This window comes from Sphingosinicella sp., from assembly GCF_052387495.1.
GTDB lineage: Bacteria > Pseudomonadota > Alphaproteobacteria > Sphingomonadales > Sphingomonadaceae > Allosphingosinicella.
Genome location: NZ_JBQTJC010000024.1, coordinates 1 through 40389 on the forward strand (window position 1 = coordinate 1; position 40389 = coordinate 40389).

General features: G+C 68.3%; 43 protein-coding genes. 29 read left to right on the forward strand and 14 right to left on the reverse strand.

The window, feature by feature from the left end; all coding sequences use genetic code 11:
• On the forward strand, positions 1–543 hold a 543-nt coding region (locus ACT4N8_RS01660; RefSeq protein WP_444856399.1), incomplete at its 5' end, for a sensor histidine kinase.
• 161 nt (positions 544–704) lie between these two features.
• Positions 705–1637: a hypothetical protein gene (locus tag ACT4N8_RS01665; protein WP_444856400.1), complete on the forward strand. Its 933-nt coding sequence runs from the start codon at positions 705–707 to the stop codon at positions 1635–1637.
• Positions 1638–1809: 172 nt separating this feature from the next.
• Here the strand turns inward: ACT4N8_RS01665 and ACT4N8_RS01670 are convergent, their stop codons facing one another.
• A complete protein-coding gene (locus ACT4N8_RS01670; RefSeq protein WP_444856401.1) occupies positions 1810–2454 on the reverse strand; it encodes a hypothetical protein in 645 nt (214 codons plus the stop codon).
• Between the two features lie 97 nt (positions 2455–2551).
• Here ACT4N8_RS01670 and ispH point away from each other — a divergent pair, with 97 nt between their 5' ends.
• Both ispH and rnhA read left to right on the forward strand, forming a co-directional pair.
• A complete protein-coding gene (ispH, locus tag ACT4N8_RS01675; RefSeq protein ID WP_444856402.1) occupies positions 2552–3496 on the forward strand; it encodes a 4-hydroxy-3-methylbut-2-enyl diphosphate reductase in 945 nt (314 codons plus the stop codon).
• Positions 3493–3951: a ribonuclease HI gene (gene rnhA / locus ACT4N8_RS01680; RefSeq protein WP_444856403.1), complete on the forward strand. Its 459-nt coding sequence runs from the start codon at positions 3493–3495 to the stop codon at positions 3949–3951. The genes ispH and rnhA overlap by 4 nt, the downstream gene beginning before the upstream one ends.
• Here rnhA and ACT4N8_RS01685 read toward each other — a convergent pair.
• Both ACT4N8_RS01685 and ACT4N8_RS01690 read right to left on the reverse strand, forming a co-directional pair.
• Positions 3927–5042 carry an NAD(P)/FAD-dependent oxidoreductase gene (locus ACT4N8_RS01685; RefSeq protein ID WP_444856404.1) on the reverse strand — a complete coding sequence of 372 codons (1116 nt, stop codon included), beginning with the start codon at positions 5040–5042 and terminating at the stop codon, positions 3927–3929. The two genes, rnhA and ACT4N8_RS01685, sit on opposite strands and share 25 nt — an antisense overlap.
• Positions 5039–5974: an alpha/beta fold hydrolase gene (locus ACT4N8_RS01690; RefSeq protein ID WP_444856405.1), complete on the reverse strand. Its 936-nt coding sequence runs from the start codon at positions 5972–5974 to the stop codon at positions 5039–5041. Before ACT4N8_RS01690 ends, ACT4N8_RS01685 begins: the two co-directional genes overlap by 4 nt.
• A 50-nt stretch (positions 5975–6024) precedes the next feature.
• Here ACT4N8_RS01690 and ACT4N8_RS01695 point away from each other — a divergent pair, with 50 nt between their 5' ends.
• Genes ACT4N8_RS01695 through ACT4N8_RS01730 form a run of 8 tightly spaced genes read left to right on the forward strand, consistent with a single transcriptional unit; the run spans position 6025 to position 13443 of the window.
• The gene (locus ACT4N8_RS01695; RefSeq protein WP_444856406.1) at positions 6025–6495 is read left to right on the forward strand and encodes an A24 family peptidase; all 471 of its coding nucleotides are present in this window, start codon (positions 6025–6027) and stop codon (positions 6493–6495) included.
• 54 nt (positions 6496–6549) lie between these two features.
• Positions 6550–7578, forward strand: coding sequence for a Flp pilus assembly protein CpaB (gene cpaB, locus ACT4N8_RS01700; RefSeq protein ID WP_444856407.1), 1029 nt, complete (start codon positions 6550–6552; stop codon positions 7576–7578).
• 1 nt (position 7579) lies between these two features.
• A complete protein-coding gene (locus tag ACT4N8_RS01705) occupies positions 7580–9127 on the forward strand; it encodes a type II and III secretion system protein family protein (protein WP_444856408.1) in 1548 nt (515 codons plus the stop codon).
• Positions 9128–9159: 32 nt separating this feature from the next.
• Complete coding sequence (locus tag ACT4N8_RS01710; protein WP_444856409.1) at positions 9160–9825, forward strand: CpaD family pilus assembly protein; 666 nt, start codon at positions 9160–9162, stop codon at positions 9823–9825.
• The gene (locus tag ACT4N8_RS01715; RefSeq protein ID WP_444856410.1) at positions 9825–11117 is read left to right on the forward strand and encodes a pilus assembly protein CpaE; all 1293 of its coding nucleotides are present in this window, start codon (positions 9825–9827) and stop codon (positions 11115–11117) included. The genes ACT4N8_RS01710 and ACT4N8_RS01715 overlap by 1 nt, the downstream gene beginning before the upstream one ends.
• Before the next feature lie 33 nt (positions 11118–11150).
• Entirely contained in the window at positions 11151–12125 is a 975-nt protein-coding gene (locus tag ACT4N8_RS01720) for a type II secretion system F family protein (RefSeq protein WP_444856411.1), read from the forward strand.
• Between the two features lie 19 nt (positions 12126–12144).
• Positions 12145–13137, forward strand: coding sequence for a type II secretion system F family protein (locus tag ACT4N8_RS01725; protein WP_444856412.1), 993 nt, complete (start codon positions 12145–12147; stop codon positions 13135–13137).
• A gap of 54 nt (positions 13138–13191) precedes the next feature.
• Positions 13192–13443, forward strand: a complete 252-nt coding sequence (locus ACT4N8_RS01730; RefSeq protein ID WP_444856413.1) for a lipopolysaccharide assembly protein LapA domain-containing protein — start codon at positions 13192–13194, stop codon at positions 13441–13443.
• Here ACT4N8_RS01730 and ppdK read toward each other — a convergent pair.
• The 4 genes from ppdK to ACT4N8_RS01750 all read right to left on the reverse strand — a co-directional run bounded on the left by ppdK (position 13440) and on the right by ACT4N8_RS01750 (position 19938).
• Positions 13440–16100, reverse strand: coding sequence for a pyruvate, phosphate dikinase (ppdK, locus tag ACT4N8_RS01735; protein WP_444856414.1), 2661 nt, complete (start codon positions 16098–16100; stop codon positions 13440–13442). The genes ACT4N8_RS01730 and ppdK overlap by 4 nt on opposite strands.
• Before the next feature lie 81 nt (positions 16101–16181).
• A complete protein-coding gene (gene glyS, locus ACT4N8_RS01740; protein ID WP_444856415.1) occupies positions 16182–18599 on the reverse strand; it encodes a glycine--tRNA ligase subunit beta in 2418 nt (805 codons plus the stop codon).
• Entirely contained in the window at positions 18599–18991 is a 393-nt protein-coding gene (locus ACT4N8_RS01745) for an endonuclease domain-containing protein (protein ID WP_444856416.1), read from the reverse strand. Before ACT4N8_RS01745 ends, glyS begins: the two co-directional genes overlap by 1 nt.
• A 77-nt stretch (positions 18992–19068) precedes the next feature.
• Entirely contained in the window at positions 19069–19938 is an 870-nt protein-coding gene (locus tag ACT4N8_RS01750; protein ID WP_444856417.1) for a glycine--tRNA ligase subunit alpha, read from the reverse strand.
• 192 nt (positions 19939–20130) lie between these two features.
• On the opposite strand from ACT4N8_RS01750, the gene ACT4N8_RS01755 reads away from it, so the two are divergent.
• The 7 genes from ACT4N8_RS01755 to ACT4N8_RS01785 all read left to right on the forward strand — a co-directional run bounded on the left by ACT4N8_RS01755 (position 20131) and on the right by ACT4N8_RS01785 (position 24384).
• Positions 20131–20925, forward strand: coding sequence for a hypothetical protein (locus ACT4N8_RS01755; RefSeq protein WP_444856418.1), 795 nt, complete (start codon positions 20131–20133; stop codon positions 20923–20925).
• Positions 20922–21137, forward strand: a complete 216-nt coding sequence (locus tag ACT4N8_RS01760) for a helix-turn-helix transcriptional regulator (RefSeq protein WP_444856419.1) — start codon at positions 20922–20924, stop codon at positions 21135–21137. The genes ACT4N8_RS01755 and ACT4N8_RS01760 overlap by 4 nt, the downstream gene beginning before the upstream one ends.
• Before the next feature lie 63 nt (positions 21138–21200).
• Positions 21201–22160 carry a TraB/GumN family protein gene (locus ACT4N8_RS01765; RefSeq protein ID WP_444856420.1) on the forward strand — a complete coding sequence of 320 codons (960 nt, stop codon included), beginning with the start codon at positions 21201–21203 and terminating at the stop codon, positions 22158–22160.
• A 117-nt stretch (positions 22161–22277) separates the two neighbouring features.
• Positions 22278–22967: a 50S ribosomal protein L25/general stress protein Ctc gene (locus ACT4N8_RS01770; RefSeq protein ID WP_444856421.1), complete on the forward strand. Its 690-nt coding sequence runs from the start codon at positions 22278–22280 to the stop codon at positions 22965–22967.
• A gap of 109 nt (positions 22968–23076) precedes the next feature.
• On the forward strand, positions 23077–23652 hold the full coding sequence (pth, locus tag ACT4N8_RS01775) for an aminoacyl-tRNA hydrolase (RefSeq protein WP_444856441.1): 576 nt from the start codon (positions 23077–23079) through the stop codon (positions 23650–23652).
• Positions 23649–23987: a TraR/DksA family transcriptional regulator gene (locus ACT4N8_RS01780; RefSeq protein ID WP_444856422.1), complete on the forward strand. Its 339-nt coding sequence runs from the start codon at positions 23649–23651 to the stop codon at positions 23985–23987. The genes pth and ACT4N8_RS01780 overlap by 4 nt, the downstream gene beginning before the upstream one ends.
• A 52-nt stretch (positions 23988–24039) precedes the next feature.
• The gene (locus tag ACT4N8_RS01785; RefSeq protein ID WP_444856423.1) at positions 24040–24384 is read left to right on the forward strand and encodes a DUF4087 domain-containing protein; all 345 of its coding nucleotides are present in this window, start codon (positions 24040–24042) and stop codon (positions 24382–24384) included.
• A 93-nt stretch (positions 24385–24477) separates the two neighbouring features.
• Here the strand turns inward: ACT4N8_RS01785 and ACT4N8_RS01790 are convergent, their stop codons facing one another.
• Positions 24478–26901 carry a zinc-dependent metalloprotease gene (locus ACT4N8_RS01790; protein WP_444856424.1) on the reverse strand — a complete coding sequence of 808 codons (2424 nt, stop codon included), beginning with the start codon at positions 26899–26901 and terminating at the stop codon, positions 24478–24480.
• Positions 26902–27100: 199 nt separating this feature from the next.
• Between ACT4N8_RS01790 and ychF the strand changes: the two genes are divergently transcribed.
• The 3 genes from ychF to ACT4N8_RS01805 all read left to right on the forward strand — a co-directional run bounded on the left by ychF (position 27101) and on the right by ACT4N8_RS01805 (position 30387).
• On the forward strand, positions 27101–28201 hold the full coding sequence (gene ychF, locus ACT4N8_RS01795; protein WP_444856425.1) for a redox-regulated ATPase YchF: 1101 nt from the start codon (positions 27101–27103) through the stop codon (positions 28199–28201).
• Between the two features lie 101 nt (positions 28202–28302).
• Positions 28303–29838, forward strand: a complete 1536-nt coding sequence (locus ACT4N8_RS01800) for an alkaline phosphatase D family protein (RefSeq protein WP_444856426.1) — start codon at positions 28303–28305, stop codon at positions 29836–29838.
• A 99-nt stretch (positions 29839–29937) separates the two neighbouring features.
• The gene (locus tag ACT4N8_RS01805; RefSeq protein WP_444856427.1) at positions 29938–30387 is read left to right on the forward strand and encodes a MaoC family dehydratase; all 450 of its coding nucleotides are present in this window, start codon (positions 29938–29940) and stop codon (positions 30385–30387) included.
• 125 nt (positions 30388–30512) lie between these two features.
• Here ACT4N8_RS01805 and ACT4N8_RS01810 read toward each other — a convergent pair whose 3' ends face one another.
• Genes ACT4N8_RS01810 through petA form a run of 3 tightly spaced genes read right to left on the reverse strand, consistent with a single transcriptional unit; the run spans position 30513 to position 33312 of the window.
• Complete coding sequence (locus ACT4N8_RS01810) at positions 30513–31430, reverse strand: cytochrome c1 (RefSeq protein ID WP_444856428.1); 918 nt, start codon at positions 31428–31430, stop codon at positions 30513–30515.
• A gap of 16 nt (positions 31431–31446) precedes the next feature.
• Entirely contained in the window at positions 31447–32742 is a 1296-nt protein-coding gene (locus ACT4N8_RS01815; RefSeq protein WP_444856429.1) for a cytochrome b, read from the reverse strand.
• 12 nt (positions 32743–32754) lie between these two features.
• Positions 32755–33312, reverse strand: coding sequence for a ubiquinol-cytochrome c reductase iron-sulfur subunit (petA, locus tag ACT4N8_RS01820; protein WP_444856430.1), 558 nt, complete (start codon positions 33310–33312; stop codon positions 32755–32757).
• A 253-nt stretch (positions 33313–33565) separates the two neighbouring features.
• On the opposite strand from petA, the gene ACT4N8_RS01825 reads away from it, so the two are divergent.
• From ACT4N8_RS01825 to ACT4N8_RS01835, 3 genes are read left to right on the forward strand one after another with little or no spacing between them, the layout of a single operon-like run.
• A complete protein-coding gene (locus tag ACT4N8_RS01825; RefSeq protein ID WP_444856431.1) occupies positions 33566–34015 on the forward strand; it encodes a tRNA (cytidine(34)-2'-O)-methyltransferase in 450 nt (149 codons plus the stop codon).
• On the forward strand, positions 34012–34875 hold the full coding sequence (gene hemF / locus ACT4N8_RS01830; RefSeq protein ID WP_444856432.1) for an oxygen-dependent coproporphyrinogen oxidase: 864 nt from the start codon (positions 34012–34014) through the stop codon (positions 34873–34875). The genes ACT4N8_RS01825 and hemF overlap by 4 nt, the downstream gene beginning before the upstream one ends.
• A complete protein-coding gene (locus tag ACT4N8_RS01835) occupies positions 34872–35450 on the forward strand; it encodes a GNAT family N-acetyltransferase (RefSeq protein WP_444856433.1) in 579 nt (192 codons plus the stop codon). Before hemF ends, ACT4N8_RS01835 begins: the two co-directional genes overlap by 4 nt.
• Here the strand turns inward: ACT4N8_RS01835 and ACT4N8_RS01840 are convergent.
• Both ACT4N8_RS01840 and ACT4N8_RS01845 read right to left on the reverse strand, forming a co-directional pair.
• Positions 35447–36433: a hypothetical protein gene (locus ACT4N8_RS01840; RefSeq protein WP_444856434.1), complete on the reverse strand. Its 987-nt coding sequence runs from the start codon at positions 36431–36433 to the stop codon at positions 35447–35449. The genes ACT4N8_RS01835 and ACT4N8_RS01840 overlap by 4 nt on opposite strands.
• Positions 36434–36533: 100 nt before the next feature.
• On the reverse strand, positions 36534–37352 hold the full coding sequence (locus ACT4N8_RS01845; RefSeq protein WP_444856435.1) for a glycerophosphoryl diester phosphodiesterase membrane domain-containing protein: 819 nt from the start codon (positions 37350–37352) through the stop codon (positions 36534–36536).
• Between the two features lie 40 nt (positions 37353–37392).
• On the opposite strand from ACT4N8_RS01845, the gene lipB reads away from it, so the two are divergent.
• From lipB to ACT4N8_RS01865, 4 genes are all read left to right on the forward strand, one after another.
• Complete coding sequence (gene lipB / locus ACT4N8_RS01850) at positions 37393–38097, forward strand: lipoyl(octanoyl) transferase LipB (protein ID WP_444856436.1); 705 nt, start codon at positions 37393–37395, stop codon at positions 38095–38097.
• A gap of 86 nt (positions 38098–38183) precedes the next feature.
• A complete protein-coding gene (locus tag ACT4N8_RS01855; protein ID WP_444856437.1) occupies positions 38184–38435 on the forward strand; it encodes a hypothetical protein in 252 nt (83 codons plus the stop codon).
• A 109-nt stretch (positions 38436–38544) separates the two neighbouring features.
• A complete protein-coding gene (locus ACT4N8_RS01860) occupies positions 38545–38814 on the forward strand; it encodes a hypothetical protein (protein ID WP_444856438.1) in 270 nt (89 codons plus the stop codon).
• A 121-nt stretch (positions 38815–38935) separates the two neighbouring features.
• The gene (locus ACT4N8_RS01865; protein WP_444856439.1) at positions 38936–39598 is read left to right on the forward strand and encodes a hypothetical protein; all 663 of its coding nucleotides are present in this window, start codon (positions 38936–38938) and stop codon (positions 39596–39598) included.
• On the opposite strand, the gene queC is transcribed toward ACT4N8_RS01865, so the two are convergent.
• Complete coding sequence (gene queC, locus ACT4N8_RS01870) at positions 39595–40281, reverse strand: 7-cyano-7-deazaguanine synthase QueC (protein WP_444856440.1); 687 nt, start codon at positions 40279–40281, stop codon at positions 39595–39597. The two genes, ACT4N8_RS01865 and queC, sit on opposite strands and share 4 nt — an antisense overlap.
• Between the last annotated feature and the right edge of the window lie 108 nt (positions 40282–40389).

Sequence of the window (40389 nt, forward strand, 5' to 3'; positions counted from 1 at the left end):
CACGCGGCTTTACAAGCGGCTGAAGCCGCCATCGCCCGCGCAAGCGACACGCTAAAGAGCGTGAGGCACATGGTGCAGCGAAAGCTTGTCGAAGGAAAGGCCACGTCGCTGACCCGTCTTGTCGAGGACCTTGTGCATTTGCTGCCGAGATCGCCTCCACTGGAATATCAGATCGAAGCCCATGCCGACCGGATTTTTGCCGACAAGATGCAGGTAGAACAGGTGCTGCTTAATCTCATTAGGAATGCCTGCGAGGCTATCGAAGGCAGGTCCGATGGGAAAATCGTTCTCGAAGCGCGCAGGGTCGGCAACATGGCAACAGTCTGCGTAGCCGATAATGGACCCGGTGTGCCCGCTGAAGCCCACGAGCACCTTTTCTCCCCCTTCAAGAGCAACAAGCCGGACGGGCTCGGAATCGGCTTGTCCATATGCCGTACGATTGTCGAGCAGCATCAAGGGCTCATATGGTTGGCAAGCAGTAGCAGCGGCGCGCGGTTCTGCTTCACCATTCCAGTTGCTCAAGATGATAACCCAAGTGGCTGAGCGCGCCTGGCCTGCGGCAGGGACATCTCGCGGCCACACGCGCCGGCTTGAACCTGGCAGAAGAGCGCGACCGCAATGGGTCGAACGCGGACGTACCGATTGAACGATCACGCGCAAGAAACACTTTCCTACAGCCCCCGCTTTGTGTCTTACCCTGTCGGATGGAACAGAACCAGAACCGACTCGTCCCCGAGGCGCCGGCCGATGAGTCCGCCTCTTCCCTCAACATTGTGCCTTCGGGCGCTGGCGTTCGAGACTTCGATCCGGTCCCACTGCGCTATCGGCAGGACGGCCTGACGCCGCAGAAGCAGCGCGAATATGTCGAGGCGCTGGCCGATTGCGGGGTGGCGCGCGAGGCGGCGGCGCGGATCGGCGTTTCCGAGCAGGCGGTGAACCGCGTCCGCCGCCGCGCCGATGCGCGCAGCTTCGATCTCGCCTGCGAAGCGGCCGCCCGCTTCGGCGCCCGGCGAATCCGCTCGATCGCTTTCGAGCGGGCGATCGAAGGCACGGTGAAGCGTCATTATTATCATGGCGAACTGAAGAGCGAGGAGGTGGTCTACGACAATCGCCTGCTCATCTACCTGCTCGGGAAGACCGAACATCTCGTCCCCGAGCTTGGCCGTGTCCACGCCGCCACCGAAAATTGGGAGGCGCTGGTCGAATCGATCGAGCATGGCACGCCAACCCCGGACCTTCGCTCCGAATGGGAGCGCGAACGAGACGAGCGGCTGGCCGAATATGCCGAAGAGAGCGAAGAGGACGAAGAGGACGAAGGAGACGACGCCAATGACATCATTGGCGAGCAAGTCTGGGAGGAGGATGGCGGCTGGCTGACCAGCTTCCCGCCGCCAGCCGGCTTCGACGGCGTTGAGGATGGCGTTCCGGGCGACGAGGATTATCGCCGCTCGCTCACCAAAGCGGAAGAGGCCGCGCTCGCCGCGTGCGACCAGGAAGACGAGGAAGAGCGCCTCGAGGCAGTCCGCCTCGCCTCCGCCCGCCGTGACCGCTTTTTCGGCTTCGAGGGCGGCCTCCGGGACGAAGAGATTTTTTCGCCCTGGGAAGCTGAAACTTATGAAACATCCGTTCAGGTTTGAGCCAATGCCGGTCCCCGCATCCGCGCGACCGCACCGCCAGCGACGCAGGCCTCGGTGCCTTCGCGTCTTTGCGTCTTCGCGTGAACCAATTCAGAAGGACTCACGCAAAGACGCTAAGACGCAAAGGTTCTGCGTCCCGACGCACCCGCTGCGGCAGACGAGAATGCGGAAATCAGCGCGTGGCGTTGTAGCGGAGCTGATCCTCGGTGAGCTCGAAGCCGATCAAAAGCTCGAACCGCGCCCGGTCTACCGCGGCGGGGACGGCGGGATCGGAGAGCGGGTCGACCGCGGCGGCGGGATCGCCGGGGCGGCGCTGGCGAGTGATCTCGCGGCGGATGTCCTCGGGCAAAGTCGCCGCCGAGCGCAGCACCTGCGAGGTCGCGGCGGCCGAGGCGCTGGCGCGATGCTGGCCGTCCTCGAAGCGCACCGCGACGCGGCTGACGCGCTTGGCGACGATGCTGGTGCCGGAATGAACGACGGTCGCGAAATAGGGCAGCACGACCTCGCGCGCGCCGCTCGCGTCGCGGCGCTGGGCGTGCACCTCGAAGGTCGCGGTGGTGACGATATATTCGCCCGCCTCGTTGCAGGTGCCGCGCAGATTGGTGATCTGCGCGACCACGTCGATCGCGCTCGCGTCGCGGCTGGTCGCCGGGTTGAACAGGGTGACGTCGCCGGCCGGCGCGGGAATCGCGACCGGGGGGCAGGCGGTGTAGCTGGTCAGGATGCCCGCCTGGTAGATGTCGCCCTCGCGGGCGCAGCCGATCAGGCCGAGAGTGGCGAAAGCGGCAACGGCCGCCCTGGAAGTGAACAGGCGCAAAGCGGGATCCCCAATATGTGTCGTGACGCTTCCCTAGCGTCCCAGGACTATCGTGCAAACTGGCAATTCGGTAGAGCGGCCCCCAAGTGAACCACGAATGACCGACAAGCCTCCCCTCACCCTGCTGATCGCCGCGCCGCGCGGCTTCTGCGCCGGCGTCGACCGCGCGATTCGGATCGTCGAGCTCGCGCTCGAGCGCTATGGCGCGCCGGTCTATGTCCGCCACGAGATCGTCCACAACAAGTTCGTCGTCGAGGAGCTGAAGGCGCAGGGCGCGGTGTTCGTGCGCGAGCTGGACGAGGTGCCGGACGGGGTACCGGTGGTCTTCTCCGCCCACGGCGTGCCCAAAATCGTGCCCGCGCGGGCCGAGGAACGCGGCCTCAACTATCTCGACGCGACCTGCCCGCTCGTCTCCAAGGTCCACCGCCAGGCCGAGCGGCTGATCGAGCAAGGCCGGCATATTCTTTTCATCGGCCACGAAGGCCATCCCGAGGTGGTCGGCACCTTCGGCCAGGTGCCCGAGGGGCGGATGACCCTGATCGAAACCGCCGAGGATGCGGAAGCCATCGAGCCCGCCGATCCGACGCAACTCGCCTTCCTCACCCAGACCACGCTCTCGGTCGACGACACGGCGGAGATCGTCGCGATCCTGAGGCGCCGCTTCCCGCTGATCCAGGTCCCGCGCAGCGAGGATATTTGCTACGCCACCTCGAACCGGCAGGCGGCGGTCAAGGCGATCGCGGGGCGCTGCGACGCAATGTTGGTGATCGGCGCCTCGAACAGCTCCAATTCGCTTCGCCTGGTCGAGGTCGCCGAGCGGGCCGGCGCCCGCGCGATGCTGGTCGCGCGCGGCCACGACGTCGATTTTCGCTGGCTCGGGGGCGTCCGCACCCTCGGCATCACCGCCGGCGCCTCGGCCCCCGAGGTGCTGGTCCGCGAGGTCGTCGAGCGGCTGGCCGAGCGCTTCGAGGTCAGCGAGGAGCCGGTCGAGGGCGTCGAGGAGAATATGGTCTTCAAGCTCCCCCGCGCCCTCGTCGCATGAGCGATCTGACCGAGGTCGAGATCTTCACCGACGGCGCCTGCAAGGGCAATCCCGGCCCCGGCGGCTGGGGCGTCGTGATCCGCTCCGGAGCGAAGGAGCGGGAGCTGTCCGGCGGCGAGCCGCTCACCACCAACAACCGCATGGAGCTGCTCGCCGCGATCCGCGCCCTGGAGGCACTCACCCGCCCCTGCCGCGTCCAGCTCTACACCGACAGCCTCTACGTCCGCGACGGCATCACCAAATGGATCCACGGCTGGCGGCGGAACGGCTGGCGGACGGCGGATAGGAAACCGGTCAAGAATGCCGAGCTCTGGCAGGAGCTGGTCGAGGCCTGCGCGCCGCATCGGATCGAATGGCATTGGGTCAGGGGCCATGCCGGCCACCCGGAGAACGAGCGCGCCGACCGCCTCGCCTGCGCCGCCGCCGAAGCTCAGCTGAAGCGCGCGGCGGAGTAAGGCGCCGGGTCGATATGGGCGACCGTCTCGTCCGGCGCCCGGCCGAACAGCAAGGCGGCCGCGAGCCTGGCCGCGGCGGGCGCGGTCTGGATGCCGAAGCCGCCCTGGCCGGCACACCAGAAGAAGGCCGGCCGGCCGGGGTCGAAGCCGTAGACCGGCAGCCGGTCGGGGGCGAAGCTGCGCAGGCCCGCCCAGGCGCGCTCGACCCGCTCCACCCGCCAGTCGACCGCCTGCTCGAGCCGGTCGATCGCGGTGGCGACGTCGATCTCCTCGGCCGCGCAATCCGAAGGCGCGCACGGGCTCTCGTCGTGCGGGCTCAGCCAGAGTCGTCCGCCCGCCTCCGGCTTGAAATAGAAACGCTCGCGAGCGTCGATCACCAGCGGCAGATTGGCGGGCGGCGGCGGCGCGACCCGGAGCTGCGCGATCGTCCGCCGATAGGGCGTGATGCCGATCGGCGCGATGCCCGCCAAGGCGGCCACCTCGTCCGCCCAAGCGCCGCTTGCGTTGACGAGAATGTCCGCCGCGAAGGTCCCGCCGCTCGTCTCGATCCGCCAGCCCCCGTCATGCCGCGCACCCGTCACCCGCGCGTCGGTGACCAGCGCCGCCCCGCGCGCGCGCGCGCGCTTGAGATAGGCCGCGTGAAGGGCGCCCACGTCGATGTCGGCGCAGCTCGGCTCGAACAAAGCCGCGTCCCGGCCCGGCCTGAGCCCCGGAATTCGCCGCTCGATCTCCCTGCGTCCGAGCCGTTCCAGCGGGACCGGCGAGCCGGCGAATTCGTCGAGCAGCGCGTCGAGAACGCCCTCCCCCTCGGCGTCAGCGAGGTGGAGCGCCCCGCGCTGCGTCATCAGCGGCCGGTCGGCGAAATCGGCGGGCGGCGCGGCGAGGAAGCGGCCCGAGGCGCTGGTCAGCGGCTGGATCTGCGGCCCGCCATAGGTCTCCGACCAGAAGGCGGCGGAGCGCCCCGTGCTGTGATAGCCGGGCTGCGCCTCCGCCTCGATCAGCACCACTTTTGCCTCGCCCGCCACCTCGGCGGCGAGGCTGGCGCCGGCGATCCCCGCGCCGACCACCGCCACGTCATAGGCGCGGCTCAATGCTCCAGCCCGGCGAGAAAGGCGTCGATCCGGTCGAGCGCGTCGCGGCGGATCGGATCGCTCTCGCGCAAAATCTCGTGCGCCGCGTCGTTGATCCACTCGACCCACGCATCGGGAAGTTGGCGCGCGACGCGGCGGATCGCTTCAGAGCTGACCAGCCGGTCGCGCTCGGTGGCGACGATCAGCATCGGCAGCGTCACATTGGCGAGCTTCTCCGCCGTGAAGGAGGCGGCCGACGAGCGGAACGCCTCGCGCAGCCAGCCCCAGCTCGGCGAGCCGATGTCGAAGCCCGGCTGCGCTGTCCACCAATGCAGCTCGTCCTCGTAGCGCTCGCGGCAGTCGGTGAGGTTGCGCTGCCGGGCCGAGCCCCAGGGCGAGCCGCCCACGGGCGGCTTCCACACCCGCTCCTTCTCCCAGCCCAGCTGGCACATGAAGTCGGCGATCTGGGGCGCCAGCCAGGCCGGCATCGGATAGGAATTGACCTCCAGCATCGGCGCGACGAGCACCGCCGCGTCGAGCGCCGGGCGCTTGTCGACCAAGGCGCGAAGCAGCAGGTGGGCGCCCATCGAATGAGCGACTGCGACGTGCGGCCCCGGACCGTCGGCGCGCCACGCCTCGATCAGCCCCGCGAGATCGGCCGCCAGCTCCTCGAAGCCGATCGCCCGGCCCGCCTTGCCGCCTTGCGACAGGCCCTGTCCCCGCCAGTCGAAGCTGGTGACGTTCCAGCCGGCCTCATGCCAATCGCCATAGGCTTCGAGATATTTCTCGATGAAGTCGCCCCGCCCGCCCACGAAAAGCAGGCTGCCGCGCGCCGCGCGCCCTTCGCCCTGGCGCCAGTCCATCCGGCGCAGCGCCCAGCCGTCCGGCGCGGCCCAGGTCGAGAACAGCGCCTCGGCCGGGTGCGATCGCCAGTTGCGCGTGCCCGTGTCCATCGCCGTCACGGTTACGGTTTGGAAAGCCTCGCCGTCTAGAGGATTGCGCCATGTGGACGGAGCTCTCCTGGATCTTGCTCGCCTTTCTGGCGCTGCTGCTGGTCGTCGCTTCGTGGGGCGACCTTCGGACGCGCACCATCTCCAACGGCCTCAACCTCGCCGTCGCGCTGCTCGCCATCCCCTTCTGGTGGGCGAGCGGGCTGGCGCTCTGGCCCGATGTCGCGCTGCAGGTCGGTGTCGCCCTGCTCGTCTTCGCCGCCTTCGCCGGCGTCTTCGCGCTGGGTGGCATGGGCGGGGGCGACGTCAAGCTGCTCGGCGCGATCGCCCTGTGGCTGCCCTGGCCGGCGGTTCTTGCCCTGCTCGTCATCATGTCGCTCGCCGGCGGCGCGCTCACGCTCGCCATGCTGCTCCGCAAGCGGCTCGCCCGCAGCGAGGCACGGCTCGAAATTCCGTACGGCGTGGCGATCTCGTTCGGCGGATTGTGGCTGATTAGCGAACGGTTTCTTTACCAATTTGGCTGATGACTGGGCCCTGAAATTTCACTCGGGTCCCATTCGGGGGAGGCGACAAACGCCATGGACGTCAAGAAAATCGCGCTGCTGGTAGGCGCGCTCATCATCGCGGCCGTCACCGCCGTCATGGCGAAGAACATGTTCACCGGCGCGGGCGCGCCGCAGGCGCAGGCCGGACCGGTCGTGCCCGAGGGCCCGCAGGTGCTGGTTGCGACCCGCACCCTCCCCGTCGGCACGATCGTCGACGCCGAAGCCTTCCGCTACCAGCCCTGGCCCGAGGGCCTCGTTCAGGACGCTTATTATATCCGCGGCGCCGAGGGCGAGACCGATCCGTCCAGCCTGATCGGCACCGTCGTGCGCTCCGAGATCACCGCCGGCCAGCCCGTTACCCAAGGCTCCCTCGTGCGTCCCGGCGAGCGCGGCTTCCTGGCGGCGGCGCTCGGGCCCGGCATGCGCGCCGTCACCGTTCCCGTCTCCGCGACCAGCGGCGTCGCCGGCTTCGTCTTCCCGGGCGACCGGGTCGATATGGTCCTGACCCAGGAGGTCGAGGGCGGCGGCGACGGGGCCCCGCTCCGGGTCTCCGAGACGATCCTTCGTAACATCCGCGTCCTCGCCGTCGACCAGCGCCTCAACGCGCGCGACGAAGAGGGCAACCAGGTCGCCCAGACGGTCTCGACCGTGACCTTTGAAGCCACGCCCCGCATCGCGGAGAGGATCGCGGTCGCCCAGACGATCGGCCAGCTCTCGCTGTCGCTCCGGTCGTTGGCGGACAACAATGCCGAGCTGGAGCGCGCCATCGCTTCCGGCGAGGTCCAGGTCCCGCAAAGCGACGATCCGCGCGCCGAGCGCCGCATGCTGCTCGCCGTCGCCAATCGTCCGAGCGACGGACCTTCTACGTACACGGTGGGCGCCGATGTCTCCCGTTTCCAGCGCGGCAGCGTGCCCGGTCGGGCGCGTGACGACAATAATAATGCTGCGCCGGCTTCGGGTGGTGCCTCTGGTGCGGTTGGTGTTGACGGCAGACCTGCGGGTCCGGTCGTCCGCGTCGCCCGCGGCAACAACGTGACGCTCGTTCCGGTGGGAGCACGCTAAGATGAAAAAGTTCAATTCGATCAAGCGCACGGCGCTCGGCACCGCCCTGGCGGCGGCGCTGGCGGCGGGCCTGGCCCTGGCGCCGAGCCAGACGGCGGCCCAGCCGGCCGGCGCGGTGGCTCCGACCAACGACGTGACCCTGTCCGTCGGCACGGGGCGCATGGTCCGCCTCAACGGTACGATGAGCGACCTCTTCGTCGCCAACGACGCGATCGCCGACGTCCAGGTGCGCTCGCCCAACCAGATCTACATCTTCGGCCGCGCGGCAGGGAATACCTCGGTCTACGCGACCGACCGCTCCGGCCGGGTGGTCTATTCGGCCAATGTCCGGGTGGGCCAGAATCTGGGTTCGGTCGATCAGCTGCTCGACATGGCGATGCCCGAGGCCGACATTCAGGCGACGCCTTTGAACGGCATGGTGCTGCTGACCGGCACCGTCGCCCAGCCGAACGACGCGGCCGAGGCCGAGCGCCTCGTCCAGGCCTTCGTCGGCGCCGACACGCAGGTGGTGAGCCGCCTGCGCACCGCGACGCCGCAGCAGGTCATGCTGCAGGTCCGCATCGCCGAGGTGAGCCGCTCCTTCGTCCGCGAGGTCGGCATGAACCTGATCTCCCAGGATACGACCGGTGGCTTCAATTTCGGGGTCTTCCGCGGCACGCGGGGGACGGCCACGGACGCAGCCACCCAGCTCCCGATCAACGCTTTCCAGCGGATCGCCACGGGCAGCTGGACGCTCGAGGCGGCCGGCCGGCTGTTCGGCCTCGACGTCGCCTCGGCGCTCGACCTCGCCGAGAATAACGGCATGGTGACGACCTTGGCCGAGCCGACGCTGACCGCCCTGTCCGGCGAGACGGCGAGCTTCCTCGCCGGCGGCGAGTTCCCGGTGCCGATCTCCCAGTCGCTGGGCACGGTGACGATCGAGTACAAATCCTACGGCGTCGGCCTGGCCTTCACGCCGACCGTGCTCGAGGACGGCCGCATCTCGATGCGCGTTCGCCCGGAAGTGTCCGAGCTGTCGACCGAGGGGAGCATCCGCTTCAACGGCTTCGACGTGCCGGCGCTGACCACGCGGCGCGCCGAGACGACGGTGGAGCTCGGCTCCGGCCAGAGCTTCATGATCGGCGGCCTGTTGCGCAACGCCAACACCAACACGATCGACCGCGCACCCGGGCTCGGCAGCTTGCCGATCATCGGCGCGCTGTTCCGCTCGACCCGGTTCCGCCGCGCGGAGACCGAGCTGGTGATCATCGTCACGCCCTATCTGGTGAACCCGGTTTCGGCCAACCAGATCGCGCTGCCGACCGACGGCTTCCGTTCGGCCAATGACGGCCAGCGGATCCTGCTCGGCCAGGAGCATAACAGCGTCAGCGGCGAGCGGCGTCCGGTCCCGACCGCAGCCCCGCCGCGCACCGTGGCGCCGGGCATCGACGGCGCGGGCGCCGCGAACAACGCGCCGGTGCCGAACGCGCCCGCCCCGGCCCAGCGGGCCGAGAACGCGGCCGCCCGCCCGCCCCAGTCGGCCAGCGCCCAGCCCGGCTTCGACTTCTGATGAGCGCCCGAGAGCGAAAGGACGAAAAGACCATGTCTCGCATCAAGAGCTTCGCGACCGCCGCCGTCCTCGGCCTCGGGGCCAGCGCCTGCGCGTCGTCGAACAGCGGCCCACTCAGCGCTGTCAACAATCCGAGCGTCTATTCGGTGCACCAGCCCGTCGTGGAGCGCACCGACTTCGTGCTCGACCTGAGGTCCGACCGAGGCGGCGTCTCGCCGGGCGAGATCGAGCGACTGCACGGCTGGTTCGATTCGATCGGTCTTCGCTACGGCGACCGCATCTCGGTCGACGAGGGCTATGGCGCCGGCGGCGCGCGCGCCGACATCGCCCGCGCGGTCGGCGAATATGGCCTGCAGCTCGAGCCTGGCGCGCCGGTCACCGCCGGCGAGGTCGGGGCGGGCTCGGTCCGCGTCATCGCCAGCCGCGCCACCGCCAGCGTGCCGAGCTGCCCCGATTGGGCCGCGGCCGGCAACGGCATCACCCCGCCGCAGGGCACGTCAACCAATTTCGGCTGCTCCACCAACTCGAACCTCGCGTCGATGGTCGCCAATCCCAACGATCTCGTTCGCGGCCAGGTCAATTCGGGCAACGGCGCCAGCAGCACCGCGTCGCGCGCCATCCGTGTCTACCGCGAAGCTCAGCCGTCTGGCCAGCGCGGCCTGTCGGCGCCGACCACTACCGGGGGGAGCAACCAGTAATGAACGCGCCTTTCCATGGGAGCCGCGCAGCCGGGCTCCGCGATCCCTTCACGGCTTTCGTCTGCGACGAAGCGACGGCCGACATGCTGCGCCCGATCGCGGTCGAGCATGGCTGGTCGCCGGAGAAGGTGAACAAGGGCGGGCTCCGTAACGCCGTCCAGACCCTCTCGGTCTCGGCCAGCCCCTGCATCCTGTTCGTCGACCTCTCCGAAAGCGGCGATCCGCTCAGCGACATCAACGCGCTGGCCGAAGTCTGCGAGCCGGGCACGGTGGTGATCGCCGCCGGCCAGGTCAACGACGTCCGTCTCTATCGCGACCTCGTCGCCAGCGGCATCCAGGACTATCTCCTGAAGCCCTTCTCGCCCGACCAGCTCCGCGACGCCTTCGCCAATGCGCAGCTGACCATCTCCGGTCCGCGCATGAACGAGGGCGGCAGTGACAAGCCGAACGTGGCGGCCGCCGTGATCGGCGTGCGCGGCGGCGTCGGCGCCTCGACCATCGCCTCGTCCTTGGCCTGGCTGATGGGCGACAAGGCCGGGCGTTCCACCGCTTTGCTCGACCTCGACGTCCATTTCGGCACGGGCGCGCTCGGGCTCGATCTCGAGCCGGGCCGCGGCCTCACCGACGCGATCGAGAATCCGAGCCGCATCGACGGGCTGTTCATCGAGCGCGCGATGGTGCGCGCCAACGACAAGCTCTGCGTGCTCTCCGCCGAGGCGCCGATCAACCAGCCGATGCTGAGCGACGGCTCCGCTTATTTCCAGCTGCAGGAAGAAATCCGTCACGCCTTCGAAGGCGCCGTGATCGATCTGCCCCGCCACATGCTGGTCCAGTTCCCGCACCTCGCGGGCGACGTCCAGGTCGTGATCGTGGTCGTCGAGTTCACCCTCGCCGCGACCCGCGACGCGATCCGGGTTCTCTCCTGGCTGAAGGCGAACGCGCCGCAGGCCAAGGTGATCGTCGTCGCCAACAAATGCCTGCCCGCCGGGCAGGAGGTGACGCGCAAGGACTTCGAGCATTCGATCGAGCGTAAGGTGGATGTGGTCCTTCCGTTCGACGCCAAGGCGGCGACCCAGGCGGCCAAGCTCGGCCAGCCGCTCGCCAAGGCGACCAAGTCGACGAAAATCTCGCAGCCGCTCAACCAGCTGCTCACGCAGACGCTGGAGCAGGGGCCCGAGGAGGAAGCAGCCGCGACCGGCAAGAGCGGCAGCGGCTCGCTGCTCGGCAGGCTCGGCAATTTCAAATCGCTGGTCGCCAAGAAGCCCAAGGAGGCTTCGGCGCAGGCCGCCTGACGGCAACACGTCGCCGCCAGGCGAGGAGGATAGATGTCCGGTTTTGCTTTGATGCTGATGGCGGCGGGGCTCATCACCACGCTGCTGCTCGTCATGGCCGCTTTCGCCGGGCCTTCTCTCGCGAAGGCCCAGGCGCGGCGGCTGGAGAGCGTGCGCGAGCGGCACAGCCGGTCGACCGAGGCGGTCGCCCAGGCGCAGCTTCGCCGCATCTACGCCCAGCGCCAGAACCGGATGGAGGGCCTCGCCCAGCGCTTCATTCCCAATCCGGCCCTGTTCCGCCGCCGGCTGGAGCAGACCGGCAAGAGCTGGACGCTCGGCCAATATGGCATCGCCTCGGTCGGGCTCGCCGGCGCCGTCGCCGCCGTCCTGATCTTGCGCGGCCTGCCGATCGGCCTCGGCCTAGCGCTCGGCGCGCTGGCCGGCATCGGCCTGCCCCATTTCATCGTCGGCCAGCTGATCAAGCGCCGCGTCAACACCTTCACCGCCCGCTTTCCGGATGCGAGCGAGCTGATGGTGCGCGGCCTGCGTTCGGGTCTGCCAGTCTCGGAGACGATGGGCATCGTCTCGACCGAAATCCCCGATCCGGTCGGCCTCGAGTTCCGTAACGTCTCCGACAAGATGAAGATCGGGCGGACGATGGAGGCGGCCCTGCAGGAGACCGCGGACCGGCTCGGCACGGCCGAATTCCAGTTCTTCGTGATCTCGCTGCAGATCCAGCGCGAGACCGGCGGCAACCTCGCCGAAACCCTGTCGAACCTCGCCGAGGTGCTCAGGAAGCGCGCCGCGATGAAGCTCAAGATCCGGGCGATGTCGTCCGAATCCAAGGCGTCGGCCTATATCATCGGCGCCCTGCCCTTCATCGTCTTCGGGCTGATCTGGTTCATCAACGGCCAGTATATGCAAAATTTCTTCGTCGATCCGCGGCTGATGATCGCGGGCGGTGTCGGCCTGGTGTGGATGTCGATCGGCGCCTTCATCATGTCCAAGATGATCAATTTCGAGATCTAAGAGGGAAGGCCAGCAGCCAATGTCGACCGGGCCGACCTTGATGGGTATCGACGTCACGATGGTGGCGACCGCGCTTTCCGCGGTGGCGACCTTCGCCGTGCTCGTCGCGATCTACGCGGCGACGACGGTGCGCGACCCCATGGCCAAACGGGTCAAGGCGCTGAACGAGCGGCGCGAGCAACTGAAAGCCGGCATCGTCGCCTCGACCTCGAAGCGGCGAAAGAAGACCATCTCCAACCGCAACGAAATGGCCGACAAGGTGCGCGGCCTGCTCTCCTCGCTGCAGATGCTCCAGGATTCCCAGGTGCAGAAGGCGCAGGGGAAGCTGATGCAGGCGGGCATCCGCTCCAAGGATCTCGCCTTCGTCGTCATCTTCGCGCGCTTCGTCATGCCGGTCGTGTTCGGCACCTTCGCGGTGGTGATGGTCTATGTGGTCGATTATTTTCCCGATTGGGGCGCGTTCAAGAAATACGGCCTCGTCGCCGGCACGCTGCTGCTCGCCTACAAGGCGCCCGATTTGTGGCTCAAGAACAAGATCGACAAGCGCACCTCGGCAGTCCGCAAGGGCCTGCCCGACGCGCTCGACCTGCTCGTGATCTGCGCCGAGGCCGGCCTCACCGTCGACGCCGCCTTCGGCCGCGTCGCCAAGGAGCTGGGCAAGGCTTATCCGGAGCTCGGCGACGAGTTCGCGCTGACCGCGATCGAGCTGGGCTTCCTCACCGATCGCCGGCTGGCGTTCGAGAACCTGGCCAAGCGGATCGATCTCGACGCGGTGCGCGGCGTCGTCACGACGATGATCCAGACCGAGAAATACGGCACCCCGCTCGCCAGCGCGCTGCGCGTCCTTTCGGCCGAGTTCCGCAACGAGCGGATGATGCGCGCCGAGGAGAAAGCGGCGCGGCTGCCGGCGATCATGACCGTGCCGCTGATCCTGTTCATCCTGCCGGTGCTGTTCATCGTCATCCTCGGCCCGGCGGCCTGCTCGATCAACGACGCGCTGCTCTCGGGCTGAACCGCCTGCGGAACAATCGCGCGCCACGTGCGATTGAGCCGCAGGAGGTCCCCCATGGAAGCTTTCTCGCTCGATCAATGGCTGGTGCTGCTGCTCGCCTTCGTGCTCGGCCTGATCCTCGGCATGGCCTTCCTCGCCAGCCCCAAGTGGAAGCGCCGCTGGCGCGAGGAGAATGAGCGCGTGCGCGAACTCGAGGCCGAGAACGCGCAGCTCCGCAAGGACGCCGCCGAGATGGACTCGCTCCGCCACGCCGCCGCCCGGGACGAGGCGCGGCACGACGACCGCGACCGGCCGGGGCCGCTCTAGGCTTTCCGCAGCGCCGCCTGGGCCGCCGCCAGCCTCGCGATAGGAACGCGATAGGGCGAAGCGCTGACGTAATCGAGGCCGACCTTCTCGCAGAAAGCGACGCTGGCGGGATCGCCGCCATGCTCGCCGCAAATGCCGAGCTTGAGGCCGTCGCGCGCCGCCCTTCCCCGTTCCGCCGCGATCGAGATCAGCTCGCCGACGCCTTCGGCGTCGAGGCTGACGAAGGGGTCGCGGGCGAAGATGCCCTGCTCGACATAGGCGCCTAAAAAACGGCCGGCGTCGTCGCGGCTGACCCCCAAGGCGGTCTGGGTGAGATCGTTGGTGCCGAAGCTGAAGAAATCGGCGTCCTGCGCGATCTCGCCGGCGGCGAGGCAGGCGCGGGGCAACTCGATCATCGTCCCGATCAGGTAGTCGATGCGCGCGCCCCGTTCGGCGAACACCGTCTCGGCGGTGCGCTCGATCAGCGCGCGGATGATGGCGAGTTCCTTGCGGGTGGCAATGAGCGGGACCATCACCTCGGGCAGGGGCGCCTCGCCTTCCCCCGCCACCTCGAGCGCGGCCTCGAAGATCGCGCGGGCCTGCATCTCGTAGATTTCGGGATAGGTGATACCGAGCCGGCAGCCGCGATGGCCGAGCATCGGGTTCGATTCCGACAGCTCGGCGGCGCGGCGGCGCAGGGTCTCGACGTCGAGGCCCGAGGCGCGGGCGACCTCGGCGAACTCCTCCTCGGCATGGGGCAGGAATTCGTGCAGCGGCGGATCGAGCAGGCGGATGGTGACCGGCAGGCCCGCCATGATCCGGAAAATCTCAATGAAATCGCCGCGCTGGGCGGGGAGCAATTTGTCGAGCGCGATGCGGCGGCCCGCCTCGTCCGAGGCGAGGATCATCTGGCGGACGTTGGCGATCCGCTCGGCGTCGAAGAACATATGCTCGGTGCGGCAGAGGCCGATCCCCTCGGCGCCAAACTCGCGCGCGGCGCGGCAGTCGTTCGGAGTCTCGGCATTGGCGCGGACCTTGAGGCGGCGCTTCGCGTCCGCCCATATCATCAGCGTTCCGAAATCGCCGCTCAATTCGGGCTGGACGGTCGGCACCTCGCCCAGCATCACCTCGCCGGTGCTGCCGTCGAGGGTGATCACCTCGCCTTCCCTCACCTCGCGCCCGCCGACGCGCATCAGCTTGTTCTTGTAATCGATCGCGATTGCGCCGGCGCCCGAGATGCAGGGGCGCCCCATGCCGCGGGCGACGACGGCGGCGTGGCTGGTCATCCCGCCGCGCGCGGTGAGGATGCCCTCGGCCGCGTGCATGCCGTGAATGTCCTCGGGCGAGGTCTCGACCCGGACGAGGATCACCGCCTCGCCGTCAGCCCTCCATTTCTCGGCGGTGTCGGCGTCGAACACCGCCTTGCCGCAGGCGGCGCCGGGCGACGCCGGGAGGCCCTTGGCGATCACCTCGCGGTGCGCTTGCGGATCGAGGGTCGGGTGGAGCAATTGGTCGAGCGCCTGCGGATCGACCCGGCAGACCGCCTCCTCCTCCTTGATCAGCCCTTCCTCCGCCATGTCCACCGCGATCTTGAGCGCCGCCCTGGCGGTGCGCTTGCCGGTACGGGTCTGCAGCATCCACAAGGTGCCGCGCTCGACGGTGAACTCGATGTCCTGCATCTCGCGATAGTGGCGCTCGAGCCGGTCGAACACCTTGGCGAGCTCGCCATAGACCTCGGGCAGCGCCTCCTCCATCGAGGCCGCCTTCGCCCCGGCTTTCTCGCGCGCGGCCCTGGTCAGATATTGCGGGGTGCGGATGCCGGCGACGACGTCCTCGCCCTGGGCGTTGATCAGATATTCGCCGTAATAGGCGCGCTCGCCGGTCGAGGGATCGCGGGTGAAGGCGACGCCGGTGGCGCTGTCCTCGCCCATATTGCCGAACACCATCGCCTGGACGTTGACCGCCGTGCCCCAGTCGCCGGGAATGGCGTGGAGGCGGCGGTAGGTCTTGGCGCGCTCGGCGTTCCACGAGCCGAAGACGGCGCCGATCGCGCCCCAGAGCTGGTCGTGCGGGTCGCCCGGGAAGGGCCGGCCCAATTCCTCCTCGACGATCTCCTTGTAGCGGCCGGCGAGCTTCTCCCAGTCCGCCGCGCCAAGATCGGTGTCGAGATGGACGCCCTTGTCCTCCTTGGCGATCTCGAGCGCTTCCTCGAACAGGCCGTGATCGACGCCAAGGACGACGTCGCCGTACATCTGAATGAAGCGGCGGTAGCTGTCCCAGGCGAAGCGCGGATCGCCGGAGCCGGTTGCGAGGCCGCGCACCGTCTCTTCGTTGAGCCCGAGATTGAGGACGGTGTCCATCATCCCCGGCATCGACACCCGCGCGCCGGAGCGGACCGAGACCAGCAGCGGATTGGCGGCGTCGCCGAAGCGGCGGCCGGTCACCGCCTCGATATGGGCGATCCCTTGCGCGACCTGATCGGACAGCGCCGCGCGATAGCCCTCGCTCTGTTCCTGGTAGAGCGCGCAGGCGGTGGTGGCGATGGTGAAGCCGGGCGGGACCGGCAGGCCGATCGACGCCATCTCGGCAAGATTCGCGCCCTTGCCGCCGAGCAGATTCTTGTTGCCCGCCTCGCCGTCGGAAACGCCGCCGCCGAAGCGATAAACGTGGCGAGTCATTGGGCGGCCCTTCCCGCCGGAAGGTTCGAAAGGTCCGGAAGGTCCCGCTTCCCATAAGGAGAAAAAGATCGAACGATCCGATCAGCCCTCGATCCTGGAGAAATCCGCCACGCGGTGGACCGCGTCGCGCATCGTGGCCAATAGGTCGAGGCGGGCGGCGCGCTTGGTTTCATCGGGGTCATTCACAGTCACCTTGTCGAAAAACGCATCCACCGGCGCGCGCAGGCTCGCGAGCGCGCGCATCGCCGCTTCGAAGTCCTCGGCCTCGACCGCGGCGCGGGCGGCGGGCTCGGCCGAATCGAGCGCGGCGATCAGGGCCTCTTCCGCCTTTTCAGGCGTGTAGGAAAGGGGTTTGTTCCTGCCTTGTTCCCTTGTCGTCATCCCGGCGGAGGCCGGGACCTCAGGGGGGCTAGCCGCTGGGCCTTCTTGTCCCGAGGCCCCGGCCTTCGCCGGGGCGACGGGGGACGGCCACCCCTCCTTCTTCAGGATATTGGCCGCGCGCTTGTAGCCGGCGAGGAGATCGGCGCCCTCGGCCGTCTCGACGAAGGCCTGCAACGCCTTCACCCGCGCGAGCAGGCGGACGAGATCGTCCTCCCCGCCGAGCGCGAACACCGCGTCGATCAGATCGTGCCGGACCCCCGCCTCGCGCTGCTGAACCTTGAGGCGGTCGGCGAAGAAGGAAAGGAGAGAGTTGAGCGCGTCGGCGTGCGGCTCAAGCACATCCCCGGAGGCCGATTGTCTCATCCGGGTGTCGAGCATCGCTCGTAACTCGGCACTCGTCGGATCCCGACCCGCAGCCGTTCTCAAACCTGAGAAGACATCGATAAAAATCGACCGCGTCTCTCGGGAATAAGTTTGCCGATAATATCTGTAGCCTGCCGCGAGAATGACAGGACTGAGACCGAACCGAAGCCGATTTGCAACAACGATTTGCAGAAGCGCGACCGCGGCGCGTCTGAGTGCGAAAGGATCCTTTGACCCCGTCGGCACCAGTCCTTCTTTGAAAAAGCCGAACAGCGTATCCAGCTTATCCGCCAGGCCGACGGCCACCGTGACCGGCGAGGTGGGCACTTCGTCGCCCTGGCCGACCGGCTTGTAATGGTCGCGGATGGCGTCGGCGATTTCGGCGGGCTCGCTTTGGGCGCGGGCGAGGTGGCCGCCGATCACGCCCTGCAGCTCGGGGAACTCGCCGACCAGGCCGGTGTCGAGATCCGCCTTGCAGAGGCGGGCGGCGCGCTCGGCCATGTCCGCCAACGTCATCCCGGCGGAGGCCGGGATCTCGGCGGGATTGGCCTCGGCATCTTCGCGGCCTGAGGCCCCGGCCTTCGCCGGGGCGACGATCCCCTCCTCAACCAGCCATCTCGCGAGCTTCGCGACCCGCTCGACCTTGTCGGCGACGGTGCCGAGCTTTTCGTGGAAGACGATCTGGCCGAGCTTCGCCGCCTGATCTTCGAGCGGCACCTTGAGGTCCTGCTCCCAGAAGAAGCGGGCGTCGGCCAGGCGGGCGGCGAGGACTTTGCGATTGCCCTCGACGATGCGGGCGCCGCCGTCCGCCGCGTCGAGATTGGCGATGCATACAAAATTGGGTGCGAGCGCCGGGCCCCCTCCACCATTCGCCTCCGGCGAGCGGTCTCCCTCCCCGTCCCGGGGAGGAATGCAGACGAAATATTTCTGGTTCAGCCGGGCGGTGAGCTGGATGATTTCGGGTGGGACGTCGAGGAAAACGGGGTCGAAGCGGCCGAGCAGGGGCATTGGCCATTCGGTGAGGCCGGCATTCTCCGCGACCAGCGGCTCGTCCGCGATCAGGCGGAGGCCGGCGGCCTCGGCGGCGGCGCGGGCGCCGTCGCGGATGATCGCCTTGCGCTCGTCGGCGTCGATGAGGACGTGGCAGGCGCGGAGCTTTTCGGCATAATCGTGGGCGCCGCCGATCGTGATGACGCCGGGATGGTGGAAGCGGTGGCCGACGGTGGCGGCGCCGGACTTCACCCCCGCCACTTCGCAGTCGACGATCTCCTCGCCCAGTAGCGCGACGATGCCGTGGAGAGGACGGACCCAGCGCAGGGACTCGGTCGAGACGGAGGCCGCGCCCCAGCGCATCGATTTGGGCCAGGGGAAGGTGCGGACGATGGCGGGGATGGCCTCGGCCAGCACCGAGGCGGTGGCGCGGCCGGGCTTGTCGATCTGGGCGAACCAGACGCCGTCGCGCTCGGCGAGCTGGTCCTGCGTCAGGCCGGTCTTGCGCAAGAAGCCCTCCAGCGCCTGCGGGGGGGCGGAGGTGCGTGGGCCTTTCAGCTCCTCGCTCACCGCCGCGGTCTCCTCGGGCAAGCCGCGCGCGATCAGGGCGAGGCGGCGCGGCGTGGCGAAGGTCTCGATCGCTTCTGCCTTCAGCCCGGCGGCGGCGAGCTGCTCGGCGAACAGCCGCGCGAGATCGGCCCGCGCCTTATCCTGCATGCGCGCCGGGATCTCCTCGGAGAGCAATTCGAGGAGGAAATCAGCCATTACCGATCCTCCCCTGGACGGGGAGGGGGACCATCCGCAGGCTGGGGGAGGGGGTTCGCCGCACATGAGACGATCGAGGCAGCGACGCTTTCTGGGTCCTTCAACACATCTTCCGCCATAATTCTCAGCACGCGATATCCGCGCTCAGCCAGAAAGGCGTCGCGCGCATGGTCCCGTCGCGGCCCGTCGCCTCGATCATGCGCGGTCCCGTCTACCTCAATGACCAATTTGGCCGTGCTGCAATAGAAGTCCGCGACATAGGGATCGATGGGGTGCTGTTTTCGAAAGGAAATGCCTTCGGGCGCGCCGCGCAGGCGTTGCCAAAGCAGCGCTTCGGGCAGACTCATCGTGCGCCGGAGCCTTCGCGCGGCATAGACCGTCGGTCGTCGCAAGGTCGGGCTGCCCCCTCCACCACCGGCCTGCGGCCGGCGGTCCCCCTCCCCGTCCCGGGGAGGATCTGAAGGGACGCTCACGCCGCCCACCCGTTCTTGTCCATCCAGGCGGCGCAGGCGCCCTTCGCCAAATCGCGGACGCGGCCGATATAGGCCTGGCGCTCGGCGACCGAGATGACGCCGCGGGCGTTCAAAAGGTTGAAGACGTGGCTCGCCTTGATCGCCTGTTCGTAGGCGGGGATGGGGAGCGCGGCGTTCAGGCAATTCTCGCATTCCGCGGCGGCCTTGCGGAACAGGTCGAACAACGTCTCGGTGTCGGCGACCTCGAAATTCCATTTCGACATCTGCCGCTCGTTCTCGAGGAAGACGTCGCCGTACCTGACGCCCGCCCCGGTGAAATCGAGATCGTAAACGCTGTCGACGTTCTGCACGTACATCGCCAGCCGCTCGAGCCCGTAGGTGAGCTCGCCCGCGACCGGCTTGCAATCGAAACCGCCCATCTGCTGGAAATAGGTGAACTGGGTGACCTCCATGCCGTCGCACCAGACCTCCCAGCCCAGCCCCCAGGCGCCGAGCGTGGGCGATTCCCAATCGTCCTCGACGAAGCGGATGTCGTGGCTCGCGAAGTCGATGCCGATCGCGGAGAGCGAGCCGAGATAGAGGTCCTGCAGGTCCGTCGGGCTCGGCTTCAGCATCACCTGATATTGATAATAATGCTGGAGCCGGTTCGGGTTCTCGCCGTAGCGGCCGTCGGTCGGGCGGCGGCAGGGCTGGACGAAGGCGCAGTTCCACGGGTCGGGACCCAAGGCGCGCAACGTCGTCGCCGGGTGGAAGGTGCCCGCCCCCATCTCCAGATCGTAGGGCTGGAGGATGACGCAGCCCTGCGCGCTCCAATAATCGTGGAGCGTCAGGATCAGCTGCTCGAAGCTGGGCGGCGTGGAGGCCATGCGTCGCCTTCGCGAAACGTGGAAAATGCGGCTCCGCTTTGGCGGATGGGCGAGGGGCGGTCAAGCGACGGCGTCCGCCGCGACGCGTCAAGCTGCGATAGCTTTATGTCATGCTAGCTTGACATACTTGCGAATCACCAATAGTCAGGCGTGCGATACACAAAGTCAGGTATGTCTGACACGGAGGGGCGGATGAGCGAGGACGTGAAAGCCGGCAACCCGGTATGGCGCTGGCTGCGCTCGGTGGGCGCGCAGATCGTCGACGCCTGGCGCCGCGGCGTCTCGCTCGCCTGGCTGGCGCCGGCGATCTTCGCCCTGATCGTGCTCCCCGAATTCGCCCAGCATGTCTGGGAAATCCGGATCGGGCTGCACGACGCAAACCCGGTCATGCCGACCGACGCGGAGGCGTCGATCTTCTGGCTGTTCGCTTATGCCAAGGTGACCGGGCTGGTGCTCGGCATGCTCCTCGCGTTCCGCTTCTGGATGCAGGGGGCGAGCCTGGCCCGCTCGGTCCGCTTCCGGACGGTCGACTTCATCCGCATCGCGATCGGCCTCGCCGTCTTCGCATTGCTCGACTACGGGACCCGCAACGGCCAGGCGGCGTTCGAGGCGCTCGGGCTGAGCCGCGAGGCCGCGGCGCCGGCGGACATCTTCTCCGACACCCTGCTGTTCGTGCCGCAGGTGCTGATCCTGCCCTGGTTCCTCGCCGCTCTCGGCAGCGAGGACGGGATGACGCTCGGCCGCTCGGCCCGGGCCGGGGTGCGCGGTTTCGCCCGCCTGGTCATCGTCACAGTCACTGCCGTCGGGCCGCCGATGCTCGTCCATCTCTGGCTGCACGAGCTGGCGCGCGGCGCCGCGCCCGCGCCGCTCTGGGCCCTGATGAGCGTCGACAGCCTCGTCGTCGGCTTGCTCGGCACGCTGGCCGGGAGCGCCTTCTACGTCTTCTACCGCCAGGCGGCGGACGCGAATCCGGCGCGCGCGGCATGAAGAACCGGCTCAAGGTCCTGCGCGCCGAGCGCGACTGGAGCCAGGCCGAACTCGCCGGCCGGCTCGGCGTCTCGCGCCAGGCGGTGAACGCGATCGAGACCGGCAAGCACGATCCGTCGCTGCCCCTCGCCTTCCGGCTGGCGCGGCTGTTCGGGATCAGCATCGAGGAGATTTTCGAGGACGAACGAAATGCCGAGCAGTGGCGCGTCTGAATCCCGGCGCTTCCATTCTTTATCCTTGCCGCTAAAGGACTTACCGAATCAGGGAGATTCGACATGAAGAAGCTGCTGCTCGCGGCGCTGCTGGCCTTCGCGCCCGCGCCCGCTTTCGCCCAGGAGGCCGCGCCGGCCCAGCCGCCCGCCGCCGCCCCGGCGCAAGCGCCCGCCGCTGCCCTTCCCGACGCCGATCCGGCGCTCTGGGTGGTGCGCGACGAGGACACCACCATCTATCTGTTCGGCACCTTCCACCTGCTCGACGGGCGGCCCTGGTTCAACGACGAGGTCCGCACCGCCTTCGACGCCTCGAACGAGCTGGTCGTCGAGGTGATGCTGCCGGAAGACCCGGCCGCGCAACAGGCGCTGATGCAGCCGCTGCTGATGCGTCTCGCGATCGATCCGCAGGGCCGCACCGTCTCCTCGCGGCTGACGCCCGAGCAGAATGCGCGACTCAACCAGGCGCTCGCCACGCTCGGAGTCCCGGCCGGCGCGCTCGACCGGTTCGAGCCCTGGTTCGTTTCGCTGACCCTCGCCCAGGTGGCGGCGCGCCAGCTCAACCTCAACGCCGCCAACGGGCCCGAGGCGGTGCTCCGCCGCGCGGCGACCGAGCGCAACATGACTCAGGGCGAGCTCGAGACAATGGAGTCTCAGCTGATGATTTTCGACACGCTCTCCGAGGAAGATCAGCTGCGGACGCTGCGGGCGGCGCTCGACGATCTGGAGGAGCTCAGCCGCATGCTCGCGCCGATGCTCGAGGCCTGGTCGACCGGCAATGTCGACCGGCTGAGCGCGATGCTGACCGACGGCCTGGCCGAGGACCGGACGCTCTACGACGCCCTCTTCACCCACCGCAACGCCCGCTGGGGCGAGTTGTTCGCCTGGCGGATGGCGCGGCCCGGCACCTTGTTCATGGCGGTCGGCGCCGGTCATCTCGGGGGCCCCAACAGCGTCCAGGACGCGCTCCAGGGCCGCGGCATCCGCGCCGAGCGCGTCCCCCATGTCGAGGCGCCGGCGTCCTAGACGTGCCCTGACTTGCGCGAAGGAGCAGCGTCACCTATAGGCCGCCCCTTCCCCGCTCATGGTCATCCCTGGAGGCGTGAGCGGGAGCGTTTGAAACCCGCATTTTGGAGACAAGCAATGAGCGAGCAGCTTACGCTGTCGGCCGAGACGCGCGAACGGGCTGGCAAGGGAGCCTCCCGTGCCCTGCGTCGCGAAGGCCGCGTTCCCGCCGTCGTCTACGGCAACAAGGAAGCCCCCCTCTCGATCCATATCGAGGAAAAGGCGCTGATGAAGATCCTGCATACCGGGCACTTCATGAACTCGGTGGTGATGATCGATGCCGGCGGCGCGGCCGTGCGCACTTTGCCCAAGGACGTCCAGTTCAACGTCGTCACCGACCGGCCGGTCCATGTCGATTTCCTGCGCATCAGCGAGCATGCGCAGGTGACCGTCGGCGTCCCGATCCGCTTCGTCAACGAGGAGGCCTCGAAGGGCCTGAAGCGCGGCGGCGTGCTCAACATGGTCCGCCACGAGCTCGAGCTGGTCTGCGACGCCGCCGAGATTCCGGAGGACGTCGTCATCGACCTCGCCGGCCTCGACATCGGCGATTCGATCCATATCAGCCACGTCACCTTGCCCGAGGGCGCGGTGTCGGCGATCACCGACCGCGACTTTACCATCGCCACCATCGTCGCCCCGTCCGGCGTCAAGTCGGAAGCCGCCGAAGCGGCGGCCGCCGCGGCCGAGGCCGAAGGCGAGGAGCCCGGCGCGGACGAGGTTCCGACCGTCGGCGACGCCGAGGCCGAAGAAGGCGCCTCGGAAGAATAGGCCGAACGTGCTCCGCTGGCTGGCCTCGCTCTTCGCGCCCCGGCGCGTCGAGCTGCACGGCCAGCCGGCGGATGCACCCGAGGCGGCGGACTGGGGGAGCGACGCGCCCGTGCAGATCTGGGTCGGCCTCGGCAATCCCGGCACGCAATATGCGATGCACCGGCACAATGTCGGCTTCATGGCCGTCGACGCGATTGCCGCCGTCCACAATTTCGAGCCGCCGAAGAAGGCCTTTTCCGGCTGGGCGCAGGCCGGCCGGATCGGCGGCCAGCGCGTCCTGCTGCTCAAGCCCGCCACCTATATGAACGACAGCGGCCGCGCGGCGCGCGCGGCGATGGATTTCTTCAAGCTGACCCCGGCGGACGTCACCGCCTTCCACGACGAGCTCGATCTCGCCCCGTTCAAGGTCAAGGTGAAGACCGGCGGCGGCACCGCGGGCCATAACGGGCTGCGCTCGCTCGACGCCCATATCGGCCCCGAATTCCGCCGAGTGCGGATCGGGATCGGCCATCCGGGGCACAAGGACAAGGTGACCAAGCACGTCCTCGGCAATTACGCCAAGGCCGAGGCCGAGCCGCTGAGCGACCTCCTCGCCGCGATCGCCGCCGAGGCCGAATGGCTCGCCAAAGGCGACGACGCCCGCTTCATGAGCGACGTGGCACTGCGGCTCCGGAACGACGAATGAGCGCCGTCGACCGCGCGGCGTTGCGCGCACGATTCGAGGCGGATCGGGCCGCCTTGGTCGCCGAGGATGCGAATGCCGCCGCCGATCGCGAGGTGGTCGAGCTCGACCAGCAGAGCGTGGGCCGCCTGTCGCGAATGGACGCGATGCAGGTTCGCGAGATGGCGATGGCTCAGCAGGCCCGCCGCCGCGCCGCGATCGCCCGCATCGACGCCGCGCTTGCGAGGCTCAACACCGACGAATTCGGCTGGTGCCTGCGTTGCGGCGAGGCAATCGCCCCCGCCCGGCTCGACAACGATCCGGCCGTGACCCTCTGTCTCGCTTGCGCCTCCGCCTGAGCGGTCGGCAGCGGAGTGGCGCTTCGGCTCCAACGGAGTTAAAATTGGATCTATGCTGGCTTCGTTCCTCGCCCTCGTCGCGCTTGGCGCCATTCAGAGCCAGCCCGAGCGGCGCTGCGGCTGGCTGCAGAATCCGACTCCGGCGAACTGGTGGCTGGTCGATCGCGACGGCGAGTGGCTGATCGGCGCGCAGGGCGGCTATCAGGCGCCCGGCATGGACAATATGCCCGACATGACGACGCGCGGCTGGGTGCGCACCAACGGCTATTACGGCCATGGCTGCGCCTGCATGACGGTCGAGACCGACCGCCGGACCATGCGCATAACGCGGATCCGCTCGGCGAGCCCGGTGCCGCTGAGCCAGTGCCGGAGAGACCGGCGGTTGCCCCGGCTCTGACCCTAATCGTCATTGCGAGGAGCGCAGCGACGAAGCAATCCATCCTAGGCCGGAACTGGATTGCTTCGCTTCGCTCGCAATGACGGAGATGGGCTATTCCCCGCCGCCGATCGGCATGCCGGGCGGGATTTGGGGGATTCGGCGCTGCTCGGCGAGGGCGGCGGTGAGCGCGGCATTGTCGCCGAGCAGGCGGCCGAGGCCGCGGCTCCATTCGGATTGCGCGCCGCCGCCGCCGGTCGCGGCGAGTTGCCTCTCCAGCCGCGCCAGCCGGTCGGAAAGCGCCAGCGCGACGGTTGGCGAGAGGGCCGGATCGCGCTGGACGCGGGCGATCGCGAGGACGATCGCGGTGCCAACGCGGCGGCGGAGCAATTGCTCGGAGGCATCGCCGCCGGTGCGGGTCGCCTCCGCGATCAGCCGCTCGAAGAGGTCCGCCGGGGTCAGCCAGTCCGAAGCACCTCGGCTCTGGATTTCGAGCCGGTTGAGTCGATCGGGGGCGAGCAGATTGTTGAGCGTGTGCTGTGCGGCGACCTCCGAGGCGATGAGCGGATCGAAGATGTTGGCGCCGGCGGTGCGGAAAATCTCGATCGCCTCCTGCCGGTCGGTGCTGCCTGACCAGCCGGCGGAGAGATAGGGGAGCAGGCCCTCGGGGACGGCGAGCGCCTGCGGCGTCAGCGTCGCGATCAGTGCATCGAGCGCGGCCCGCTGGCGGTCCAGATCGACCACCCGCGCCGCCTCCTGCCCGTCGCCGTTGCGCGAATAGGCGAACTCGACGCCGCCGACGAGCTTCACCGCCGCCTCGACCTGGTAGCGGTGGAGCAGCCAGATCGGCACGAACTTCCGCCTGAGATTGGAAACCGGCTCGCCCGGATAGAGCGCATGGGGGCCGAAGCGGGCCACCGCCGCCTGCCGAACCGCCATCATCCGGGTCAGCTCCGCGACCGGATCGGCAAAATCGTCCCACAAGCTGCCATAAGGCTGCGCCGAGCCGGGCGGGCGGGCCTCGCCGTCGCCGACGAAGCGCAGACCCTCGGCGAGACCGGCGGCCATCCGCCGGTCGCCTTCGGCGTCGCTGTCGGTGCCGTAGAGCCAGTCGACCGCGAACAGGTCCCAGCGGCCAACGCCGACGCCATAAGCGTCGGCGATGCTCGGCACGCCGTTGACGAGGGCGATGCGCGGCGCCGGATAGTCCATCACCGAATAGCGATCCTGCGTCGAGGCGGCGAAATTGTGGGCGAGGCCGAGCGCGTGGCCAACCTCGTGCGCGGCGAGCTGACGGATGCGCGCGAGCGCGGCGCGGACCGGGTCGTCAGGGCCGCCCGTCCCGGTCTGGCCGGCGCCGACCAGCCCTTCGAAGATCAGCATGTCCTGCCGCACCCGGAGCGAGCCGAGCAGCACCTGGCCGCGGATGATCTCGCCGGTGCGCGGGTCCTCGATCACCTGGCCGTAGGACCAGCCCCGGGTGGCGCGGCTGACCCAGTGGACGACGTTGTAGCGGACGTCGAGCGGATCGGCGTCCTCGGGGAGGTACTCGACCCGGAAGGCATCGATATAGCCCGCCCGCTCGAACGCCTCGCGCCACCAGTCGACGCCTTCGTAGAGCGCGGTGCGGATCGGCTCGGGCGCGGCACGGTCGATGTAGAAGACGATCGGCCTCCGCACGCGCGAGCGCGGCGCTCCCGGATCGAGCCGCTCCAGCCGAAAGCGGTTTGCGAGCTCGTAGACGATCGGCGCGCCCAAAGGCTGCGAATAATCCACCACCTGCGTGCCGAAGCTCCCCGCGCGCGGATCGAAGCGGCGCTGGACATAGCCCGGCTCGGGCAGGCGGATCAGCGAATGGCGGACGATGAAGCTGAGGTTGCCGTTGACCGGGGAGATGTTGTTCACTTCGGCGGTCGGCGCGGCGGAGACGAAGGTGAGTCTCCCTTCCAGCTCGACATTCTCCGGGAAGACGCGGACCGCATTGGGATCGGCGACGCTGAGCTCCGGCACCAGCCGAAACTCGCCGCCATTGCCGGCGCGCAGCGCCTGGGCGATTCCGAGATCGTCGCGGGCGATGAAGGAGGCGACGTCGACGAGGAAGCCGCCGTCGGCGGTCTCGGCGGCGACCTCGCCCATCCAGATCGTCGAATAAGCGAAGCTGGTGCGCACCCCCGCCTGCTCGAGCAAGGTCCCGCCCGGCGCGCGGAAGCGGCTGTTCTCGATCTCGGCGGCCACCCGCCGCCCGACTCGGCGGAAGACGAGGATCTTCGAGCCGCTCGCTAGGCCCCGGTCGAGCCCGATCGGCGCCGAGCCGAGCCCGGTCTCGAGCGCCGAGACATAGACGAAGCGCCCCGAAATCCCCTGCGCGTCGGGCGCCGGCAGCGCGAGCAGGATCCGACCCTGCCGCCGGTCGACATGGACGGTGAGCAGGCCGCTCTGCGCACTCGTCCCCTGCAGCACCTGCGCCGGCGGATCGATGGCGAGCGCGGGCGCGGACAGCAGCGCGAGCAGCAGCAGGCAGGCGAGGCGTAGCGACATGAAAATCCCCCTTCGGATTGCGCGGAGACTATGCTGGCAATCGCCAAGCGCAACGGCTAACGGAGCGGCCTTCAATCCTCCCCTGCTTTTGCAGGGGAGGGGGACCGTCCACAGGACGGTGGAGGGGTCCCCTCCACCAGGCTGCGCCTAGTCCCCCTCCCCCGGAAATCCGGGGGAGGAATTTTGTTGAGGTCTTCGAATGGGCTTTCGTTGCGGAATTGTCGGGCTGCCGAATGTCGGCAAATCCACCTTGTTCAACGCGCTGACCGAGACGGCGGCGGCGCAGGCGGCCAACTATCCCTTCTGCACGATCGAGCCCAATGTCGGCCGGGTCGCCGTGCCCGATCCGCGGCTCGACCGGATTCGCGAGATCGCAGGCTCCGCGCAGGAGATCGAGACGCAATTGGAGTTCGTCGACATCGCCGGCCTGGTGCGCGGCGCCTCGACCGGCGAGGGGCTCGGCAATCAGTTCCTCGGCAACATCCGCGAGGTCGATGCGATCGTCCATGTCCTCAGGTGCTTCGAGGGTGGCGACGTCACCCATGTCGAGGGCCGGGTCGATCCGGTCGCCGATGCGGAAACGGTCGAGACCGAGCTGATGCTTGCCGACCTCGAAAGCCTCGAGAAGCGCGTCCCCAATCTCCTCAAGAAGGCGCAGCAGGGCGACAAGGAGGCGAAGGTCCAGGCCTCCGTCCTCGGCCAGGCGCTGGACCTGCTGCGCGCCTCGAAGCCCGCGCGGCTGACCCAGCCGAAGGACCATGAGGAGAAGCTGGCGCTGGAGCGCGCGCAGCTGCTGACCGCCAAGCCGATCCTCTACGTCTGCAACGTCGACGAGGGCGACGCCGCGAGCGGCAACGCGCACAGCGCGCGGGTCTTCGAGAAGGCCGCCGCCGAAGGGGCCGGAGCGGTGGTCATCTCCGCGGCGATCGAGGCCGAGATCGCGACCATGGACCCGGCCGACCGCCCCGAATTCCTCGCCGATCTCGGCCTCACGGAGACCGGCCTCGCCCAGGTGATCCGCGCCGGATACGACCTCCTCCACCTCATCACCTTCTTCACCGCGGGGCCGAAGGAAGCGCGCGCCTGGACGGTCGAGAAAGGCGCGAAGGCGCCGCAAGCGGCGGGCGTGATCCACACCGATTTCGAGCGCGGCTTCATCCGCGCCGAGACCATCGCCTATGAGGATTTCGTCGCGTGCGGCGGCGAGGCGGGCGCCAAGGAGGCAGGCAGGATGCGCGCCGAGGGCAAGGACTATGTCGTCCAGGACGGCGACGTGCTGCTGTTCCGCTTCAACGTTTGACAAGGATCGTCACCCCGGCGAAGGCCGGGGTCTCGGTGTGAAGCGCCGAGACGTCTTGTGCCGAGATCCCGGCCTTCGCCGGGATGACGTGGGAGGCCACCATGCTCACGCGCCGCCACTTCATCGCCGGGGCCGCCGCGACGTTCGCGGCGCCCGCCATCATCCGGGCGCAGACGGTTTTCCGCGCTTACCCGTTCAGCCTCGGGGTCGCTTCGGGCGACCCCTCGCCCGACGGCTTTGTGATCTGGACCCGGCTCGCGCCGCAGCCGCTGGAGCAGCATGGCGGGATGGCGATGGCGCCGATGGAGGTGAGCTGGGAGGTCGCCGACGACGAGGCTTTCCGCAACCGCGTCGCGCAGGGCCAGGCGGTGGCGCGGCCCGAGCTCGGCCACAGCATCCATGTCGAGGTCGCGGGGCTCCAGCCCGACCGGCCCTATTGGTACCGCTTCCAAGTGCCGGGCGAGCGCAGCATCCACGGCCGCGCCCGCACCCTGCCTCTCGCCGCGAGCAGCCCGGAGCGGCTGAGCTTCGGCGTCTGCGGCTGCCAGAGCTATCCCGACGGCTATTACACCGCCCACCGCCACCTCGCCGAGGAGGAGCTCGCCTTCGTCTATCATTATGGCGACTATATCTACGAATATCGCGGCGGGCCGACCCGGCGGGGCCGCGCCGGCGAGCTGATCGTCGCCGTGCGCGAGGTCGCCGGCGACACCCTCTACAGCCTCGACGATTATCGGCGGCGCTACGCCCAGTACAAGGCCGATCCGGACCTCCAGCGCGCCCATGCCACCCACGCCTTCTTCCACTCGTTCGACGACCATGAGATCGCCGACAATTGGACGCAGGACACGGACTGGGACGAGATTCCGCCCGAAATCTTCCGCCTGCGCCGCGCCGCCGCGCTCCAGGCCTGGTACGAGCATATGCCGGTGCGCCGCGCGCTGATGCCGCGCAACGGCGAGGTCCGCATGCACCGCGCCGTGCGGGTCGGGAATCTCGCCGAGATCGATATCCTCGACACCCGCCAATATCGCTCCAACCAGCCCTGCCGCGACGGCTTCACCCCGGTCTGCCAAGAGATCGAGGCGGCGAACGCGACCATATTGGGCGCCGAGCAGGAGGCGTGGCTCGCGCGCAACCTTCAGCGCAACCAGGCGCGGTGGAACTGCCTCGCCCAGCAGATCATGATGATGTCCATCGACCGCAACAATTGGGACGACAGCGGCCGCGTGCTCAACATGGACACCTGGGCCGCTTACGAGACGCCGCGTCGGCGGCTGCTCGCGCGGATGGCCGGACTCAACAATGTCGTCGTGCTGACCGGCGACGAGCACCAGAATTTCGCCGGGCTGCTCCACGACCGCGACCGTGCCGTGGCGGTCGAGTTCGTCGCCACCTCGATCTCCTCCGGCGGCGACGGCTCGGACCGCCGCGAGGGCTCGGAGCGCATCCTCGCCAGCAACCCCCAGATCCGCTTCATCAACGACCAGCGCGGCTACCTCACCTGCGACGTCACGTCCGACGAATGGCGGACCAACTACATGGTGGTGGACCGGGTGAGCACGCCCGGCGGGAGCCTGAGCAAGCGCGCCACCCTCGCCATGGCGCACGGCGAGGTCGCGCTGCGGGAGGTTTAACTCGTCATTCCAGCGAAAGCTGGAATCCCTCTGCCATTAGTTGCAAAGGCGAACTGAGATTCCCGCTTTCGCGGGAATGACGGATTAACGGAGACGCGCGTGATCTATTTCGAGGACCTCGAGGTCGGCAAGGAAAGCTATTTCGGCAGCGTCGAGGTGACGCGCGAGGAGGTGCTGGAGTTCGCGCGCAAATATGATCCGCAGCCCTTCCACCTTTCCGACGAGGCCGCCGCCAAGACCTATTTCGGACGACTCTCGGCGAGCGGCTGGCACACCTGCGCGATGGTGATGGGAGTGATCGCGCGCAAGGTCGTCGCCGAGGAGCAGGCCGGGCTCGGCGCGCCGGGGATCGACGAATTGCGCTGGCTCAAACCCGTCTATCCCGGCGACACGCTCCACGTGCGCGGGCAAATCCTGGAAAAGACGCCGTCCCGCTCGAAGCCCGAAATCGGCTCGTTCCGCACCAGGACGACGGTGACCAACCAGGACGATGTCCCGGTGCTCACCTTCACCTCGATCGTGCTGATCCGCCGCCGGCCCGCCGACTGACACCCTTATCGTCATGCTGAACTTGATTCAGCATCCATGAACACCGCCGCGCGCGATGATTCGCATTCCGTGTTCATGGATCTCGGATCAAGTCCGGGATGACTCGGTCGGGTGGCGCCTGAAGCCTAACCCTCGACGCCGGCCTCGCGGCTCGCCGCCTCGCGCTTGGCTATATTCTCCGGATCGAGCGCGCCCGTGATGCGGACCGCGCGCTTCGCGCTCGCCCAGACGTTCTGATAGGCCAGGTAGGCGAGCATGGTGGCGACGGCGAGGAAGATCAGCACCACGATCCCCATGTCGCGCCGCGCGCCCAGATTGGGCTCGGCCGCCCAGGCGAGAAAGGCGGAGACGTCCTCCGCCATCTGCTGGCGGGTCGCGGGCAGATTGCCCGGCGCATAGGTGACCTGGCCGTCGGCGGTGATCGGCGGCGGCATCGCGATGTTCAAATTCGCGAAATAAGGGTTGTAGTGCAGCCCGGTGCCCGGCCGGTTCTCGGCCGGAAGCTCGGCCGGCGGGTCCTGATAGCCGGTGAGCAGCGAGGCGATATAAGGCGCCCCGCCGTGGCGGGCTTTGGTGATCAGCGAGAGGTCCGGCGGCAGCGCGTTGTTGTTCGCGGCGCGCGCGGCGACCTCGTTGGCATAAGGCTGCGGGAATCGGTCGGCGGGGATCGCCGGGCGAGTCGCGGGCTCGCCCGTATCGGGGTTCACCGAGGGCACCTGGATCGGCCATTGCGCCGCGATCGCGCGGACCTCGGCCTCGCTGTAGCCGATGCCCTGAAGGTTGCGGAACGCGACCAGGCCGAGGCCGTGGCAGGCGGCGCAGACCTCGCGATAGACCTGGAAACCGCGCTGCAGCTGCTGATTGTCGTAGCGGCCGAAGGGGCCGTCGAACGAGAACGCGATGTCGCGGGCCTCATGATGGAAATCGTGCTCCACCGTGTGCGGCAAGCCCTCCTGCGAGAAGGCGATCACCCCCCAGAGCAGCGACCAGGCGGCGACGCCGACGAAGCCGAGGCCGACCAGAACGCCGAGAATGCGGACCATGTTCTTCTCGTTCCCCTTATTCGGCCGGAGCCGGCTGGACGCCGTAGGGCGCCGCTTCCGCGGCCTCGCCGTGCAGCACGCTTTCCGAGATGGAATTGGGCAGCGGCTTCGTCCGCTCGACCATCGACAGGATCGGCAGGATCATCAGGAAGTGCGCGAAATAGTACATGGTCGCGACCTGGCTGAGCATCACATAGGGCTCCTCCGCCGGCATGCCGCCGCAAAAGGCGAGCACACCCACGTCGACGACCAGAATCCAGAAGAAAATCTTGAACTTCGGTCGGTAGCTCCCGGAGCGCACCGGCGACTTGTCGAGCCAGGGCAGGAAGAAGAGCAGCAGGATCGAGCCGAACATGGCGAGCACGCCCCACAGCTTCGCCGGCAGGATGAAGTCGACCGTGAAGGCGCGCAGGATCGCGTAGAACGGCCAGAAATACCATTCGGGGACGATGTGCGCCGGGGTCGAGAGCGGGTTGGCCGGGATGTAATTGTCGGCGTGGCCGAGATAGTTCGGCATGAAGAAGACGAGGATGGCGAGGAAGATCAGGGCGACGCCCGCGCCGAAGCCGTCCTTCGCGGTGTAATAGGGGTGGAAGGGGACCGTGTCCTGCGGGCTCTTCACGTCGACCCCGGTCGGGTTGCCCGAGCCCGGAATGTGCAGCGCCCAAATGTGGAGGATGACCACGCCCGCGATCACGAAGGGCAGCAGATAGTGGAGCGAGTAGAAACGGGTCAAAGTCGCCTGATCGGGCGCATAGCCGCCGATCAGCCAGGTCTGGATCGGCTCGCCGACCAGGGGAATCGCGCCGAACAGGCCGGTGATCACCTTGGCGCCCCAGAAGCTCATCTGCCCCCAGGGCAGGACATAGCCCATGAAGGCGGTCGCCATCATCAGGAGGAAGATGACGAGCCCCAGCATCCACACCATCTCGCGGGGCGCCTTGTAGGAGCCGTAATAGAGGCCGCGGAAGATGTGCAGATAGGTGACGATGAAGAAGAAGCTCGCGCCGTTGGCGTGGAGATAGCGCAGGAACCAGCCCTGGTTGACGTTGCGCATGATGTGCTCGACCGAGTTGAACGCCCCCGCCGCCGAAGGCTCGTAATGCATGGCGAGGACGATGCCGGTGACGATCTGGATGACCAGAGCGAGTCCGGCGAGGACGCCGAAATTCCAGAAATAATTGAGGTTGCGCGGCAGCGGATAGCCGCCGCCGACCGAACCGTGGACGAGGCGCGGCAAGGGCAGGCGCTCGTCCAGCCAGCGCATGAACGGATGCTTCGGCGCATATTGCTCAGCCCAGGGGAAGCTCATCTTTGTCTAACCTCAGCCGATGCGGACGGTTGTGTCGGTGGTGAACTCATATTCCGGCACTTCGAGATTGGTCGGCGCTGGCCCTTTGCGAACGCGCGCCGCCGTGTCGTAGTGCGAGCCGTGGCAGGGACAGAAATAGCCGCCATATTCGCCCTTGTTCTCGCCCTCCGCCGCGCCCAGCGGCACGCAGCCCAGATGGGTGCAGACGCCGAGCGTGATCAGCCAGTTGGTGTGGCCTTCCCGGGTGCGTTCGGCAAGCGTCTGGGGATCGCGCAGCGAGCCGATGTCGACCGCGTTCGCCGCCTCGATCTCGGCGGGCGTGAGGTTACGGATGAAGATAGGCTGCTTGCGCCAGATCGTCTTGATCGCCTGGCCGGGCTGGATCGCGGAGATGTCCACGTCGATCTGGGCGAGCGCGAGCACGTCCGCCGACGGGTTCATCTGGTTGACCAGAGGATAGAGCAGGGCCGCGCCGCCGACGCCGGCGAAGCTCACCGCGGCGATATTGATGAAGTCGCGGCGGCGCACGCCGTCCGTGACGCTGACCTCGCTGGTTTCGACCGCAGCCATAATGTCCTTCGCACCTGTCTCGCGAACCGGAAAACACGGATACGCCCCCATGCTCCGCCGGTCCCCGGACGGGGCGGCGCGGTTCGGTGGGCCTGATAGCCGCGCCCGGCGCGGTTTGCCAACATGCAATTTGACGCCGCTGTGGCACGGGTGGGCGATCCGTCATTGCGACCCCGGTGCACGCCGGGGAAGCGATTCAGGATTCGGCACGGTCTGGATTGCTTCGTCGCTTCGCTCCTCGCAATGACGGGGAATGCGGCTCGCGCTCTATCAGCCCGATCAGGCGGGGAATGTAGGGACGATCCTGCGGCTCGCGGCGTGCCTCGGCGTGCCGGTCGACGTGATCGAGCCCTGCGGCTTTCCGTGGGGCGATAGGGCGCTGAAGCGCGCCGGGATGGACTATGCCGAGCTCGCCAACGTCACCCGGCATGTCGACTGGGCGCGATTCGAGGCGGCGCTGTCCGGCCGGCTGATCCTCTACTCGACCCACGCGGAAGTGCGGCTGGACGCGGCCCGGTTTGAATCCACGGACGTGCTGCTAATGGGCTCGGAGAGCAAGGGCGTCCCCGATGCCGTGCGCGACCGCGCCGGTCTTCGCGTCCGCATCCCGCACGTTCGGGAGACCCGATCCTTGAATATCGCCGTCGCCGCGGGCATCGCGCTGGCGGAGGCGCTCAGGCAGACGAGGCAATGGCCGGAATGACCGAACTCGACGACCAGCAGCAGGCCGCGCGCGACTGGTTCGAATCGCTGCGGGACCGGATTTGCGCCGAGTTCGAGGCGATCGAGCGCGAGGCGGGCTCGGACGCTGCGTTCGACTATCAGCGCTGGGAGCGCGAGGACCCGGAGGGCGCGCCTGGGGGCGGCGGCGTGCGGGGGCTGATGAAAGGCAAGGTGTTCGAGAAGGTGGGGGTCAACGTCTCCACCGTCGGCGGCCGCTTCTCCGAGGAGTTCGCGCGCACCATCCACGGCGCCGGCGAGGACCCGAGCTTCTTCGCGACGGGGATCAGCCTGGTCGCGCACATGGCCAATCCGCACGTGCCGGCGGTCCATATGAACACCCGCTTCCTTTGCACGACGCGGCGCTGGTTCGGCGGCGGCGCGGATTTGAACCCGCCGATCCCCTATGCGGAGGACACGGCCGATTTCCACGCGCGGCTGCGCGCCGCCTGCGCCGCCCACGACCAGACCTATTACGGCCGCTTCTCGAAATGGGCGGAGGACTATTTCTTCATTCCGCACCGGGGCGTGCACCGGGGCGTGGGCGGCATCTTCTACGACCATCTCGAATGCGCCGCGCCCGGGGAGGGCGCGACGTTCGAGGAGAATTTCGCCTTCACCCGCGACGTCGGCGAGGCGTTTCTCGACGTCTTCCCGAAGCTGGCGCGGCGGCGGATGGCGACGCCCTTCAACGAGGCGGACCGCGCGCGCCAGCTCGAATGGCGCGGCCGCTATGCCGAGTTCAACCTGATCTACGACCGCGGCACATTGTTCGGCCTCAAGACCGGCGGCAATGTCGACGCCATCCTGATGAGCCTCCCCCCGCTGGCGACGTGGGAATGAGCGACGGATTCACGCATCTGCCGGCCGGGCATGTCGGGGCGGTGGTGACGTTCCTGGAAATGACGCAGCGGCCTGCGCTGGCTTCCGTGCCAGAATCGCCGCTGCGGCTGGAGCGCTGGGATGCGGTCGATCCCGAGCGCTACCGCGAGCTCTTCCGACGGGTCGGGGCGAACTGGCTGTGGTATTCGCGGCTCGCGATGGACGACGCGGCGCTCGGCGCGGCGATCGCCGAGGTCCACGCGGTTCGCGATTCGGGCGGCGCGGAAGCGGGCCTGGTCGAGCTCGATTTCAAGACCCCGGGCGCCTGCTTCATCCGCTTTCTCGGCCTCGCCCCGGAGCTCGCGGGCCAGGGCCACGGCCGCTGGCTGTTCGCCGAGACGCTGCGGCTGGTCTGGCGCGAGGACGTCGAGCGGGTCACGGTTCACACCTGCAGCCTCGATCATCCGGCCGCCTTGCCCGCTTATCTCCGCGCCGGCTTCGTCGCGACGGGCCGCGCCTTCGAAAGCTTCCCCGACCCCCGCCTCGCCGGCCACCTCCCGCGCGACGCCGCGCCGCAGGTGCCGCTGATCGGTTAGGCGAAGACCTCGACCGGCGCCCTTTCCCCGGCGAGCTGGCGGTAGATGCCGGCGGGCAGCATCACCGCGAGCAGCGAGAAGCCGAGCCCCATGGCGATGCCGACCATCAACCCGGCGATCCCGGCCGCGGTGGGAGATTCGCCGCCCTGCATCGCCTGCGCGCTCGCCCCGACGGCCGCGGCGAGGGCGATCAGCAGGATGACGCAACCCAATGCGACCAAGGCGAGATAGCCCATCACCTGCCACTGCGCCTCCCAGGTCAGCTCCCACGAGGCGCGCATCGCCGCGAACGGATTGTAGCTCTTGCGGTCGGCCATCACGACGGTCGTGCAGGAGAGGCGCGCGGTCAGCCAGAGCAGCACGACCGCCAGCACCAGCAGCATCACGACGACGAAGCCGCTGCCGCCGACCATCGTCGCGGCGAGCCCGAGGTCGCCGCTCGAGGTGCCGAGCACCATCGCCAGCACGAGCAGCAGCGCCACGCCGGTGCCGATCAGCGCCGCCATGAATGTGTAGAAGATCGCCAGCGCGAGCATGACAGGAAGCAGGGTGAAGAGAATGACGAAGACGACGATGCCCGGCGGGCCCGCCTGCGCAGCCGCCATGCCGGCGGCGAAGAGCAGAAGCGCCGAGGCGACTGCGGCGATCAGCCCGGCGAGGAGGCCGAAGAGAAGCGCGCCGCCGAAGGATTCACGATTTCCGAAGCCCAGCCGCCAGGCGGCGAAATAGGTTGCGGCCTGGAGCACGAACGTCCCCCCGAGCACGATCAAGGCGGCTGCGTCCGCGGCGCTCAGCTCCGCGCCTTCGCCGGCCTCGACCGGCGCCGCGCCCGGGGGTCCGCCGCTGAGCCCGAAGAAGAGCAGTTGCAGCGCGATCGGGATCAGCACGCCGATCCCGACGATCAGGATGAGATTGTGAAGCGGCCGCGCCGCGAAGAAGCGCGCGCCGGCCTGCCAGGCACCGCCCATGCTGAACGAATCCATTATCTGCCCCCTTTTTGAGGACCGCCCTTCGAAGGCGCGCCCTCCCCCGGGCAAGATTGCTGAGTGCGGCCCCTTTTGTCCAGCCGGTAAGCCGCTGATCCTAGGTGAAAACCGCGCTCTTGTCGTCGCCGCCGGCGAGCTGGGCGTAGATCCGCGCGATCAGGGTCAGGAAGATCGCGCTCAGCACCGACTGGATCAGCGCCGAGACGATCATCATCACGATCATCGAGACGCTGCCGGGCTCGGGCGGGCCGGCGGCGAGGAACAGGACGATGCCGATCACCGCCGAGATGGCGAAGGTGACGATCAGCGTGGCGAGGAGCAGCAGCAGGACGAAGCCGAGCAGCTTCCAGAAATAGCCTTGGGTCAGCGCCCAGCTGCGCGAGATGATGCCGATCGGCCCGACATTCTCGGCCGCGGCGACCGGCGTCATCAGCATCAGCCGCACCCAGAAGGCGACGACGACGACCAGGAAGATCAGCATGGCGAGCAGGATCGGGCCGGCCGCCGCCGCGGGAACCGTGCCGCCGCTCAGCACGGTGCCGCCCGCGAGCAGCAGGATGAGCGGGACGAAGATCGCCAGCGCCGCGAGCCCGATCAGCAGCGAGGCGGCGAACAGGATGAGGAAGCGGCTGAGCCCGCGCTGCAGCGCCTCGCCGACCGAGCCGCCCGGGCGCAGCGCGAGCCAGGTGATGGCGATGCTGCCGATCATTCCCGTGGCGACCGCGATCGGAAAGAGCAGCAAGAGAATCGGCGGGAATTCCGGAGTCGCGCCGGGCGCCGGCGTCGGCATGAAAAGCTGGAGCGCGGCGCCGGGCAAGGCGAGGAGCAGGAAGGCGATCGGCAGGATCAGCTGCGCCTCGCGGCCGATAAAGGCCACCGTCTCGTTCCACGCCGTCGTGATCGAAAGCTTCGCCATCGCTTTTCCTCCGCTGTTGCGGCGACTATGCGCGAGCGCGATGGAGCGCGCAACGCAGAGCCCGGTGGCGACGCCCGCCCGGAACCCGGTCCCGGCCGGGATCGAGTGGCGAGTCTCGCCGGGCCACACCCCCTATCCCGCCGCGCTCGCCGAGATGGAGTCGCGCGCCGCGGCGATTCGCGATGGCGCCGACTCGGAGCTGATCTGGCTGCTCGAACATCCGCCGCTCTACACCGCCGGGACGAGCGCCGATCCGGCCGAATTGTTCAACCCGCAAGGTTTTCCCGTGTTCAAGGCGGGGCGCGGCGGGCGCTACACCTATCATGGACCCGGGCAGCGCGTCGTCTATGTGCTGCTCGATCTCGACCGGCGCGGCCGCGACATCCGCCGATTCGTCCGCGCGCTCGAAGGCTGGGTGATCGACGCGCTGGCCGAGCTCGGCGTGGCGGCGTGGCGCTCGCCGGGGCGGATCGGAATCTGGACCGACCGGGACGGCGCCGAGGCGAAGATCGGGGCGATCGGCGTCCGCGTGCGGCGCTGGGTGACGATGCACGGCTTCGCGCTCAATTCGGCGCCGGAACTTTCCCACTTCTCAGGCATCGTGCCGTGCGGTATTGGCGATGCACCGGTGACCAGCCTCGAGGCGTTGGGCGTGGCCGATGGCCTTGCCCGATTCGATCTGGCGCTGCAGTGCAGGCTTTTGAGATTCCTGTCCTCGCTTGAGGCGGGAGACGGGAAGGGTTGAGAGCCGCTTTCTTTCCGTATAAGAGTGCACCGATTTGGGCAAAAAGGGGGCCTACCCAACCAAATCATCAATCTAGGGAGACTTTAATGCGTAACCTTCTTTCGAAAGCGACCGTTGGTGCGATGATTGCGGGCGCGGCCCTCACCGTCGCGGCTTGCAGCAGCGAGACCACCACCAACACGACCAACGTCACCGATCTCGGCAACACCACGACCATGGACGCCAATGCGATGGACATGGGCATGGACGCCAACATGACGATGGACATGAACGCGATGCCGCCGGCCGACATGAATATGATGCCGCCGGCCGACGCCAACACGTCTAACGGCATGTAAGGCACGCGTCTCACGCGTTTTGGAGAAGGCCGCCGGGCGACCGGCGGCCTTCTTTTTTTCGCCCGGGCCGCTAAGCTCGGGGCGAATCCATTGCAGAGGAGGGAATTCCATGCGCACCATTTCGATCGCGATCCTCGCCGGCGCGGCCCTGCTCGCCGCGGGCTGCGGCAGCCGGGACTCGGCGACGACCAACACCGGCAACGATCTCGGCAGCAACCTTCTGCTCGATCAGCCGATGAACGATGCGAGCGCGATGGAATCGGCCGCGAACGTGACGACTCCGCTGGTGCCCATGGACAATGCGGCGACCGACACGCCCTACGAGCCGCTGCCGCCGGGCGGCAACACCAGCGTCGAAAGCAACGTCACGGGGATGTGAGCCGGACCCGCGCGGCCGGGGCGAGACGTGCCCCGGGCGCGACGGGCGCCGCGCCGGAGGATAGGGGCCGCGCTGCGGGCTTGTTACTGGACGATGACGAAGTGACCGGCGGGAGGGCGCGATGAAGAGCATCTGGAGTTTCGCCCTCAAGGCCGCCGCCTTCGCCGCGGCCGGCGCGCTCGCGCCGCAGGCCGCCTCGGCCCAGCTCTTTCTCTATGAGCCGGTCTTCGCGTCGGGCCCGGTCGAGCCCAGCGATCCGCTGGTCGGCCTGCCGATGCCAGGGGCGACCCCGGCCGAATATCGCGCCCATCTGATCTGGAACCTGCGCTCCGGCCTCAACGTCGCGGCGCTGCAGTGCCAATTCTCGCCCTATCTGCGCGCGGTCGACAATTATAACGGCATCCTCGCCCATCACGGGCGCGAACTCGCCGCCGCCTACAGCTCTCTGGAGGCCTATTTCCGCCGCGTTCACGGCCGCACCGGGCCGCGCCGCTTCGACGATTACTCGACCCAGACCTACAACAATTTCTCGACCTTCCAGGCCCAGCTCGGCTTCTGCCAGACGGCGGCGCGAATCGCGCGCGAGGCGCTGGCCCGGCGCCAGGGCGAGTTCGGCGCGCTCGCCCAGGCGCGGATGCGCGAGCTGCGCGCAAGCCTCACCGTCGCGCACGAGAATTTCTATTTCAATCGCACCCCTGTCCCGCTCTCGCCGATCAACGTCGCCCCGCCCGATTGCTCGCGCCTGCGCGGGCGCGAACGCCGCGAGTGCGAGCGCGCCAACTAGGTCGGCGGGCGCACCGAATAATCGGTCGGATCGGGCAGCCCCGCCTCGGCGAAGCCGCGGGCGCGCAAACGGCAGGAATCGCACAGCCCGCAATGTTTGAGGTCCGGCGTCGGATCGTAGCATGACCAGCTCATCGCCGCGTCGAGCCCGAGCCGCGCCGCTTCCCTGACGATCCCGGCCTTGGTCATCGCGATCAGCGGCGTCCGCACCCGAAAATGCTCGCCCTCCACCCCCGCCTTGGTGGCGAGGTTGGCCATCGCCTCGAACGAGGCGACGAAGGCCGGGCGGCAATCGGGATAGCCCGAATAATCGAGCGCGTTGACGCCGATGAACAATTCGCGCGCGCCCGCGACCTCCGCCCAGCCGAGGCAGAGCGAGAGAAAGATCGTATTGCGCGCCGGGACGTAGGTGACCGGGATGTCGTTGCCGAGCCCATCCTTCGGCACCTCGATATCGGAGGTCAGCGCCGAACCGCCGAAGCGGCTGAGATAGAGCGGCAGCACGATATGCTGCTCGGCGCCGAGGGCCCGCGCGATCGTCGCCGCCGCCTGCAGCTCGACCTTGTGGCGCTGGTTATAGTCGATGGTGAGCGCGAGCAGCCGGTACCCCGCCTCGCGCGCGAGGGCGGCGGTCACCTTCGATTCGAGCCCCCCCGAAAGGAGCTCCACGGCGGCCTGGCTCATGGCGCGACCCTATAGCGGCGACGGGCCGGAAAAAGAACGGGCCGCCCCGAAGGGCGGCCCAGTTCAGGCTTGAAGCCTGCTAGGGAGGAAAGCGTGCCCGCAAAAACT

Excerpts from the sequence above, each read along its gene's own strand:
- ACT4N8_RS01665 (WP_444856400.1), top strand. The coding sequence starts at position 705 with ATGGAACAGAACCAGAACCGACTCGTCCCCGAGGCGCCGGCCGATGAG.
- ispH (WP_444856402.1), top strand. The coding sequence starts at position 2,552 with ATGACCGACAAGCCTCCCCTCACCCTGCTGATCGCCGCGCCGCGCGGC.
- rnhA (WP_444856403.1), top strand. The coding sequence starts at position 3,493 with ATGAGCGATCTGACCGAGGTCGAGATCTTCACCGACGGCGCCTGCAAG.
- ACT4N8_RS01690 (WP_444856405.1), bottom strand. The coding sequence starts at position 5,974 with ATGGACACGGGCACGCGCAACTGGCGATCGCACCCGGCCGAGGCGCTG.
- ACT4N8_RS01695 (WP_444856406.1), top strand. The coding sequence starts at position 6,025 with ATGTGGACGGAGCTCTCCTGGATCTTGCTCGCCTTTCTGGCGCTGCTG.
- cpaB (WP_444856407.1), top strand. The coding sequence starts at position 6,550 with ATGGACGTCAAGAAAATCGCGCTGCTGGTAGGCGCGCTCATCATCGCG.
- ACT4N8_RS01705 (WP_444856408.1), top strand. The coding sequence starts at position 7,580 with ATGAAAAAGTTCAATTCGATCAAGCGCACGGCGCTCGGCACCGCCCTG.
- ACT4N8_RS01710 (WP_444856409.1), top strand. The coding sequence starts at position 9,160 with ATGTCTCGCATCAAGAGCTTCGCGACCGCCGCCGTCCTCGGCCTCGGG.
- ACT4N8_RS01715 (WP_444856410.1), top strand. The coding sequence starts at position 9,825 with ATGAACGCGCCTTTCCATGGGAGCCGCGCAGCCGGGCTCCGCGATCCC.
- ACT4N8_RS01720 (WP_444856411.1), top strand. The coding sequence starts at position 11,151 with ATGTCCGGTTTTGCTTTGATGCTGATGGCGGCGGGGCTCATCACCACG.
- ACT4N8_RS01725 (WP_444856412.1), top strand. The coding sequence starts at position 12,145 with ATGTCGACCGGGCCGACCTTGATGGGTATCGACGTCACGATGGTGGCG.
- ACT4N8_RS01730 (WP_444856413.1), top strand. The coding sequence starts at position 13,192 with ATGGAAGCTTTCTCGCTCGATCAATGGCTGGTGCTGCTGCTCGCCTTC.
- ppdK (WP_444856414.1), bottom strand. The coding sequence starts at position 16,100 with ATGACTCGCCACGTTTATCGCTTCGGCGGCGGCGTTTCCGACGGCGAG.
- glyS (WP_444856415.1), bottom strand. The coding sequence starts at position 18,599 with ATGGCTGATTTCCTCCTCGAATTGCTCTCCGAGGAGATCCCGGCGCGC.
- ACT4N8_RS01750 (WP_444856417.1), bottom strand. The coding sequence starts at position 19,938 with ATGGCCTCCACGCCGCCCAGCTTCGAGCAGCTGATCCTGACGCTCCAC.
- ACT4N8_RS01755 (WP_444856418.1), top strand. The coding sequence starts at position 20,131 with ATGAGCGAGGACGTGAAAGCCGGCAACCCGGTATGGCGCTGGCTGCGC.
- ACT4N8_RS01760 (WP_444856419.1), top strand. The coding sequence starts at position 20,922 with ATGAAGAACCGGCTCAAGGTCCTGCGCGCCGAGCGCGACTGGAGCCAG.
- ACT4N8_RS01765 (WP_444856420.1), top strand. The coding sequence starts at position 21,201 with ATGAAGAAGCTGCTGCTCGCGGCGCTGCTGGCCTTCGCGCCCGCGCCC.
- ACT4N8_RS01770 (WP_444856421.1), top strand. The coding sequence starts at position 22,278 with ATGAGCGAGCAGCTTACGCTGTCGGCCGAGACGCGCGAACGGGCTGGC.
- ACT4N8_RS01780 (WP_444856422.1), top strand. The coding sequence starts at position 23,649 with ATGAGCGCCGTCGACCGCGCGGCGTTGCGCGCACGATTCGAGGCGGAT.
- ACT4N8_RS01785 (WP_444856423.1), top strand. The coding sequence starts at position 24,040 with ATGCTGGCTTCGTTCCTCGCCCTCGTCGCGCTTGGCGCCATTCAGAGC.
- ACT4N8_RS01790 (WP_444856424.1), bottom strand. The coding sequence starts at position 26,901 with ATGTCGCTACGCCTCGCCTGCCTGCTGCTGCTCGCGCTGCTGTCCGCG.
- ychF (WP_444856425.1), top strand. The coding sequence starts at position 27,101 with ATGGGCTTTCGTTGCGGAATTGTCGGGCTGCCGAATGTCGGCAAATCC.
- ACT4N8_RS01800 (WP_444856426.1), top strand. The coding sequence starts at position 28,303 with ATGCTCACGCGCCGCCACTTCATCGCCGGGGCCGCCGCGACGTTCGCG.
- ACT4N8_RS01810 (WP_444856428.1), bottom strand. The coding sequence starts at position 31,430 with ATGGTCCGCATTCTCGGCGTTCTGGTCGGCCTCGGCTTCGTCGGCGTC.
- ACT4N8_RS01815 (WP_444856429.1), bottom strand. The coding sequence starts at position 32,742 with ATGAGCTTCCCCTGGGCTGAGCAATATGCGCCGAAGCATCCGTTCATG.
- petA (WP_444856430.1), bottom strand. The coding sequence starts at position 33,312 with ATGGCTGCGGTCGAAACCAGCGAGGTCAGCGTCACGGACGGCGTGCGC.
- ACT4N8_RS01825 (WP_444856431.1), top strand. The coding sequence starts at position 33,566 with ATGCGGCTCGCGCTCTATCAGCCCGATCAGGCGGGGAATGTAGGGACG.
- hemF (WP_444856432.1), top strand. The coding sequence starts at position 34,012 with ATGACCGAACTCGACGACCAGCAGCAGGCCGCGCGCGACTGGTTCGAA.
- ACT4N8_RS01835 (WP_444856433.1), top strand. The coding sequence starts at position 34,872 with ATGAGCGACGGATTCACGCATCTGCCGGCCGGGCATGTCGGGGCGGTG.
- ACT4N8_RS01840 (WP_444856434.1), bottom strand. The coding sequence starts at position 36,433 with ATGGATTCGTTCAGCATGGGCGGTGCCTGGCAGGCCGGCGCGCGCTTC.
- ACT4N8_RS01845 (WP_444856435.1), bottom strand. The coding sequence starts at position 37,352 with ATGGCGAAGCTTTCGATCACGACGGCGTGGAACGAGACGGTGGCCTTT.
- lipB (WP_444856436.1), top strand. The coding sequence starts at position 37,393 with ATGGAGCGCGCAACGCAGAGCCCGGTGGCGACGCCCGCCCGGAACCCG.
- ACT4N8_RS01855 (WP_444856437.1), top strand. The coding sequence starts at position 38,184 with ATGCGTAACCTTCTTTCGAAAGCGACCGTTGGTGCGATGATTGCGGGC.
- ACT4N8_RS01860 (WP_444856438.1), top strand. The coding sequence starts at position 38,545 with ATGCGCACCATTTCGATCGCGATCCTCGCCGGCGCGGCCCTGCTCGCC.
- ACT4N8_RS01865 (WP_444856439.1), top strand. The coding sequence starts at position 38,936 with ATGAAGAGCATCTGGAGTTTCGCCCTCAAGGCCGCCGCCTTCGCCGCG.
- queC (WP_444856440.1), bottom strand. The coding sequence starts at position 40,281 with ATGAGCCAGGCCGCCGTGGAGCTCCTTTCGGGGGGGCTCGAATCGAAG.